54 protein-coding genes (2 of these 54 only partly in view) are annotated in these 57,107 nt (G+C 60.6%); 28 read left to right on the top strand and 26 right to left on the bottom strand.

The window, feature by feature from the left end; genetic code table 11:
* Nucleotides 1–700 carry the 3' portion of a hybrid sensor histidine kinase/response regulator gene (locus M0814_RS16755; protein WP_103483520.1) on the top strand. Its footprint begins 515 nt before the window's first position, so 700 of the gene's 1,215 nt are visible here — the last part of the coding sequence; its start codon lies beyond the left edge, outside the window; it ends in the stop codon at nt 698–700.
* Nucleotides 701–744: 44 nt separating this feature from the next.
* Complete coding sequence (locus M0814_RS16750; RefSeq protein WP_103483519.1) at nt 745–1,122, top strand: response regulator; 378 nt, start codon at nt 745–747, stop codon at nt 1,120–1,122.
* A gap of 114 nt (nt 1,123–1,236) precedes the next feature.
* On the opposite strand, the gene M0814_RS16745 is transcribed toward M0814_RS16750, so the two are convergent.
* From M0814_RS16745 to M0814_RS16710, 8 genes are all read right to left on the bottom strand, one after another.
* Nucleotides 1,237–2,907: an ATP-binding protein gene (locus M0814_RS16745; protein ID WP_103483518.1), complete on the bottom strand. Its 1,671-nt coding sequence runs from the start codon at nt 2,905–2,907 to the stop codon at nt 1,237–1,239.
* On the bottom strand, nt 2,904–4,406 hold the full coding sequence (locus M0814_RS16740; protein ID WP_103483517.1) for an ATPase domain-containing protein: 1,503 nt from the start codon (nt 4,404–4,406) through the stop codon (nt 2,904–2,906). The genes M0814_RS16745 and M0814_RS16740 overlap by 4 nt, the downstream gene beginning before the upstream one ends.
* Before the next feature lie 130 nt (nt 4,407–4,536).
* Nucleotides 4,537–5,592 carry a tetratricopeptide repeat protein gene (locus M0814_RS16735; protein ID WP_103483516.1) on the bottom strand — a complete coding sequence of 352 codons (1,056 nt, stop codon included), beginning with the start codon at nt 5,590–5,592 and terminating at the stop codon, nt 4,537–4,539.
* A 182-nt stretch (nt 5,593–5,774) separates the two neighbouring features.
* Nucleotides 5,775–7,196, bottom strand: coding sequence for a TolC family protein (locus M0814_RS16730; RefSeq protein ID WP_003225107.1), 1,422 nt, complete (start codon nt 7,194–7,196; stop codon nt 5,775–5,777).
* Nucleotides 7,196–10,384 (bottom strand): efflux RND transporter permease subunit, encoded by a 3,189-nt coding sequence (locus M0814_RS16725; protein ID WP_003225105.1) that lies wholly within the window; start codon nt 10,382–10,384, stop codon nt 7,196–7,198. Before M0814_RS16725 ends, M0814_RS16730 begins: the two co-directional genes overlap by 1 nt.
* Before the next feature lie 15 nt (nt 10,385–10,399).
* Nucleotides 10,400–11,653: a multidrug efflux RND transporter periplasmic adaptor subunit MexE gene (mexE, locus tag M0814_RS16720; protein WP_003225103.1), complete on the bottom strand. Its 1,254-nt coding sequence runs from the start codon at nt 11,651–11,653 to the stop codon at nt 10,400–10,402.
* Nucleotides 11,654–11,926: 273 nt separating this feature from the next.
* A complete protein-coding gene (locus M0814_RS16715) occupies nt 11,927–12,379 on the bottom strand; it encodes a DUF805 domain-containing protein (protein WP_103483515.1) in 453 nt (150 codons plus the stop codon).
* Nucleotides 12,380–12,394: 15 nt separating this feature from the next.
* On the bottom strand, nt 12,395–12,742 hold the full coding sequence (locus M0814_RS16710; protein ID WP_003225099.1) for a hypothetical protein: 348 nt from the start codon (nt 12,740–12,742) through the stop codon (nt 12,395–12,397).
* A gap of 583 nt (nt 12,743–13,325) precedes the next feature.
* Here M0814_RS16710 and M0814_RS16705 point away from each other — a divergent pair.
* The 15 genes from M0814_RS16705 to M0814_RS16635 all read left to right on the top strand — a co-directional run bounded on the left by M0814_RS16705 (nt 13,326) and on the right by M0814_RS16635 (nt 23,579).
* Nucleotides 13,326–14,267, top strand: a complete 942-nt coding sequence (locus tag M0814_RS16705; RefSeq protein WP_003225097.1) for a sigma-54 dependent transcriptional regulator — start codon at nt 13,326–13,328, stop codon at nt 14,265–14,267.
* A 118-nt stretch (nt 14,268–14,385) separates the two neighbouring features.
* Complete coding sequence (locus M0814_RS16700; protein ID WP_003225095.1) at nt 14,386–14,592, top strand: hypothetical protein; 207 nt, start codon at nt 14,386–14,388, stop codon at nt 14,590–14,592.
* Nucleotides 14,593–14,660: 68 nt separating this feature from the next.
* The gene (locus tag M0814_RS16695) at nt 14,661–15,578 is read left to right on the top strand and encodes a DNA-binding protein (protein ID WP_003225093.1); all 918 of its coding nucleotides are present in this window, start codon (nt 14,661–14,663) and stop codon (nt 15,576–15,578) included.
* A gap of 32 nt (nt 15,579–15,610) precedes the next feature.
* Entirely contained in the window at nt 15,611–15,967 is a 357-nt protein-coding gene (gene sctI, locus M0814_RS16690; protein ID WP_103483514.1) for a type III secretion system inner rod subunit SctI, read from the top strand.
* A 9-nt stretch (nt 15,968–15,976) separates the two neighbouring features.
* Entirely contained in the window at nt 15,977–16,771 is a 795-nt protein-coding gene (sctJ, locus tag M0814_RS16685) for a type III secretion inner membrane ring lipoprotein SctJ (protein WP_103483513.1), read from the top strand.
* A complete protein-coding gene (locus M0814_RS16680; RefSeq protein ID WP_103483512.1) occupies nt 16,768–17,397 on the top strand; it encodes a hypothetical protein in 630 nt (209 codons plus the stop codon). The genes sctJ and M0814_RS16680 overlap by 4 nt, the downstream gene beginning before the upstream one ends.
* Nucleotides 17,366–17,971, top strand: a complete 606-nt coding sequence (gene sctL / locus M0814_RS16675) for a type III secretion system stator protein SctL (RefSeq protein ID WP_103483511.1) — start codon at nt 17,366–17,368, stop codon at nt 17,969–17,971. The genes M0814_RS16680 and sctL overlap by 32 nt, the downstream gene beginning before the upstream one ends.
* 63 nt (nt 17,972–18,034) lie before the next feature.
* Nucleotides 18,035–18,256, top strand: a complete 222-nt coding sequence (locus M0814_RS16670; protein ID WP_003225084.1) for an HPr kinase — start codon at nt 18,035–18,037, stop codon at nt 18,254–18,256.
* On the top strand, nt 18,243–18,653 hold the full coding sequence (locus M0814_RS16665) for a type III secretion system chaperone (protein WP_003225083.1): 411 nt from the start codon (nt 18,243–18,245) through the stop codon (nt 18,651–18,653). Before M0814_RS16670 ends, M0814_RS16665 begins: the two co-directional genes overlap by 14 nt.
* Nucleotides 18,646–20,652 (top strand): type III secretion system outer membrane ring subunit SctC, encoded by a 2,007-nt coding sequence (gene sctC / locus M0814_RS16660; RefSeq protein WP_103483510.1) that lies wholly within the window; start codon nt 18,646–18,648, stop codon nt 20,650–20,652. The genes M0814_RS16665 and sctC overlap by 8 nt, the downstream gene beginning before the upstream one ends.
* 100 nt (nt 20,653–20,752) lie before the next feature.
* The gene (locus tag M0814_RS16655) at nt 20,753–20,947 is read left to right on the top strand and encodes a hypothetical protein (RefSeq protein ID WP_146774697.1); all 195 of its coding nucleotides are present in this window, start codon (nt 20,753–20,755) and stop codon (nt 20,945–20,947) included.
* Nucleotides 20,940–21,290 (top strand): negative regulator of hrp expression HrpV, encoded by a 351-nt coding sequence (locus M0814_RS16650; protein WP_103483509.1) that lies wholly within the window; start codon nt 20,940–20,942, stop codon nt 21,288–21,290. Before M0814_RS16655 ends, M0814_RS16650 begins: the two co-directional genes overlap by 8 nt.
* A gap of 98 nt (nt 21,291–21,388) precedes the next feature.
* Complete coding sequence (locus M0814_RS16645) at nt 21,389–21,787, top strand: type III secretion system chaperone (protein ID WP_003225077.1); 399 nt, start codon at nt 21,389–21,391, stop codon at nt 21,785–21,787.
* Between the two features lie 132 nt (nt 21,788–21,919).
* The gene (locus M0814_RS16640) at nt 21,920–23,260 is read left to right on the top strand and encodes a pectate lyase (RefSeq protein WP_103483508.1); all 1,341 of its coding nucleotides are present in this window, start codon (nt 21,920–21,922) and stop codon (nt 23,258–23,260) included.
* A 1-nt stretch (nt 23,261) separates the two neighbouring features.
* The gene (locus tag M0814_RS16635) at nt 23,262–23,579 is read left to right on the top strand and encodes an HrpW-specific chaperone (RefSeq protein ID WP_103483507.1); all 318 of its coding nucleotides are present in this window, start codon (nt 23,262–23,264) and stop codon (nt 23,577–23,579) included.
* A gap of 54 nt (nt 23,580–23,633) precedes the next feature.
* On the opposite strand, the gene M0814_RS16630 is transcribed toward M0814_RS16635, so the two are convergent.
* The 13 genes from M0814_RS16630 to sctW form a co-directional block, all read right to left on the bottom strand.
* Nucleotides 23,634–24,245, bottom strand: coding sequence for an aspartyl/asparaginyl beta-hydroxylase domain-containing protein (locus tag M0814_RS16630; RefSeq protein ID WP_103483506.1), 612 nt, complete (start codon nt 24,243–24,245; stop codon nt 23,634–23,636).
* Nucleotides 24,246–24,323: 78 nt separating this feature from the next.
* Nucleotides 24,324–29,285 (bottom strand): AvrE-family type 3 secretion system effector, encoded by a 4,962-nt coding sequence (locus M0814_RS16625; protein ID WP_158547271.1) that lies wholly within the window; start codon nt 29,283–29,285, stop codon nt 24,324–24,326.
* Between the two features lie 125 nt (nt 29,286–29,410).
* On the bottom strand, nt 29,411–30,502 hold the full coding sequence (gene sctU / locus M0814_RS16620; protein ID WP_003225071.1) for a type III secretion system export apparatus subunit SctU: 1,092 nt from the start codon (nt 30,500–30,502) through the stop codon (nt 29,411–29,413).
* Nucleotides 30,499–31,299, bottom strand: a complete 801-nt coding sequence (sctT, locus tag M0814_RS16615) for a type III secretion system export apparatus subunit SctT (protein ID WP_103483504.1) — start codon at nt 31,297–31,299, stop codon at nt 30,499–30,501. Before sctT ends, sctU begins: the two co-directional genes overlap by 4 nt.
* Nucleotide 31,300: 1 nt before the next feature.
* Nucleotides 31,301–31,561: a type III secretion system export apparatus subunit SctS gene (gene sctS, locus M0814_RS16610; protein ID WP_003225065.1), complete on the bottom strand. Its 261-nt coding sequence runs from the start codon at nt 31,559–31,561 to the stop codon at nt 31,301–31,303.
* Nucleotides 31,562–31,568: 7 nt separating this feature from the next.
* Nucleotides 31,569–32,222, bottom strand: a complete 654-nt coding sequence (gene sctR / locus M0814_RS16605; RefSeq protein ID WP_003225064.1) for a type III secretion system export apparatus subunit SctR — start codon at nt 32,220–32,222, stop codon at nt 31,569–31,571.
* On the bottom strand, nt 32,219–33,250 hold the full coding sequence (gene sctQ, locus M0814_RS16600; RefSeq protein ID WP_158547272.1) for a type III secretion system cytoplasmic ring protein SctQ: 1,032 nt from the start codon (nt 33,248–33,250) through the stop codon (nt 32,219–32,221). The genes sctR and sctQ overlap by 4 nt, the downstream gene beginning before the upstream one ends.
* Nucleotide 33,251: 1 nt before the next feature.
* Nucleotides 33,252–33,803, bottom strand: a complete 552-nt coding sequence (locus tag M0814_RS16595; protein ID WP_158547273.1) for a type III secretion system HrpP C-terminal domain-containing protein — start codon at nt 33,801–33,803, stop codon at nt 33,252–33,254.
* The gene (locus tag M0814_RS16590; RefSeq protein WP_103483501.1) at nt 33,800–34,252 is read right to left on the bottom strand and encodes a type III secretion protein; all 453 of its coding nucleotides are present in this window, start codon (nt 34,250–34,252) and stop codon (nt 33,800–33,802) included. The genes M0814_RS16595 and M0814_RS16590 overlap by 4 nt, the downstream gene beginning before the upstream one ends.
* The gene (locus tag M0814_RS16585; RefSeq protein WP_103483500.1) at nt 34,239–35,594 is read right to left on the bottom strand and encodes a FliI/YscN family ATPase; all 1,356 of its coding nucleotides are present in this window, start codon (nt 35,592–35,594) and stop codon (nt 34,239–34,241) included. The genes M0814_RS16590 and M0814_RS16585 overlap by 14 nt, the downstream gene beginning before the upstream one ends.
* Nucleotides 35,594–36,526, bottom strand: coding sequence for an FHA domain-containing protein (locus M0814_RS16580; RefSeq protein WP_003225055.1), 933 nt, complete (start codon nt 36,524–36,526; stop codon nt 35,594–35,596). The genes M0814_RS16585 and M0814_RS16580 overlap by 1 nt, the downstream gene beginning before the upstream one ends.
* 12 nt (nt 36,527–36,538) lie before the next feature.
* Nucleotides 36,539–38,632, bottom strand: coding sequence for a type III secretion system export apparatus subunit SctV (gene sctV / locus M0814_RS16575; protein WP_003225053.1), 2,094 nt, complete (start codon nt 38,630–38,632; stop codon nt 36,539–36,541).
* Nucleotides 38,629–39,738 carry a type III secretion system gatekeeper subunit SctW gene (gene sctW / locus M0814_RS16570; protein ID WP_103483499.1) on the bottom strand — a complete coding sequence of 370 codons (1,110 nt, stop codon included), beginning with the start codon at nt 39,736–39,738 and terminating at the stop codon, nt 38,629–38,631. Before sctW ends, sctV begins: the two co-directional genes overlap by 4 nt.
* Nucleotides 39,739–40,003: 265 nt before the next feature.
* On the opposite strand from sctW, the gene M0814_RS16565 reads away from it, so the two are divergent.
* Both M0814_RS16565 and M0814_RS16560 read left to right on the top strand, forming a co-directional pair.
* Entirely contained in the window at nt 40,004–40,561 is a 558-nt protein-coding gene (locus M0814_RS16565) for a sigma-70 family RNA polymerase sigma factor (RefSeq protein ID WP_103483498.1), read from the top strand.
* Nucleotides 40,558–41,106, top strand: a complete 549-nt coding sequence (locus tag M0814_RS16560) for a GNAT family N-acetyltransferase (RefSeq protein WP_103483497.1) — start codon at nt 40,558–40,560, stop codon at nt 41,104–41,106. Before M0814_RS16565 ends, M0814_RS16560 begins: the two co-directional genes overlap by 4 nt.
* Before the next feature lie 77 nt (nt 41,107–41,183).
* On the opposite strand, the gene argP is transcribed toward M0814_RS16560, so the two are convergent.
* Nucleotides 41,184–42,110, bottom strand: a complete 927-nt coding sequence (gene argP / locus M0814_RS16555; protein WP_103483496.1) for an HTH-type transcriptional regulator ArgP — start codon at nt 42,108–42,110, stop codon at nt 41,184–41,186.
* 99 nt (nt 42,111–42,209) lie between these two features.
* On the opposite strand from argP, the gene M0814_RS16550 reads away from it, so the two are divergent.
* A complete protein-coding gene (locus M0814_RS16550) occupies nt 42,210–42,620 on the top strand; it encodes a hypothetical protein (RefSeq protein WP_146774698.1) in 411 nt (136 codons plus the stop codon).
* Nucleotides 42,621–42,685: 65 nt separating this feature from the next.
* A complete protein-coding gene (locus tag M0814_RS16545) occupies nt 42,686–42,970 on the top strand; it encodes a hypothetical protein (RefSeq protein WP_103483495.1) in 285 nt (94 codons plus the stop codon).
* A gap of 32 nt (nt 42,971–43,002) precedes the next feature.
* Here the strand turns inward: M0814_RS16545 and M0814_RS16540 are convergent, their stop codons facing one another.
* Nucleotides 43,003–43,371 (bottom strand): hypothetical protein, encoded by a 369-nt coding sequence (locus M0814_RS16540; RefSeq protein WP_003225036.1) that lies wholly within the window; start codon nt 43,369–43,371, stop codon nt 43,003–43,005.
* Nucleotides 43,372–43,644: 273 nt separating this feature from the next.
* On the opposite strand from M0814_RS16540, the gene M0814_RS16535 reads away from it, so the two are divergent.
* Nucleotides 43,645–44,823 (top strand): sugar transporter, encoded by a 1,179-nt coding sequence (locus M0814_RS16535; protein WP_003225034.1) that lies wholly within the window; start codon nt 43,645–43,647, stop codon nt 44,821–44,823.
* A 49-nt stretch (nt 44,824–44,872) separates the two neighbouring features.
* Here the strand turns inward: M0814_RS16535 and M0814_RS16530 are convergent, their stop codons facing one another.
* Entirely contained in the window at nt 44,873–45,802 is a 930-nt protein-coding gene (locus M0814_RS16530) for a LysR family transcriptional regulator (RefSeq protein WP_007963542.1), read from the bottom strand.
* Nucleotides 45,803–46,072: 270 nt separating this feature from the next.
* Here M0814_RS16530 and M0814_RS16525 point away from each other — a divergent pair, with 270 nt between their 5' ends.
* From M0814_RS16525 to pgm, 4 genes are all read left to right on the top strand, one after another.
* Nucleotides 46,073–47,095 (top strand): zinc-dependent alcohol dehydrogenase family protein, encoded by a 1,023-nt coding sequence (locus M0814_RS16525; RefSeq protein WP_103483494.1) that lies wholly within the window; start codon nt 46,073–46,075, stop codon nt 47,093–47,095.
* 545 nt (nt 47,096–47,640) lie between these two features.
* On the top strand, nt 47,641–49,101 hold the full coding sequence (locus M0814_RS16520; RefSeq protein ID WP_103483493.1) for a hypothetical protein: 1,461 nt from the start codon (nt 47,641–47,643) through the stop codon (nt 49,099–49,101).
* A 48-nt stretch (nt 49,102–49,149) separates the two neighbouring features.
* Nucleotides 49,150–50,550, top strand: coding sequence for a PLP-dependent aminotransferase family protein (locus tag M0814_RS16515; protein ID WP_103483492.1), 1,401 nt, complete (start codon nt 49,150–49,152; stop codon nt 50,548–50,550).
* Between the two features lie 96 nt (nt 50,551–50,646).
* Entirely contained in the window at nt 50,647–52,293 is a 1,647-nt protein-coding gene (gene pgm / locus M0814_RS16510) for a phosphoglucomutase (alpha-D-glucose-1,6-bisphosphate-dependent) (RefSeq protein ID WP_103483491.1), read from the top strand.
* 186 nt (nt 52,294–52,479) lie between these two features.
* Here the strand turns inward: pgm and M0814_RS16505 are convergent, their stop codons facing one another.
* The gene (locus M0814_RS16505; protein WP_003225024.1) at nt 52,480–53,175 is read right to left on the bottom strand and encodes a pirin family protein; all 696 of its coding nucleotides are present in this window, start codon (nt 53,173–53,175) and stop codon (nt 52,480–52,482) included.
* A gap of 279 nt (nt 53,176–53,454) precedes the next feature.
* On the opposite strand from M0814_RS16505, the gene M0814_RS16500 reads away from it, so the two are divergent.
* Entirely contained in the window at nt 53,455–55,929 is a 2,475-nt protein-coding gene (locus tag M0814_RS16500) for a UvrD-helicase domain-containing protein (RefSeq protein WP_103483490.1), read from the top strand.
* A 57-nt stretch (nt 55,930–55,986) separates the two neighbouring features.
* Here M0814_RS16500 and M0814_RS16495 read toward each other — a convergent pair whose 3' ends face one another.
* Nucleotides 55,987–56,259: a DUF1652 domain-containing protein gene (locus M0814_RS16495; protein ID WP_045122460.1), complete on the bottom strand. Its 273-nt coding sequence runs from the start codon at nt 56,257–56,259 to the stop codon at nt 55,987–55,989.
* A gap of 263 nt (nt 56,260–56,522) precedes the next feature.
* Between M0814_RS16495 and M0814_RS16490 the strand changes: the two genes are divergently transcribed.
* Nucleotides 56,523–57,107, top strand: partial view of a helix-turn-helix domain-containing protein gene (locus M0814_RS16490; RefSeq protein ID WP_003225022.1) — the 5' portion only. Its footprint extends 231 nt past the window's final position; only the first 585 of its 816 coding nucleotides appear in the window; its start codon is at nt 56,523–56,525; the stop codon falls past the right edge of the window.

The raw sequence follows: 57,107 nt of genomic DNA, 5'->3' as shown, positions 1-57,107 counted from the left end.
CATGTCAATCGTCGCCCACGAAGTGCGCACGCCGCTCAATGGCCTGATACTCGAGACCCAATTGCGCAAGATGCATCTGGCGCGGGACAACGCCGCTGCGTTCACCCTCGACAAAATGCACGCGATGGTCGATCGCGACGAGCGCCAGATCAAAAGCCTGATCCGGCTGATCGAAGACATGCTCGACGTTTCGCGCATCCGCACCGGCAAGCTGTCGATCCGGCCGAATCGTTTCGATTTGTCGCAACTGGTGGGCAACCTGCTGCAGAATTTCGCGCAGCAGATGGAGGCCGCCGAGACTGAAGTCAGCTTCACCGCGCCAGAACCGGTGGTGGGTTATTGGGACGAGTTCCGTATCGAACAGGTGGTGTCCAACCTGCTGACCAATGCCTTGCGCTACGGTGGCCGCAGTCCGATTCAGGTGCGCGTGTACCGGGAGGGCGACGAGGCGCGGATCGAGGTTCAGGACCATGGCATCGGTATCAGTGAAGAGAACCAGAAGCGTATTTTCCAACAGTTCGAACGGGTTTCCGCCAAGACGGTAGTGGCTGGTCTCGGGCTGGGTCTGTTCATTTCCGAGCAGATCGTCGCCGCCCATGGCGGCTCCATCGCCGTCGAGAGTCAAATCAACGAAGGCGCCCTGTTTCGCGTTTGTCTGCCAATCCAGGAAAACGGCATATCCGACGCAACCTCTGAGTGACCGCACGGTCGTATCAGCAGCTATTGACCGAACAAAGGCTTCCCATGAGCGTAGATGCACAAGATGTAGTACTCGTCGTCGAGGACGAACCGGTTATCTTGATGGTGCTGACAGATTATCTGTCGGGGCAGGGGTATCGCGTGTTGCAGGCCGAAAACGGCGAGCAGGCGTTCGAGATTCTCGCGAGCAAGCCGCATCTGGACATGTTGATCACCGACTTCCGCCTGCCGGGCGGTATTTCCGGCGTGCAGATCGCCGAGCCAGCGGTAAAACTGCGCCCGGATCTGAAAGTGATCTTCATCAGCGGCTACCCGCATGAAATCCGTGAGACCGGCAGCCCGATCACGCGCAAGGCGCCGATCCTGGAAAAACCGTTCGATCTGGATGTGCTGCAGGAAAAGATTCAGGAACTGCTGGCCTGATCTGAATACACCGAAACGCCCCTGTAGGAGCTGCCGCAGGTTGCGATCTCTTGATCCTGAAAACAAGATCAAAAGATCGCAGCCTGCGGCAGCTCCTACAGTCGTATTTGGGGGTCAGTTCTTGATCATCTCGCGAACCTTGGCGGTCAGCAGATCGAAGGTGAACGGTTTGGTGATCATCTGCATCCCCGAGTCGAGGAAGCCACCGCGCACGGCAGCGTGCTCGGCATAACCGGTGATGAACAACACCTTCAACCCGGGCCGGTACTGCCGGCCGATTTCCGCCAGTTGCCGACCATTCATGCCCGGCAGGCCGACGTCACTGATCAGCAGATCGATGCGCTGCGCCGAGTTGAGGATCGGCACGGCGCCGTCGGCATCGCCGGCTTCGACAAACGCATAACCCAATTCACTGAGCACCGCGCTGACCAGCACGCGCACCGCAGGGTCGTCTTCGACGATCAACACGGTTTCGCCATCCAGCGCCTCCGGGGCCTGCTGAACAGCGGACACCGGATGCTCCAGCTCTTCGCCGCGAAAGCGTGGCAGGTACAGTTTGACCGTGGTGCCCTGATCGATTTCGCTTTCAATCGTGACGTGACCACGGGACTGTTTGCTGAAGCCGTAAATCATCGACAGACCCAGCCCCGTACCCTGACCGATGGGCTTGGTGGTGAAAAACGGATCGAACGCGCGGTTGATCACGCTCTGCGGCATGCCGCTGCCGTTGTCGGTGACGCTGAGCATCACGTAATCGCCAGGCTCGAGATTCGGGTAGGCCTCGGTGAATTCCCGTTCAAGCACCTGGTTGCTGGTCTCGACCACCAGTTTTCCGCCTTCGGGCATCGCGTCGCGGGCGTTGAGCACCAGATTGAGCAGGGCGCTTTCCAGTTGATTGGGGTCGGCTTCGGCGATCCACAGCTGGTCGTTGAGGCGCATGTCCAGCTGAATGCTTTCGTTGAGGCTGCGTTGCAACAGCTCGCCCATCGACAGCACCAGTGTGTTCATCTGTACGGCTTTGGAGTCCAGCGATTGCCGGCGCGAGAACGCCAGCAAGCGGTGAGTCAGTCCGGCCGCGCGGTTGGCTGAAGTCACGCCAAGATCGATCAGGCTGTCGAGGTCTTCGGTGCGCCCGCGAGCCAGCCGTCGACGCAGCAGCTCGAGACTGCCGATGATCCCGGTGAGCATGTTGTTGAAGTCGTGGGCGATGCCGCCTGTGAGCTGGCCGACCGCTTCCATTTTCTGCGATTGGCGCAAGGCTTCTTCGTTGTGGCGAAGTTGCGCGGTGCGCTCCTCGACCTGTTGCTCAAGGGTTTCCAGGGTCGATTGCAGGCGCCGTTCGCTTTCACTCAAATCGATCAGGCGATCGCGGGCGTCGTACTGTCGTCGTCGTCCGCGCAGGGCGGTGGAGACTAGGCTGACCAGGGTCGCCGGATGGAACGGGCGCTCAAGGAACGTGACGTTGCCCAGCAGTTTGCTCAGGCGTGAGGAGGGGCCCGGTTCCGGGCCTCCGTGGTGGGTCAGCAGGATGATCGGCAGATCCGACCAGGCCGGTTGCTGTTCGAGAAAATTCAGCAGCGTTTCCAGTTCGGGGCCGTGCAGGGCTTCGGTGGCAATCAGCAGCAGTCCGGCGCCGGGTTCCAGTTGCGCACACAGTGCACCCAGATCTGGCGTGATGACCCCACCAAACCCTGCCTCATTGAGGATCATCAGCGCCACCTGGCTGTCACGACCCATGGGCGCCAGAATCAGCGCCCGTTCCGCCAGCGTTACGGTAACCGTCACAAGGTTTCTTCCCGCAACAGCGGATTGCTCGCGCCGAGGTAAGTCGGCACGCCGCGCAACACTCCCTGGAAGGCCTCCAGCGGTTCACCGATGGTCATGCCGTGCGTGGAAATACGGTATTCACGGATGGTCGATTCGTGGCTGCCGGTACGTTTCTTGATGATCGAAATCGCCCGGCGGACCTTGCCGATGGCTTCGAAGTAGCGGAGCAGGATCACCGTGTCGGCCAGGTAAGTGATGTCCACCGGTGCCTGCATGTCGCCGACCAGACCGTGCTGGGCCACGGTCATGAAAGTCGCCGCGCCTTTGCGGTTGAGGTACAGCAGCAACTCGTGCATGTGCAGTACCAGTGCGTTCTCTTCCGGCATCGCGGCTTGATAGCCGTTGATACTGTCGATCACCACGGTCTTGATGTTGCGTTCGTCAACGCAGCGACGTACCCGGTGGGAGAACTCGCCGGGGGACAGTTCGGCAGCATCCACTTGTTCGATCAGCAGGTTGCCGGTGGCTTGCAGCGCCTTGAGGTCGATGCCGATGTTGTTCATACGCTCAAACAGCAGACCCAGTTCTTCATCGAAGATGAACAGGGCGGCTTTCTCGCCGCGAGACACGGCGGAGGCGGCGAAGATCATCGAGATCAGCGATTTGCCGGTACCGGCCGGGCCAAGGATCAGCGTGCTGGAGCCGGTTTCGACCCCGCCGCCGAGCAAGGCGTCCATTTCCTGGATGCCGCTGCTCAGTTGCAGACGCGGGTAGTCGCTGCGGTGTTCGGCGGCGACCAGGCGTGGGAACACATGCACGCCGTCGCCCATGATGGTGAAGTCGTGGTAACCGCCACGGTACTTCTGGCCGCGATACTTGACGATGCGCACGCGTCGGCGCTCGGCGCCGTAATTGGGGGTCAGTTCTTCGAGACGGACTACCCCGTGGGCGACGCTGTGTACGGTCTTGTCGAGGGACTCGGTGGTCAGGTCGTCAAGCAGCAGCACGGTGGCGTCGTAGCGTACGAAGTAGTGTTTGATCGCCAGAATCTGCCGACGATAGCGCAGCGAGCTCTGCGCCAGCAGGCGGATCTCCGACAGGCTGTCGAGCACCACGCGGGTCGGCTTGAAGCGCTCGACCACTTCGAAAATCTGCTTGGTGGCTTCGCCCAGTTCCAGGTCGGAGGAGTACAGCAGGCTTTGCTGATGCTCGGCGTTGAGCAGGCTTTCGGGTGGCGTCAGCTCGAAGATCTCGATGTTCTCGTTCAGCTCCCATCCGTGAGACAGCGCGCCCTGGCGCAGTTCACGTTCGGTTTCCGACAGCGTGATGTACAGACAACGTTCGCCGGCACGGGCGCCCGCCATCAGGAAATGCAACGCGACGGTGGTTTTGCCTGTACCGGGTTCACCTTCGAGCAAAAACACATGCCCTCGGGACAAACCGCCGGCCAGGATGTCATCCAGGCCGACGATGCCGGTGGCGGCTTTTGCACTGATCAACTCGTTGGACGTAGACAAAGAATGCCCTCTCATGACTAGGGGAATCGAGGCCGCAGACTGAATTGAGCGACCTGATTTACTTGACCCCACGCACTGATGGCGGTTCCGCTTTTTCTTTGTGGCGAGGGGTAAATCCCCTTGAAACCGCTTAGAGACCTTGCTGCAAGGCCGGGTCGTCAGGGTTCATCTGTTCCAGTTGTGCCAGCAGAATCTGCACGTTCTGCAACTGCCCGCTTTCCTTCCAGTAATTGATCAGCAACACCCGCGCCTTGCGGTCGGCGGGGTGGCGCTGCACCACTTCCTGCAACTGTTTTTGCGCCGCTTCCAGCTCTTCGGCGGCGTGCAGGGTGGTGGCGAGGTCGTAGCGGTAATCCTTGTTGTCGGGCTCGAGTTCCACCGCTTTGGACAAACCGAGCAGGGCGAACTCACGTTGGTCGTGGTGCAGCAGCCACAGCCCCAACGCGTGTTGCAGGTAGGCGGAATCCGGTTGGGCCTGCAGCTGTCTGGCCAGCAACTGGCGGGCGGCGTCGCTTTGGCCCTGACGGTCGAGGACATCGATTTGCATGACCAGCGCCGGCAGGTTGTCCGGTTCCAGGCGCAGGGTATTGTCGAGCGCTTGCTGGGCTTGTTTGAGTTCGGCGTTGTGCAGATACAGGCGCGCCAGTTGCGCATAGGTGGCGGCGTTTTCCGGTTGCTCCTTGAGCACTTGCTCCCAGCCATCGATCGCTTGCTGCAACGGCGCGAAATACAGACCCAGTTCATCCGGCGTCAGGCCCAGCAAGGCGTTGATCGCAGCGAACCGCACACTTTGGTCTTCATCGTCGAGCATTGGCCCGAGCAACAGACTGCGCTGCCCGCCGGGCACCAGTCCCACCACACTTTGAATCGCCGCCAGCCGTACTTCGGGCGCTTCGTTTTGCAGATGAGCGTCGGCCAGTTTCAGCGCTTGCGGGCTTGGATAGTTGGGCAGCTCCGCCAGCAGCCAGGCACTGCGTTTGGGCGACAGATCCGGGCGCCCCAACTGTTGATACAACTGCCGCGCTGCACCCGGCTGCCCTGAACGGGCCGCCGTGAGGGCTTCGCTATAGCCGCGCTTGATCGCTTCTGGCACCACCGGGGTGGTGCTGCGCAGCGATAACCAGGCGATGACGATAACCAGCACAAGGCCAAGGCTGATGAACAGGTAGCGGCGGGACTGAGGCATGCAGGATTCCGTGAACGGATGTTCTTTGGCAGAGGGGGCAAGCTTCGGTCAGCATGGCCGTTGAGTCAAATTCCCACATCGATCAATTGTGAGAACAGGCACAAAAAAGCCCCGCGACCGAATGATACGCGGGGCAAAAAATTGGTTGGTTGCGGCCAACCAAAGGAGCTCTGTAGAAATGCTTACTTGCTGGCGACGGTTTCCGGCTGCCAGCCACCACCCAGGGCCTTGTAGATCGCGACGATGCCGCGATACAGATCGACTTCAGCCTGGGCCTGGCTGTCTTCGGCATTCAGACGTTCCCGCTGAGCGTCGAGCAGCACGAGGAAGTCGGTCGTGCCTTCGCGGTAGCGGATCTCCGCCAGATCGGCTGCCTTGCGGCTCGATTCACTCTGGCGGATCAGCGAGATCAGCCGTTGCTGACGCTTGCCGTAATCGCTGAAGGCGTTTTCCGATTCTTCCAGTGCCAGCAGCACTTGTTGCTCGTAGGTCGCGAGCGCGCCTTCGGCATCGGCATCGGCGCCGCGCAGACGGGCGCGCACGCTGCCCAGATCAAACGCTGCCCAGGTGATACTCGGGCCGAGTGCCCAGGCGTTGGCGGCCGAGGAACCGATCTGCGAACCACGCCCGGCCGTCCAGCCAAGGAACCCGCTGAGGCTGACCCGTGGGAACAGATCAGCTTTCGCCACGCCGATTCGCGCGGTGGCCGAGGCCAGTTTGCGTTCGGCGCTGAGGATGTCCGGACGGCGTTGCAGCAGCTCACCCGGATCGCCGATCGGCAAGGCCTTGGCAATCGCCGGCAATTCTTTCGGGCTCAGATCCACGGTCAGTTTGTCCGGACGCTCACCCAGGAGGGTAGCGATGCGGTTCTTCTGCCGAACCTGTTCCGCCTGCAGTTGCGGCACGCTGGCTTCGACCGAGGCCAGACGCGCATCGGCACGTTCGACGTCGAGCTGATCGCCCACGCCGGCGTCACGCAGGCTGATGGTGATCTTGCGTGACTCCTGCTGGTTTTCCAGGTTGGCCACGGCGATTTTCTCGCGCAGTTGTGCGCCGCGCAGCTGACCGTAGGCATCCACCAATTCGGCAATCATGGTGACTTGCAGTTGGTACAGATCGGCTTCGGCCGCCTGCTGGTCGGCGTCGCTGGCTTCCAGATTGCGCTGGATACGCCCGAACAGGTCGATTTCCCAGGCCATGTCCAGCCCCAGATCGTAGCGTTCGCTGTTGACCCGTTTGGTGGTCTGGCCGGGGATTTGTCCCTTGGCCAGATCGCTGCTCGCGCGGCTGGTGATGGTCGGCATCGCATCGTTGCTGACGTCGTCGCGGATCGCCCGGGCGGCTTTCCAGCGGGCGAACGCCACGCGCAGTTGACGGTTGCCTTGCAGCGATTGAGTCACCAACTGGTTGAGGGTCGGATCGTCGAATTGCTGCCACCAGATGCCTTCGAACTTCGAACGGTCAAAGTTCTTCTGACCGGCAGCGCCGTCGGTGGCGGTCGTGATGTTGGCCGCCTCCGTCGCCGGGGTCTTGTAGTCAGGGCCGACGGCGCAGGCGCTCAACGCCAGCACCAGCAGACTCGGCAGGAAGACTTTCAGACTCATTATTGCGCCTCCAGTGGCTTTTGCAGAGCGTGTGCCTTGGCGGCTTTGCGGGCTTCGCCACGCTCGACGAAATTACGGATCAATACGTAGAACACTGGCGTCAGCAACAGACCGAAGAAGGTCACCCCGAGCATCCCGGAGAACACCGCCACACCCATGGCATGACGCATCTCGGCACCGGCACCGCTGGAGAACACCAGTGGCACTACACCCATGATGAACGCGAAGGAGGTCATCAGGATCGGCCGCAGACGCAGACGGCAGGCTTCCAGAACCGCCGCCAGCGGATCGAGACCTTCCAGCTGTTTGTCCTTGGCGAACTCGACGATCAGAATCGCGTTCTTGCACGCAAGCCCCACCAGTACGATCAAGCCGATCTGGGTGAAGATGTTGTTGTCGCTGCCAGAGATGATCACACCGGTAATGGCCGACAGCAGGGTCATCGGTACGATCAGGATCACCGCCAGTGGCAGGCTCCAGCTTTCGTACTGAGCGGCGAGTACCAGGAACGCCAGCAGGACGCAGAGCGGGAACACGAACAGCGCGGTGTTGCCGGACAGAATCTGCTGGTAAGTCAGGTCGGTCCACTCGTAGGTCATGCCGTTCGGCAGTTCATCCTTGAGCAGTTTCTCGATGGCTTTTTCCGCTTGGCCGGAGCTGTAGCCGGGGGCTGCCGCACCGTTGATTTCCGCGGTGATGAAACCGTTGTAGTGCATCACGCGATCCGGGCCCGAGGTGTCGCTGACCTTGATGAAGGTCGCCAGCGGGATCATTTCGCCTTTGTTGTTGCGCACTTTCAGCTGACCGATCTGGTCGGATTCGAGGCGGAACTGCTGTTCAGCCTGAACGTTGACCTGATAGGTGCGCCCGAAGCGGTTGAAGTCGTTGGCATACAGCGAACCCAGGTAGATCTGCAGGGTATCGAAGATGTCGCTGACGGCCACGCCGTGGGTCTTGGCTTTTTCGCGGTCGATGGCAGCGTCGACCTGCGGCACGTTCACGGTGTAGCTGGTGAACAGCCCGGCCAGTTCAGGCACGTTGTGGCTCTTGGCGATGATGTTCATGGTTTCCTTGTACAGCTCGTCGTAGCCCAGGTTGCCCCGGTCTTCGATTTGCAGGCGGAAACCACCAATGGTGCCCAGGCCTTGTACCGGCGGTGGCGGGAAGATCGCCATGTACGCTTCCTGAATGTTCGCGTACTGACCGTTCAAGGCTCCGGCGATTGCTCCGGCGGACATGCTCGGGTCTTTACGTTCGTCGAACGGTTTCAGGGTCACGAACACGATGCCGGCGTTCGGACTGTTGGTGAAGCCGTTGATCGACAGACCGGGGAACGCTACGGCGCTTTCCACGCCCGGTTGCTTCAGTGCCAGGTCGGACATGCGTTTGATCACGTCTTCGGTGCGATCCAGGCTCGCGGCGTCCGGCAGTTGCGCGAAGGCCACCAGGTATTGCTTGTCCTGGCCGGGGACGAAACCGGTCGGGGTGTTGGCAAAACCGAAGAAGGTCAGCACCATCAGGCCTGCGTACAGCAGCAGGGCGATACCGCTGCTGCGGATGACCCGGCGCACGGTGCCGACATAACCATGGCTGGCGCGGTCGAAGAAGCGGTTGAACGGACGGAACAGCCAGCCACCGAAGATCTTGTCCAGCACTTTGGAGAAGCGGTCTTTCGGCGCGTCATGCCCTTTGAGCAATACCGCAGCCAGAGCCGGCGACAGGGTCAGCGAGTTGAACGCAGAGATCACGGTCGAAATCGCAATGGTCAACGCAAACTGCTTGTAGAACTGCCCGGTGAGGCCGGAGATGAACGCGGCCGGTACGAACACCGCACACAACACCAGCGCCGTGGCGATGATCGGGCCGGTCACTTCACGCATCGCCCGCTTGGTCGCTTCGACCGGCGTCAGTCCCAGTTCGATGTTGCGCTCGACGTTCTCCACCACCACGATGGCGTCGTCCACCACGATCCCGATCGCCAGTACCAGACCGAACAGCGACAGTGCGTTGAGCGAGAAACCGAACAGGTGCATCACCGCAAACGTACCGATCAACGATACCGGCACTGCCACCAACGGAATGATCGAGGCGCGCCAGGTCTGCAGGAACAGGATCACCACCAGCACCACAAGGATCAGTGCTTCGAAGAGGGTGTGAACCACTGCTTCGATCGAGCCGCGCACGAAGATCGTCGGGTCATAGACGATGCTGTAGTCCATGCCTTGCGGGAAGCTTTTCTTCAGTTCTTCCATCTTGCCGCGAACTTCGTTCGAGATCTCGATGGCGTTTGAGCCTGGACGCTGGAAGATCGGGATCGCTACAGCAGGCTGGTTGTTCAGCAACGAACGCAGGGCGTACTGGCTGGAACCCAGCTCGACGCGAGCGATGTCCTTGAGACGAGTGATTTCACCGTTGTCGCCTGCGCGAATGATGATGTTCTCGAACTCTTCTTCGGAGACCAGACGGCCCTGAGTGTTGACCGACAGCTGGAAGCTTTGGGCATTCGGGGCAGGGGGCGCACCGAGTTGACCGGCAGCCACTTGACGGTTCTGCTCACGAATCGCCGTCACCACATCAGTGGCGGTCAGATTGCGCGAAGCGGTCTTGTTCGGATCCAGCCAGACCCGCAGCGAGTAGTCGCCCATACCGAACAGCTGCACGTCACCGACACCACCCAGGCGAGCCAGCTCATCCTTGATGTTGAGGATCGCGTAGTTGGACAGGTAGAGCATGTCGTAGCGTTTGTCCGGCGAGGTCAAGTGCACAACCATGGTCAGGTCGGGCGAGGCCTTGTCGACGGTGATACCGATGCGCGTCACTTCCTCGGGAAGTTTCGGTTCGGTACGGGTCACCCGGTTTTGCACCTGCACCTGCGCGTTGTCCAGGTCAGTGCCCAGGGCGAAGGTGATGGTCAGGGTAATCTTGCCGTCAGCGGTGGACTGCGAGGACATGTACAGCATGTTCTCGACACCGGTGATGGCTTGCTCCAGCGGAGCGGCCACGGTTTCACCAATGACTTTGGGGTTGGCGCCCGGGAAGTTGGCACGCACCACCACGGTGGGCGGCACGACCTCCGGGTATTCGCTGATCGGTAGCTGGAACAGCGAGATCGCACCGGCGATCAGGATCAACAGCGAGAGCACCGCTGCGAAGATCGGCCGTGAAATGAAGAATTGGGAAAAATTCATCGGAGTTGTCGTCCCTTAACCGCGTGGGGTCGCAGCGGCGAGCTTCACAGCCGTACCCTGTGCACCTTTGGCGGGTGCGACTTTGGGCAGGTTGCTGGCTTCCAGCGCTTGTCGTTGTTGAGCCAGAGCGGCAATGGTCTGCTCGCTGGCCATCGGGATCACTTCAGGGGTAACCGGCGAACCCGGACGTACCCGCTGCAAGCCCTTGACGATGATCGTGTCGTCCTTGTTCAGGCCGCTGCGCACGATGCGCAGGCCTTCGATCTTCGGCCCGAGTTCGACGGGACGGTAGGCGGTCTTGTTGTCCGCATCCATCACCAGCACGAATTTCTTGCCCAGATCGGTGCCGACCGCTTCGTCGTTGATCAGCATGGCGTTGTAGGTGCCGCTGCCGACCAGTTTCAGCCGTGCGTACAGGCCTGGGGTGTAGGTGCCGTCGCTGTTGTCGAACACCGCACGACCACGGATGGTGCCGGTTTTCGGGTTGACCTGGTTGTCGACGAAGTTCATTTGACCGAGGTGCGGGTTGCCGTCTTCGTTGGACAGGCCCATGTACACCGGAGTGGTCGCGCCGCGCTGACCGTTACGGGCGAGTTGGGTGTACTTGAGGAACACACGCTCGTCTGCGTCGAAGTAGGCGTAGACCTTGTCGGTGGAGACCACGCTGGTGAGCGGGGTGGTGTCGGCGGTCACCAGGTTGCCGGCAGTGATTTCGGCGCGGCTGACGCGACCGCTGATCGGTGCGGTGACACGGGTGAAGCTCAGGTTCAGTTTGGCCAGATCCAGCTGCGCTTGCAGGGCGCCGACGGCGGCGCGGGCTTCTTGTGCAGCACTGGTGCGCGAGTCGGCCAGTTCCGCGGAGATCGCGTTGCTGGCACGCAGGCGTTCGCCACGACCGGCTTCGTTTTCACTGCGAGTGGCGTTGGCACGCGCTTGGGCTACCAGGGCTTCGAGGCGGCGCACCTCAGCCTGGAAAGGACGCGGGTCGATCTGGAACAGCAGGTCACCTTTCTTGACCAGCGCACCTTCGGTGAACGCCACCTCGTCGATCTGGCCAGAGACCCGAGGACGAATTTCAACAGTTTCCGGCGCTTCGAGGCGCCCGGTGAATTCGTCCCACTCGTTGACCGGTTGTTCCAGCACCTTCGCCACGCTGACTTTGGCAGCGGGCAGGGTGGCGGCAGTCTCCGGAGTCTTGCCGCAAGCGCTCATCACCAGCACGGCCAACAGGGCCAAGGGGAAGCGCAAATGTTTGAGTGACTGTTCCATGGAATCATCCGCCAATGTATTGAAGATGGGCGGATGATGCTCGGCGGGGGTGTGATGGCACGAATCGAATGAAGCAAAGGTAACTATCATTCGGAATGATATAAGACCGATTCGAGCCCTCTAGCATGCACCTTTCGTTAGGGGGCTATCAATCTGTTTGATGACAAATCTATGTTGCGCCGCGAGTAAAAATCCGGCGGCGTTTCAGATTCATGTCGTACAAACAAAGAGACGGCCATGAAGGCCGTCTCGTTCAACGTGCTGCGGGGTGACTCAGTTGTTGCCTTTGCGGTTCGGCCCGAAACGGTTTGGCCCCGGCTGGCTGTCTTGCACCAGGAACACCAGGTTGACGATCGGCAGCAGCAACCACCAGCCGCTACGGTCGGTGTCGTGCATGCGGCGCGCACCGGCGGCAATGCTCGGCAGGAACATCGCCAGGCTGTACAGGTTGTAGAGCACGCCCTTGGTGTTGAGCATTGCATCGAGAACACCCATGACAATGCAGATACCCAGGTTGATCAGCACGAACATCCAGTATTCGCGGCGAGTGGCGCGGCCTTTGAATTCGGCGTAATTCTTCAGCGCTTCCACGTAAGGGTTGCCCGTGGTGATCGCGGGACCGCTTGCATAGGACTGTTGAGTTGCCTGAGGTGCACCGCACTGTGGGCAGGCCACAGCCAGACTACTAATCTCCTTGGCGCAACCACGGCAGAAAACCAAGCTCATATTTTTTCCCTAAAATTATTCAATCGATAGACAGGACAAAACGAACGCGGCAAGGCCTGACAAAACAATGCCGGCAATCGCGAGGTTTCTTCCTGGGTGTTTTTGGTTGATACAGACAATGCCGCAAGTGAGGCCCGCAAGGCTGAGAATGCCCACACCGACAATCGCATCCCTGTCCCATTCGGAATCATCAAACAGGGTAAGTGCGCTGATAATTCCGAGGATCAACGAAACGATGGCCAGCCAGGGTATTGCAGCTTGCGTTTGCGGCACGCAGGCCTGTTGGGCAGCCCCGCATTGGGGGCAGGTGAGCGCCGTTTCGTGTAGCTCCTTGGCGCAAGCACGACAATAGACCATTGCCATCGTTTTCCTTAACTGAGTGCGAATGCCCGACCCTCCATCGGTCGGGGCGGCGGTAAGTTAATAGTTATTGCAAGATTTGTCATGCAGCGTTTGTATAAACAGCCTCTCAATGTTTAATCCGAGAGAAAGTAAGCGGGTATTACCATTGGCTGTTCATTTTGAGATCCCTGAAGTTTTCTGGCGCTTTTTGAGGTGTACTTTCGCAGATAGCGTCAAGATGTCAGGGTTATTGATATTCCCTATGATTGAGCTGTTGAATTTCAATTTTGCCGGCTCGAACGGGCTGCATAGACTGCCTGACAGCGGATGTCTGCTCGATTGACAGTCGCGCGGCAGATTTGCGCAAATACAAGCCGCCGTCGTTCATGCAAGCATTGCCGGGCAGATCCAGTCAGTGGGGGATTGGCTGTGAAAATGAACGCCGGGTACCTGCTGATCTCTATCGTCCAGAAAAAAAAGAATGGTGTGGCAGGCATACATTGCGTTCGCGACGTCGATTCTCCTTCCAGTGTTTTGCGTTGAGGAAGGTGCGGCGTTCTGTATTCCTCGAGCCCGACAGAAGTGATCATCATGAGGGAACAAGATGACCGGGGGTTTTTCGAATAATCACTCTACGCATTGGGAACATGAAGTTCTCGACAGTGCAGGGACGCTGCAAGCTTTCATAAATAAGGCTGCGCCATTGAAGGTCGATATGGTGCTGGAAGGCGAAACCGGCACCGGCAAGGACACACTGGCCCGACGTATTCATCAATTGTCCTGTCGCGAGGGACCGCTGATTGCACTCAACTGTGCAGCGGTGCCCGAACAACTGGCCGAGAGTGAATTGTTCGGGGTCATGGCCGGCGCCTATACCGGCGCGTCAAAGTCCCGGGCGGGCTACATCGAAGCCTCCAACCACGGCACGCTGTATCTCGACGAAATCGATAGCATGCCGTTGCTGCTCCAGGCCAAGTTGCTGCGTGTGCTGGAGATGCGCGGTATCGAGCGCCTGGGCTCGACGCGCTTTGTGCCGCTGGACCTGCGGGTAATCGTCGCCACCCAGACCCCCCTGGAAAAACTGGTGGAAGAGGGAAAGTTTCGCCGCGACCTGTTTTTTCGCCTCAATGTGATCAAGATCCAGCTCCCCACCTTGCGCTCGGGCCTGCAACACATCCAGCCGTTGTTTCAGCGCTTCGTCAATGAAGCCGCCGTGCGTCACCATCAACCGATTCCGCAACCCGACCCCGACCTGCTCAAGCGTCTGCTCAGCCATCGCTGGCCGGGCAACATCCGAGAACTCAAATGCGCTGCCGAGCGTTTCGTGCTGGGCATGCCTGCGTTGCAGATGGATGCACCTTTCGGTGATTGCCAGTCCGGCGTGCCGCTCAAAAGCCATTTGCGCCTGTTCGAGAAAACCCTGATCCAAGATTGCCTCAGCCGTCACGACAAGTGCATTGACGCGGTGATCAGCGAACTGGGGATCCCCCGACGCACCCTTTACCACCGCATGAAAAGCCTGAGCATCGATTCCCCCGAGCTCTGATCTCGGGTTTGTGCGCATCGATTTGCCGACCTCATGGAACCGCTTCCGAGAATCGACCACTCACTGTTCGAACACCATTGGGGTGTTCAAACAACCTTCGATTATCAGGAGTAACACTATGGCCGGTACCGCATCCCTTGGCGCTTCGATGGCTGCCATGACGCAGATGGACGCCACTGCTGCAGCAACCACCACCATGAACGCCCAGGCTCAGTCCAACAAGATGATGACCGATACCGTCAACGGTATCGCCAGCGCCTATCAGGACTCTGCCACCAAAGCGCAGAACGCTGCCCAGCAGACCGGCAAGGCGATCAACTACTAAGTGGTCGTGGGCTCTCTCGACTCCGGTCGAGAGGGCCATGACTTGCGCAGTCAAGCAGGAGCACATCTATGTTTTCCACTTCGATAAGCATGCCCCAGACCACCTCGTTCCAGGGCGGTTTCAATACCTCCGGCCTGGGCAATCTGCAGAGCAACTCCGACAGCGGCGCCGGGCAGATCGCCTCGTTGCTGGGCGAGGCACTGTTCGAGAAAAACGGCAGCGGCGCGAACATCCGTGATGCGAAAAACCCGCTGCTGGGGATGATCGCCGACTACATGGACAAGAATCCGGACAAATTCGGCAAACCCGACGATGCCAACGGCAAGGTTCGCAGCTGGCGTGATGAGCTGAGTGAGGACAACTACCTCAACAAAGAGGAGAAACAGGCCTTCACCCAAGGTCTGGAAGGTCTGATCAAGGACATCCTCGGCGGCGGCACCCAGAACGGCGGCAACGTCGGTGGCAGCAATGGCGGCTGGAATCCGGGCGCCGGCAATACCGGCAACAGTCAGGGCAGTGGCGGTATCCAGGACTTGCTGTCGTCGTTGCTGGGCAATCTGGGCGAAGAAAAACTCGACAACCTGCTCAAGCCAACCGGCAACCCCGTGCGTGACGCGAAGGGCGAAATGGCTTTCTCCAACGACGACAAGGACGTGCTCAAGGAAGTCGCGCGTTTCATGGACATGCACCCGGAAGAGTTCGGCAAACCGGACGGCAAATCCAAGGACTGGATGGGCGAGTTGTCCGAGGGCGATCTGTTCATGTCCAAGGGCGAGAGCAAGCAGTTCCAGAAAGCCATCGACATGATCAAGGGTGAGGTCAAGGGCAGTGCTCAAGGCAATTCACTGGGCGGACTGTTCCCCAATGCCGAGCAGAACTTCCTTAACGGCGGTGCCGGTAACACCCTGAAAACCGACGCCAGCATCGCGGCCGGCAACGTCTTGTCGGTGCTGGTACAGCAAAGCTCCACCAGCTATCGCGGCTGATTGTAAACCTTCGTCCCGGCAGGAGAGCATGAATGGCGATTACAGGGGTAACAGCTAACCACTCGGGTCTATCCGTTACCGAAGGGCTGCCGCTCAGGCCGCCTGCCGAGGCGGACATTGCCTGGTTTAACTCACAGATGCAGCAGGCCGCTGCCCGGCCACCGCGCGAGGAGGCGGCAGATTCGCCGATCGCCCGGGCTTCTACGGCCCTGCAAAAGGATGCCGACAAGGCCGATCGAGACTTGCAGCGAGCATCGCGCTCCACCGATCCGCAGCAGGCGTTGCAGGCCAACCGGTCCTTGTCCTCGTTTTATCTGGAGAGCCTGCTCAGCGCCAAACTGGTGAGCAAGGCTGCTCAGAGCGTAGAAAAACTCACCAGTCTTCAATAAGGCCAGACCATGCATTTCAAGGCATTCAGGCGGCTTGTGCCGGCGCTGATGATCCTGCTGCTGTGCGGTTGTGGCGAGCGTATGGAGCTGCACCGCGACCTCTCCGAACAGGACGCCAACGAAGTGCTGGCGGAACTGGCCGGCAAGCACATCGATGCGCAGAAGCGGCTGGACAAGAACGGCGTCGCGGTGCTGGTGGCGACCCGTGACATTTCCCGGGCGGTGCGGGCGCTCGAAGCCGTGGGATTGCCGCGTCGCTCGCGCTCCAGCCTGGGTGAAGTGTTTCGCAAGGAAGGGGTGATTTCCTCGCCGCTGGAAGAGCGCGCGCGGTACCTCTATGCCTTGTCCCAGGAGCTGGAGCAGACCCTGTCGCAGATCGACGGTGTGGTGGTGGCCCGGGTTCACGTGGTGCTGCCGGAACGGGTGGCGCCGGGCGAACCGGTGCAACCGGCGTCGGCAGCGGTGTTCATCAAACACCGCGCGGAACTCGACCCGGACAGTGTACTGCCACGCATCCGGCGCATGGTTGCCAGCAGCATCCCGGGAATCAGCGGCGCCGATGACAAGAAACTCGCGGTGATCTTCGTGCCCGCCCAGAGCTATCAGGAGGCCGAGGAACAGGTGAGTATCGGCCCGCTGCGCATGACTCAGGAACGCTGGCAGTTCTGGCAGTGGCTTGCCGGGCTGTGTGTGCTGGCGGCGTTATTGCTGGCGGGCGGATTGCTGGTGCTCAACCCGCAATGGCGTCAGCGCCTGGGCAAAGCGGTAGGCGGGGCCAGACCGACGCCGTCGGATCCGCGATGAGTGTGTCGGCGGTTTCTCCGGAGCAAGCGCTGGCCTGGGTGCGCTGGTGGGTGCAGGGCGCACGGCAAGCCGAGGCTGATTGGGCTTTGGGCGAGCAGAACGTTGCAGCACACTGCCTGGCGTTTTTACGCAGTCATTCGGGGCCGTGGCTGGATGCGCATCTGGGCATGAGCGCCGAGTGGCCCGCCACACCCAACCCCGTTCTGTTGCCGTTGCTCAGCCTGGATTGTGAGCAATGGCGGCGGGTGTTGAACCTGGTGGCAACGGTCTGCGCGGGCAGCCAGAGCCCGCAACCACCGGGCTTGAGCCACCCCGAGCTGATCTGGTGTCGACGTCTGGGCAAGGCGCTGCAACCGGGAAACTGGTTGCCGCCGACAGCGTTGGCCGACACTGCCGAGATTCGCGGCCTGCGCCTGTTGCGGGCGTGGGTGGGGGAGTCGGTCTGGTCTCGCTTGCGACTGACGTTTGCCCGTTCGCGCGTGGTCGATGCCGAACGTGTGAGTTTCGCTTCGCTGCCGGGGCAACGCCTGACGAGCCTGTGGCAGGCCGTCAGCTGGTACGCCCTTACTGTCCCGAATGAACAAGGAACGCCCCATGTTGACTCGCCGCTGTCTGACGTTCAGTGATCCTCAGGCGTTGCCCGACGGCCCGGTTCTGCGCCGTGAAATCCTCGAACAAAATCTGTTGGCCAGTCAGCTGCTGGAGGCTGCCCGCAGCAATGCCGAAAGCATCCTCGCTGAGGCACGCCGGCAGTCGGCGCAACTGGCCGACGAGGCCCGCGAGCAGGCACGGGCCGAGGTCTGGCGTCAAGCGGACGCGCTGCTCAACGAATGGCAGCAGCAGCGGCAACAGATGTGGACGGACATTATCGCCAGTGCCGAAACATTGGTCAGCGAGGCCATGCAGTGTCTGTTGGGAGAAACGGTGCAACCGGAGCGTATCAAGGCGCTGTTGCGCCAGCTCGCCGCAGCTCAGCCCTCGGATGAAGCAGGCGTGCTGCACTGTCATCCTGCAGAGCTGGATGCCGTCAGCCACCAGTTGCAGACGACGCAAGCGCTGTGGAGTGTCCGCGCCGACCCGCAACTGCCGCCGGACAGCCTGTGCCTGCGAACGGCGCTGGGGGATTTCAGCCTGTCGTGGGGCGCCCTGGTCGCCCAGGTCTGGCCATTGCCGCAAGTCCCGGCGCAATCAGTGCGATAACGCATGGAACCAAACTCGAAGGCTGACCACTCAGTGGGCAGTTTTCGGACCTGGAGTCTCACCATGCTGTCTTCTGATGCACTGCGCCGCCGTCTCGACAACACCTTCGAACACACGCAAAAGGATCTGGATTCCGCGGCTTTGTCACTGGATGCGTTTTCCCCGGATGACTGGCACGCGTTCAACTCGGCGATCCGCCAGTCCTCCACCGCCAGTTGGGCGGCCAATCAGGAAATTGTCGTCAAGCACAACCTGGCCAAGGCAATCATCAATGAAATCCGCTGAGCTGAGCGTCACCGTGCAACGCTGGCTGGACAGTGGTGAGGGCGAGCTGACGCTGCTGATCGATCAGCAATCGGTGCGCCTGCAACGGCGACCCGCCGGAGTGCTGTGTTGTGCCGGATTGAGTGTCGCCTGGCGCGGTGGCGACGCCGACCTTGAAGCGGCTCTGCGTTTGTCCGGCCCCAGTCTCGGACGCTTCAGCGCCGCCCTGGCGCTGGACCCGCAGGAGCGGCGTCTGTGTCTGGTGCGCTATCTGCCATTCGACGGAGTCAGCCCGATCATCGCCGCGCTGGAAGCCTTGGCCAATCAGCGTGAAGTCTGGGAAGCGATGCTGGCCCATACCCCGGCACCGGTGCGCCCTCGGCATCACGCTCTACCTTTGGGGCACCGTTATGTTTAAGCATTTGTGCGGGATGTCCCTGCTGCTGGCACTGTCGTTGCCGACCCTGGCTGCGGTTCCCGCTGACTGGGGGCAATCGGCCTACGCCTACGAAGCTACACAAACTCCGCTGGACACCGTGCTCAGGGATTTCGCCAATGCCTTTGGGGTCGGCCTGAGTGTGACCGGTGTCAGCGGTATGCTCGACGTCAAATTGCGCGCGACCAATGCCGTGGAATTTCTCGATCGACTGGCGCTGGAACACCAGTTTCAGTGGTTCGTCTACAACGGCAAGTTGTACATCAGCCCCCAATCGGCTCAGGTTGCGCAGCGCCTCGAAGTGTCGGCCGATGCCGCGCCGGATCTGAAACAGGCGCTGACCGATATCGGCCTGCTGGACAAGCGTTTCGGCTGGGGCGAATTGCCCGATGAAGGTGTGGTGCTGGTCAGCGGGCCAGCGCGTTATGTCGAGCTGATCCGCAGCTTCAGCAAGGAGAAGATCAAGCCTGACGAGAAGCAGCAGGTGATGATGTTTCCGCTGCGTTTTGCGGCCGTCGCCGACCGGCAGATTCAGTACCGCGAGCAAACCGTGAGCATTCCCGGCGTGGCGGCAATTCTCGAAGGGCTGCTGGAAAACCAGCGCTCCACGACGCCTTCAGCGCTGGACCCCAAGGCCAATATCAATGCGCTGCAGAGCATGGCTGATACTGCCCGGGGCAAGATCGTGCGTTTGGCCACGGAGCGGGTCAGCGGCCGTGCCGAGGTCAAGTCCAACGCCAGTGGACAGCGGCGCGTTGCCGCTGATGTGCGCAACAACGCCGTGCTGATTTACGACAACCCGGACAAGCGCGGGCAATACCAGCAACTGATCGAGCAGCTGGATCTGCCGAGCAAACTGGTGGAGATCGACGCGATCATCCTTGATATCGACCGCAGTCAGTTGACCACCCTGGAGTCGCGCTGGTCGGCCCGTGCTGGCAGCGTCACGGCGGGTAGCTCGCTGCTCGGCAGTGGCTCGTCGACCTTGTTCATACGCGATTTCGACCGATTCTTCGCCGAGATTCAGGCACTGGAGGGGCAGGGCGTGGCCTCGGTGATCGCCCGTCCCTCGGTGCTGACCCTGGAAAATCAGCCGGCAGTGATCGACTTCAGCCGCACGCAGTACATCACCGCCACCGGCGAGCGCGTAGCGACGATTGAACCGGTTACGGCCGGCACCAGCCTGCAAGTGATTCCGCGCACCATTGCCGGCGGTGGCGACAATCGTTTTCAGTTGATCGTCGATATCGAAGATGGCCAGCTGGAGCAGGTTCGCGACCAACAGACGCCGACCGTCAAACGCGGCACGGTGAGCACTCAGGCGGTGATCGCCGAAAACCGTTCGCTGGTGATCGGTGGTTTCCACGTCGATGAGCGTGGCGACCAGCAGCAACAGGTTCCGGTGCTCGGACAGATTCCGTTGCTGGGGCCACTGTTTTCCTCCAACAAGCGCCAGACGTCGCGGCGCGAGCGCTTGTTCATCCTGACGCCACGCCTGATTGGCGACCAGGTGGACCCGGCGCGCTATGTGGCCAGCGAAAACCGCGGGCAACTCGACCGGGCGCTGGCGTCCGGCCGTGAACCGGGAAAACCTGCGATTTTGCGTGCAGCGATAGCCGCGACTTTTGCCGGTCTGGTCAAGGGCGCTATCCCGGGTGATATCAAACAGTCATCATCTGGTGCGGCCTTGGGCGACCTGTGTAAAGTGCCAGCGACGCTCACGCTGGATCGGCAGCGGATGCAGTGGTTCAACGCAACGGATTATCGGGTGGCGGTCGGCGTGGTGAAAAACACCAGTGCCACACCGCAGCGCATTGACCCGGCAGCTTGTTCAGGATCACAGACATTGGCGGTAACAGTTGCGCCCAAGTTCCTGTTGCAACCTGGTGAATCAACTGAGATTTTCGTGGCTTTACGACCGACGGCGACTGCAACGCCTGCGGCAACACCGGCACGGATATCGATGTTGCCCCCACAGTGATGGGGGTTATAAAAAATAACGAGACCTGCATCGTTTTTTCGCCGTCCTGCCCAATGGGTGGCCGGAAAAGGATGTAGCGTCCGACAAGGAAGGTGACGAGATGAAGTTGTACCAGGCCATTATTGTGGCAGCGAGTCTGCTTTTGTTGAGCGCTTGTACTTTAATTCCAGAAGCTTCATGTGGTTCAGGTGATTGTCAGCAACTTGGCGCCAATAATGCCGAGTTGAATGTCTGGTGGTCTCCCGCACTACGGGATGGCGGCGGCGAATACAGTACGGTGTCTCTGAATGACTGAAACGATTTTGCAAAGTACCGATCAACAGGATTTTCTTGCGCGTATCGGCGAGAAGCGGGCCAGTGCCTGGCAATGGGCTCCGGGCATTGAGTTCGTGTGTCGCAAGGAGAGTCTGGGCTGGGGGCTGGCGCTGAATATCCAGCGTCAGGCACAACGTCCCGATTTGTTTTCGGACGCGCTTAAACGGCGTTTCGAAAATGTTGAATCCTACGACGGTTACTACATTTGCCTGGATAGCCAGCACACTTTCGTGGTCTGGCATGAACTCAACAATGAATATCAAGGAGAACAACTACAGGCGTTACTTGCTCAACTCTTGTCGCTGGCCGGGTTGAAACACTGATTTCGCAATGTTTGTTCTGAACGGAACTCCTCGTCGTTGTTTTTCCACTCATGTTTCGTACCGGCAGCTGTCCGGCGAAATCAACTACAGGAAAAGCAATGGCGAACTCCGAGTCCATCATCCAGCGTTTAATTGCCCAGTTGGCCAGCCAATTGGGCACGCCACTTACCTTTCAGCGCGGCGTCTGTGCGTTATATGACCGCGACCATCTTCAAGCGGCTGTCATCGAGTTGCCGGAACACAGCGAAACCGTGGTTTTGCATTGTCGCCTGGGCACTGCGCAACCGGGCGCGGACAACCTGCAACGTCTGCTGAGCATGAACTTCGATGTCGCGACTTTGCGCGGCTGCTGGCTGGCCCTGGATCAGGGCGACGTGCGCCTGTGTACTTCCCGTGAACTGGCTCGACTCGATGAAGACACCTTCGGTGGGCTGGTGCAGGGCTTTATTGCCCAGGTACGGGAAACCCGTGTGAGTCTGGCCCGTCTGCTCAATTGATCGACGAAGGAACTGCCTGCCAGCGCCGGCCACACAGAGGGCGTGTCGCCGCACAGTGCTGCGGCGAGCACGGTGGATCGCAGGCCATCCCGGCCTCGATCCGGACTCTCTCAGCAACGGGGTACGATACAGATGGCAGATTTCAGTGTTTTTTCAGGGCTTTCACAGAGTGGGTCGGTGGCCGGTTTGTCGCTGGATCAGAGCACGCTGCCAGGCCAGAACGCGCCGTCCGGTGCTTCCGGGTTGCATGATCTGGCCAGCATGCTGGCCGAGATGTTGTTGGGCTCATCGTCGGGCAAGGAAGCCGGCGCCTCCGACCAGAGCGCCGGCGATGATTTGCTGCAGAAGCTGCAAGGGTCGGGCAAGGACGGGCAAACCGCCACCGAGGGCAGTGGTGGCGAGTCGTCCAAAGAGTTGCTGACTCAGGTCTTGATGGCACTGTTCGAGAAGATCCTCGGCGGCGACGGTGCTCAGGGCGGTGACGGCGCACAGGCCAAGGGTGTGGGGGGCACGCAAGGGGCTGGCGCAGGTTCGAGCCCCGAGGATCTGGTCAATACGCTGATGAAGAGCCTCGGCGAAGGCTCCCTGAACAGCGCGATCAGTCCGACTGCAGAGGGCGGCGGACAAGTGTCCGGCGACGATCGACTCAAGGAACTGCTGGAGATGATCGCCCAGTTCATGGACAGCCACCCCGATACCTTTGGCACGCCGGGAGCCGACGGTGGTGGCACATCAAGCAAGGGCGGCGCACCGGTAACCGGCAACACTGCGCCGGTGCCGGACGCTGGTGTCAGCCCGAACCCGGAAGCTGGGGCACCGGTTCTGGACAACAGCGGTGCAGCGCCGGTGGCGTTCCCGACCGCTTCGAGTAACCCGACCGTGGTCAACAGCACCATCAAGGTCGGGCCGGGCGAAGTGTTCGACGGCGGCGGCAAGACCTTCACTGCCGGTGCCGCACTGGGCGACGGTGGTCAGGGCGAGTCGCAGAAACCGCTGTTCGAACTGGCTGAAGGCGCCACTTTGAAAAACGTGATCATCGGCGAAAACGGCGCTGATGGCGTGCACGTCAAGGCAAACGGCGAGGAGCCAGTCAACGTGGATAACGTGCACTGGACCAATGTCGGCGAAGATGCCCTGACGGTGAAGGACGGCGGCGCCAAGACCACCCACCTGAACATCACCAACAGCAGTGCCCAGGGCGCGGCGGACAAGATCTTCCAGCTCAATGCCGATGCCAACGTCAATTTCGACAACTTCAAGGCCAAGGACTTTGGCACCTTCATGCGCACCAACGGTGGTCAGCAGGGCAACTGGAACCTCAATCTGAGCAATATCAGCGCCGAAAACGGCAAGTTCTCCTTCGTCAAAAGCGACAGCGAGGGTTTGAACATCAGCACTCACAACATCGACCTGAAAAACGTGCAGAACGCTTACAGCAAGCTGCCTGAGTCGACCCGGTTCCAGGAGGTCTGACATGAGTGCGCAGCCTTCAATCCCGAGCAGTTGGAAGGCGCTGGTTCATGGCAATGGCGAGCTGGATGCCCGTCAGCGTCAGGCGTTCGAACAGGCCATCGCTCTGGTCAGTCAGAGCTTGCGGGCGAGCCTCGAAAAACCGGCGATTCGCCGCAGTGAGCGCTTCAGCCTGCCGCGTTACATCGACAGCCTGGAACAGGATTTCCAGCCGCATGGCGCAACGGATCAATTACAGCAGGCAGCCGCGTTGACGGCCTACTGGATTGTCCGTTCGCTGGCTGAGCGTTTGCAGGAAGCGAACGCTCAGCCGCGCTGCTAACGGCCACCATAAACAACGGGCACCTGGTGACAGGCGCCCGTTGTTTATTGCGCTTCAGTGCTGGGCCTGCAGGCGTGCCTGCTCGAATTCCAGATAAAGGATCGTGCGCGGTGCATCGCTGGCATTGACCACAAAATGATCCTGCGAGCCGTCGAAGATCACCGCCGTGCCGCAGCGATGCTGATAAAACTCGCCGGCAACGTTCAGGTAGGCGTAGTTGCGTTCGGCGGCCGCGCCCAGGGTCAGGTGCATTTGCAGCAGGCCTTCCTCGCAGACCTCGGGATGACGGTGAGTGCTGAGCCAGGCGTGAGGCTCCAGTCGAGCGAGGGCGGCGACCTTGAACCCGGCCAGGGTTTCGAGCAGCGCCACCGTGCGCGGCAATGCCGCCCGGGCGGGAGGCAGTACCTGATCGCGGAACAGCAGCGGGTATTGCACCCAGTCGCGGTTACCGCCGGCCTCGCCCCAGCCTTTAAGCCAGCCATAGTCGCCGCCCTGTTGCAGGTGCGTGGTGACTTCGTGGTGAATCTGTTCATGAGCCTTGTCAGTACGGTCGATGTCGAGCACCGGCGCTTGCAACGTCAGCACCTCGTGCTGCATCAACGGCCATTGCGCGGCCAGTTCGGCCAGTAACGGAAAATCGTCGAGGGGATAAAACGCAGGACGCATGTGGCCTCCTTGGAGAGTCTGGATAATCGCTTGGGGAAAAAGCCGTGGCCACGCGGGCCACGGCGAAGGCAGGCAGGTTCAGCTCTTGAGTTGCAGGCCGTCTTTCTTCAAGGCGTCCACCGTGGCCTTGAGCGAAGCCCCAGGCCTTGAGAGTTCGCCGTCGAGGAAGTAACTCTTGGGGGTGTCCTGATCCTGGCCATAGCTGAAGTTGATCTTGCCCAGCGTCTTGTTGACGTTGAGCGAAGCACTGCTGCTGTAGCTGACCAAGGGCAGCGGCGAGGTGAAGCTCTCAGGCTGGTTGACGCTCTGGAACACGGTGATGGCCTTGATCCGCATGTTGTCGCGGTCGCTGAGCAGCGCCGCCAGTTCCTTCTGCGACAGGTCGCCTCGGCGGCTGCCTTCATCGATGCGGTCCTGCACCGAGTCCTTGAGTTCAAGGCGCACTCGCGCCAGGGTGCCCGGCGTGCCTTGCAGATCCTTGACCAGGGCCTTGAGCGTCGGGTCCTGGCCGAGCAACGCCGAGACGCGCTCAGCGTTGCTCGGCGAGTGCATCGGGCTGACCAGACTCATGACCTTGGACACCACGCCTTGCTCGTCCAGACGCGAGAGGTTGGTGTAGGAGCTTTCAAAGCGTCCGCCGTCGAGCAGGCTGTGTCTGGCCTCCGCCGCCTGTTGCTGCACGCCGGCCCGCTTGAGCGCGCGCAGGGCTGCGTATTGCTCGTCGTTTTCCGCCGGTTTGTCGGCGAAGTGTCGCTGCAGACCGTCCAGTTGCTTTTGCAGTTTTTCCTTGGGGCCGAGGCCTGCGTAGTCGGCATGTGCGGTATCGGCCAGTCGCGTCAGTATCTGTTGTGACGCCGGATCCTTGAACGCGGCGCCGAGGCTGCCACCGAGTTTGCTCAGGTTGGCACTGGTCAGCGGTTCGGCTTCCTTGAAGGTGAATTTGACGCGTTTGCTGGTCTTGTTGTCGACGTTGACGGTCGCACTGCCACCCAGTGGCGCGACCACGCCCTGCGAGGCGCCGGACGGCTGGGCATTGCTGCCGGCGAGCTGGGCGCGGGCAAACAGTGAACCGCCGAAGCTGTTGAGCGCGCGCGGACGGTTGCGGCTGCTTTCCTGCAACTCGCCCTTGTTGCTGTGCTGGTCGAGGGAGTAGTTGGTGTAGTTGAGCAGGTTGACGTTGACCGTGCCGCCGACACCGAGCCGTGCGGCGGCGGATAACGGCGAGCTGTCCTTGTCGCTGATGCCAAGGGCGACGCGCATCTCGGCGCTGGCGCTGGCATTGACGTCGACGTTGAAACGCAGGCCTTTCTGGGTTTCGTGATCGACGCCTTTTTTCATCACTTCAAGCGGACTCATCTTGCCGCTGAACAGGTTGTCGACGAACTGATCGATGCCTTCGTCAGGCACGGTGAACACCACGCCGTCACGCTGAGTGCGGGTGGCGGTGCCGGTGACGTCCACGCCCAGGCGAAACGCCGGGGTCAGTTGCCGATCATTGCCGATATCAACCTTGGTGAACTTGTCCACTTCGCCGGCCTTGAAGAACCCCGGCCAGTAGTCCTTGCCGCCACCCACGCCACCGCTGGCCATCCCCGAGCCTTCACGTTGCAGGTACACGGTCACGCCTTTGTCGCCACGCTCGGCGTTGAGGTTGTAATTGCGCCCGCCACCCACCGCACCGCTGGGCCACGGGCCCATGCCCTTGTTGGCCAGCGACACGAACGGCGTGCTGAGGTTGAGTCCGTAGCTGCGTTGCAGGGCAATTTCGTCGTCGGGGTGTTCGAGTTGCTTGAGCGCCGACTTGAGCTGGTCCGCCAGTTCCGCCTGGGTCTTGCTGCCGGTTGCGGCCCGCAGGTTGACGCTGGTGGCGTGGTCTTCCTTCTTGAACCCGTTGAGGAAGGCCTTGATGCCGTCATAGGACGCTTCGAGGTTGGCGTGATCGGTGAAACCCATGTCGGTGATCTGCTTCACCGGATGTTCACCGTAGGTCTTGTCCCGCAAATCGCTGAATTGCTTTTTCAACTGCGCCAGCTGCTGGCTGTTGTCGGCGTCGGGGCGGAGCATTTCCACCCTGCCCAGCAGGTCGCCGAGGTCCTTCAGCGTCACCACGTCCAGCGCCAGCCGGGCTTTGGTCAGTCCTTGGCTGTCACTGGCGTCACGGCGTTGCCCGAGGGGAATATCGGCCTTTTGATGAGAGAGCTTCATGCCGTTGTCCTGCAGGGTCTTGAGCAGGGTGCCGGTGGGATTGTCCGCTGACGGTGCAACCTGCTTGAGTGCGCCTTGCGCCTCCTTGAGCAGGTCATGACCTGAGCTGGCGATATTGAGTTTTTGCCCGAGGTTTTCCAGTTTCATGCTCAGTTGCGTGCGTCGTGATGCCGGCGCCAGTTCGCCGTGAATGTTCAGCAAACCCTCCTTTTGCTGCAGCAGTTTCGACTTGCCGTGTTGCTGGCCCAGATGCCGGGTGGCCCGCAGGCTGTTGTCCTCCAGCTCGCCGCGCAGGGATTCGAGATCCTGCAGCAGGTCGGCGCCTTGCGGGCCAAGATCGAGCTGACTGATCCGCGACTTCAGATCGCGCCCCGGCGGCGCGGCGGGCTGATCGTGATTGAGAATTTCCAGACGCTTGAACAGCTCGCCTTCGGACTTGTACAGCGGACGCAAACCTTCGCGGCCGTGGTGGTGATGCTGGATGTGGTTGCCGATATTTTTCAGTACCCGCGGGGTTTCCAGCGTCGGTTTGAAAATGTTGGCGCGGATGAATTCACGGGTGGGCGCACGGTTGGAGTTTTCCACGTTGCTACGGCCCATGAAGTTGGCATTCAGGCGGGCGGTGAGGCCGGTACCGGGAATTCTTGCGGTTTTCTCGCCGCCGCGCACTCGCGTGAACAAGTCGCTGAGGGCGTTATGGTCGGCCGGGCGCGGTGTCACGGGCTGCCAGGTCTGGCCCTTGAGCTGCAAGGGTGGTTGCTCGGGGTTGTCCCTGACGGTCACGTTCAAGCGATTGTCATCGCCGGTGCGGATACTTTGCAGCCGTTGCCCGGCCGGCAGCGGCACGGGTTTCCAGCTGGCCTCAGGGCGCGGCTGGTCGGGCTTGGCCTGCCAGTCATCCTTGGCCAGAGTGAACAGTTTGCCTTCGGTGGTCAGCGCATGCAGGTTGTGATTTTCGTCCAGTGCCAGCGAGGCCACGGTGCCTTCCAGATCGAGGCGGCTGAGGTCGCTGCTGGTGCCGTCGGGATGATGCGCGGTCAGGCGCTGGTTGCTGTCCTGGGCGACAAACTGCTTGTCGTTGAGCATCGCGAATGCAGTGATATGGCGCTCTTCAAGGCCGGCCAGCGGCTCGCCCAGTGCAACCTTGGTTGAGCGCGGCGGCTGGTTCAGGGTGTGGCTGCCGCCGACGTTGACGGTGTTGTAATGGGGGCTGACATCGAGCTTTTTCAACTGCCCGTCCTGCAGCAAATAAGCTTTGCTGTCGATACCGCGCTGCAACTGCTCGACGTCCTTGATGCCGGTGTCCTTCCAGTCCTGACTGGTGGAGTCCCAGCGCTGTACACGCTGATCGCTCAGGCCCACCCGGCCCAGCCGATCAAGGTCGAAGGTCTGCGCCGGCGTTGGCGCGGCACTGCCGGGCAGGCCGCGCTTGTTGTCCAGCACCAGCGCGTCACTGAGATTCCAGCCATCCTTGAGGCGCAGATTGGGCTCGTCCAGCGCATGGGTGTGGGTCTGCCCGGCGCGATCGCTGAGCAACACCTGCAAACCGCCCTGATTGTCATGGAGCAAACCGCTGACCTGATGTTTGCCACCCAGGCGTTCACCTTCGGGGTGGAAGTGCTCCTCGGGCATCAGTTGCAGGGTCGACGATTCGGCATCGATATCCGCACGCTTGACGCTGTACAGACGACCTTCAGTGTCGCTGACGAACAAGCGCTCAGGGCTCAGTCCGATGTGCCTGGCTTCGGCCAGGCCGCCATTGAGGATCAGCGTCTTGCCGGCGCCGGTGGCCGGGGTTTCCTGTGCCAGATCGAACAGGTGCAGGGTGCGGTTCTGCTCGCCACTCAGGGTCGCGACATGCTGATCGGCGCCGACTGAAAAGGCCTTGAGTTGCGGAATTTCAACGTGCGGTACATCGCGGCTGGTGAGGTCCACCAGATGATCACCGATCTGTCCATATAACTTGCCGTTGCCCTGACTCGACAGATGGCTGAATTGCATGTCTTCGCTGCCCGGCGGCGTGCTCCAGGTGCGGCTGGCGTGATCGAATTCGTAAAGCTTTTCTTCGTGCAGACGCAAGGGCTGACCGTCGCGATCCTGATGGATTCCGGTCAGATGGCCGAGATGCGCGCGGCCAATCGTGTCCAGTGCGTTGCCGGTGTTGACGCGTGCTTGCTGGTCTTGCAGGACCAGTGTCGGTGACTGACCTTTGCCGGTTTCCTGCGGGCCGGCCGGCTGGCTGCTGCGCAGCATTGTCACGGCGGTCGGCGTCTGTTTGATGTGCAGCAAATGGCCTTGGGGCTCCAGCAGCAGATGGTCCTCGCCATTGCGGTCACTGGCGCTGGCCTGATAGTGCTGCCCGGATCGGGTCAAGGTGCTGTGCAGCAGATCGGCCACCGCAGCGGGTTTGAAATCACTGAATTGCGGCTGGCCCTTGGCATCCAGATGTATCTCCGGCGACTTGTCTTCGCTCGGCGTGCGGCGCTGAATGCGCTCTTCCTGGCCATTGAAGTGCGCGGCGTTGCTGCGGCTCAGTCGCGGCGTTTGCCCGGTGTTGCCGGCGCTCGAAGACGAGGCCTGCGGTTCGCTTTCCAGTGCCGCCGACGGATTGGCGTTGCTGGCCGAGGAGGAGGGGGCCGACAGGCGAGGCGTCGCCTGGGTGTCCTGTTTGACATGGCCGACCAGGTTCAGCAGGCGTCGACCCAGATCTCTCAAGGTGTGACTGCTGCGCTGGGTCGGTGCCTGCGGCTGTTGTTCCAGGCCCAGCGGGTTGTGGGTGGTCTGCGGGAGGGGCGCCAGCGTCGGCGACGCCGTCCGTTGAATCGATGACTCCATGGGAGAGCTCCAGGTCATGGACTGACACGGCGGGGTCGTTACGTCCGCCTTGGGCGTTCAGGAAAAATTCCTTTGCCCTGAGTGGCCGGCGCCGAGAGCTGGTTCCTTGGTGGTTCCTTGGTGGTTCAGTAGGGTGTGCCGGGCATTTCAATGGTCTGCTCCTGCAACTGATCGTCGAGCTCACGCAGCAGGCGATAGACCTGAGCCACCGCTTGCAGGGTTTCACGCGGGATGAACTGGCCGACTTCGCTGCGATACAGCGTGCGCGCCAGCCACACGTAACGAATCACCGGCACGCCGGCCGCCCGGGCGCGCTCGATCAGCTCCCGCGCCTCGGCATCGTGGCCCTTGCCGATGATGCGTGGCAGCGGGGTTTGCTGCGGGCGATAGAACAACGCCACGGCATAGTGGGTCGGGTTGACCAGCAGCAAATCGGCTTCTTCCACCGGCGCCTTGGCCGCAGCCGCGCCGGCCGGCTGCTGGAGCATTTCCCGGGCCAGTGACTTGCGGTGCGACTTCATGTGCGGGTCGCCTTCCATTTGCTTGAATTCCTTGCGCAGGTCTTCGTGGCTCATGCGCTGACCCTTGATGAAAAAGTACTTCTGCAGGGCGAAGTCCACCACCGCCAGCACCAGCAGCAAACCCAGGCAGATACGCGAGAGGCGGCGAAACAGGGCGATCATGGCTTGCCAGTAAGTGTCCAGGTCGGCACTGGCCAGACCGATCAGATCGCCCAGCGCCGGCGGCAACACCAGGTACAGGACCACACCGATCAGCAACGCCTTGCACAGGCTGTTGAGCAGGTTGAACAACTGGCGCGAAGAGAACATCTGCTTGAACTGATTCAGTGGATTGAGCCGCTCGAAATCCAGCTTGAGCGCTTCGGGCGCGAACAGCGGCCCGAACTGCACCCAGCCACCGATCAGGCGCATGGCCACGGCAATCCCCAGCACTGGCAGCATGAACAGCAGCAAGTCCCAGCCGGCCTTGGTCAACACCTCGCCGACGCCGGCGCCGAACGGCCGGCCGATCTGCTGCAGGGGCAGGTTCATCAGCGCCTTGAGCCTGGCGATGCCGCCGTCGGCCAGTCCCAGGATCAGCTCGAGCAGTGCGCCGAAGATCAGCAGTTTGGGCACGTCCTGGCTTTGGCCTACCTGACCTTTCTTGCGGGCATCGGCGAGTTTTTTCTGCGTCGGCTGCTCGGTTTTTTCGCTCATGGCGTGGCCTTGAGCAGCAAGGGCAGCAGGTGTTTGAAGTCGCCCAACTGCGCCAACTGGCCCTGGCCGAGCCAGCACAGCATCGGCAGATAGAGCACCAGAAAGCCCAGACCGACCAGGCTTTTTGCCGGCATCGCCAGCGTCGACACCTGCAACTGCGGGCTGTACAGGCTGAGAATCGCCATGCCGAACTCGATCAGCAACAACAAACCCACCAGCGGCGCGGCGTACAGCACCATGCAGCGAAAGGTGCTGGCGAGCAGTTTCAGGTAAAGATCCCAGCCATCCGTAGCGGGCATTGGCAGCCAGTGATTGGCCGGCCACACCGCGTAGCTGTCCCAGATCACCTGCGTCAGCGCGGCATAACCGCCGCCGAGGATCAGCAACAGAATCAACAGTTGCTTGAACATGTGCCCCAGTTCCGAGGTGTTGTCGCCCAATGCCGGGTTGATCTGGCCGCCGATCAGCGCACCGCGCTGGTTGTCGAACAGGCAGCCGATGGACTCAAACATCCAGAACGGCATCGCCAGCAACAGGCCCAGCAGCAGGCCGATCAGGCTCTCTTTCAAAACCAGCCCGCCAAGGTCGATCCAACCCAGGTCGTGACCGGCCAGACTGGCGCGGATGCCTGGCATCGGCACCAGCGCCAACGCCAGGACGATGGCGTGGCGCAGCATGCCCTTGATCTCGCGAAAGGCGAACGCCGGCACCAGAAACAGGCAGGGATAGAGGCGCGCCATGCCTAACGTCAGAGCGAGGATGGATTCGGAGACTTCAGTGAAGGCCGGCTGGAACATTTCAGGCCCTCGTCTGCGCGATCATGCTGAATGCCAGGTTGGCCAATTGCATCAACTCGACGCCAATCCAGCGCCCGGTCAACGCCAGAGCGATGCCCACTGCGACCAGTTTGATCGCGAACGGCAGGGTCTGGTCCTGCAACTGCATGACCGCTTGCAGCAACGAGGTCAGCACGCCGACGATCACCGCCACGATCAACGGCGGCGCCGACAGCACCACCACCAGCAACATTGCCTGCTTGAACAGCGTCAATGTATCCATGGCGCTCTCACAGGTAGCTGTAGAAAAGGCCATCGAGCAGTCGTGTCCAGCCATCGACCAGCACGAACAGCAGGATCTTCAACGGCAGGGAAATGGTCATCGGCGCCACCATTTGCATGCCCAGCGCGAGCAGGATGTTGGAGACGATCAGGTCGATCACGATGAAGGGCACGTAGATCAGAAAACCGATCTGGAACCCGGCCTGCAATTCCGAGAGCACGAACGCCGGGACAATCAGCAGCAGGTCGTCGCGGCTGGCCTTGGCCGCCATCGGCGCCGGCCACATGCGCTGAGTGTTTTCCAGCAGATGGGTCTGGATGTCCGGATCGACATTGCGTGACATGAACAGGCGCAACGGCTCCAGCACCTGGGTGCCGGCGCTTTGCATGGCGCTGAAGTTGTCCATGCGTTGCGGCAACTGCCGGAAGCGCTGGCCCATGTCGTTGAACACCGGCGCCATGATGAACAGCGTCGCCGCCAGCGCGATGCCGTACAGCGCCATGTTCGGCGGTGCCTGCTGCACACCGATGGCGTTGCGGGTAATCAGCAGCACCATGGAAATCTTCAGGAACGCGGTGCAGATCATCATCAGCAGCGGCACCAGCGACAGGGCGCCGAGGAACAGGGCGAGGGTCAGCGGGTCGACATCCTGCACATTCACAGGCGCGGCTCCAGCCGGGTGATCTGCAAGCCCAGACGGCCTTCGATGTCGACCAGTTCGCCCTGCGCCAGCACCCGCTCGCCGTGGCATAACGTGGCTTCCCCCGGGGTGCAGCCGTTGAATCGCAGCACCGAGCCGACCCCCAGATTACGCAACTGGCCGAGGCTCAAGTGGAGGCTGCCGGCACGCAAGGTCAGGGCCAGCGGCAGGTCGTCAAAGCGCGTGGATTCTGCACCCGGCGCTGAGGGCTGTACCTCGCTGGGCATGGGTTGATCGGCGAGAGCGAAGTGATCCAGAGAGGCATTCATCGTCAGGTCTTCCAGTTCGGTGAGGGTGAAGTGCAGGGCAGTGCCCGGCAATTGACGCAGGTGCAGACGGCAGGCGCCGATCTGCAGGCTGCCTTGGCCGTCGGCGCTGAACAGGGCCTGGTGGATAAGCAGAACATCACCCGGTTGCAGGCCGAGTAATTCGCCGCGACTCAGGCTGCAATGTCCCAGCAACAACGGGATATGCACAGGCCAGATCGGCTCGTTGTCGTTGCCGGCATTGCTTTGCCAGGCCGCGTTTTCGAGCCAGCGCAGCAAGGTCTCGGCGCTGATTCGCAGACGGCTGGTGTGGGTGCCCAGCGTCGCGCCGCGCAGCTCCAGCAGACAGTCCAGCCCCGGCACGGGCGGTGCAATGACCGTTTGCAACGGGCTCCATATCGCCTGCAGTTCAGGGGCCAGGTACTGGTTGTACAGCGGCCAGTACCAGGAGCATTGCGTGCTGGCAGTCAGTGGGTCGGCAAGGATCGCCGGGCATGCGGAGATCGCACTCAGCAGTGGTTCTGCGTCGTCCAGCCAGAACCGGCCGCAAACTGATTCGAGCGCTGTGGCGGGCTCGCTATTGAAGGCGATCGGGGCCAGCCGTAGATGAAGGGACGAGGGCGCCGGTTGCGTCAGGTTCAGGCACAGGCCCGCGCCCAGGCGCTCGCGCACCAGGGCTTCGGCCGACGACAGATTGCGCAGGCGCAACGCTTGCACGGTCATGTCAAACGCCCTCCCGGTGCAACCGCAGGCGCACCGCGCGTCCCAATTGCCGGGCAAGCCACGCCGCGCTGGTCTGTTGCAGCGGTTCGACTTGGCGCCACGCATCCGGAGCCATGTGCACGGCGATTTCCAGCGCCGCGCCGTGGTGGATGACATTGACCTTGACCGGGCCAAGGTTGGGCAGCTCCAGATGCGCTTCGAGTACGCCGGGTTGCGGATCATCCAGATGCTGCTCCAGACGTTCCAGCATTGCTTGCCACCAATCGATGTCGCGCTGCTCCGGTGCCGCCGCACTGTCTGTGGAGGAACCGGAATTTTGCTGCTGCGGCTCCTGAAAACCGGCACCGCCAAAGTCGGCCAGCAGGCCTCGGTCGAGGTTGCCCAGGGTGTCCAGCAAGTGTTCGAAATGTTCGCTCTCGTCACGGATTTCACCGCGCAGATCCTGGCGCCGTTCGGTTCTGGCGGGCCAGGCCGAGGCCGTGGTTTCCTGACGTGGGCGCGGGGCTTCGGGCATACGCGGTGGCGGTTTGAGTGTGGCGTGGCGCGGATTCATGAGGCATCCCGTGCGAGGTCGCGCAAATAGTCGAGTTTCTCCACATCGCGCTGGCGCCGCCGCAGTTGCTGCTCGCTGTCCGCCGTCCATTGCTGCTGTTGCCGATGTTCGTCCTGCAAGGCCTGATAGCTTTGCTCGACCCGCTCGATTTTGCGCAGAGCCTGTTGCTCGCCGACCAGCCACTGGTTCATCTCGGTGAGCAGCAGACGCCGATTGACGTGGGCGTCGCGTTGGTCAATGCGACCTTGCTGGTGTTGGTCACGTAGCTCGCGCAGCTCACCGGCCAATTGTTCGAGCCGGCCGTGCAAGGCGCTGAGCACCGAGCGTTGGCGTTGCCAGGCTTGTTCGGCCATGGTCAAACGGTGGCGGCGGATCGGCAGTAGTAGATCGAGCGTCGGTGTCAGGTCGGCATTGGCCGGGGTCTGGTAATCGGAATCAGACTGGAGCATGGGCGGTTACCTGCAGAAGGTGATCCAGGGTTTCATCGAGCGTCACCGGCTCGCGCAGCGATTGCTGGAGGAAGGCCTCGATGCGGGCGCGAGCGTCCACGGCGCAATCGGTCAGCGGGTCGTTGCCAGGCTGGTACTCGCCGAGCTTGATGAGCATTTCCACTTGCTGATAGGCAGCCATCAGTCGGCGCAACTGTGTGGCCCCGTGTTGCTGTTCGGTTCCCACCACATTGCTCATTGTCCGGCTCAGGCTGGCGAGAACGTCCACTGCCGGGTAATGCCCGCGTTCGGCCAGGCGCCGGGACAGCACGATGTGGCCGTCGAGCAGCGAGCGCACCTCGTCGGCGACCGGATCGTTCATCGAGTCCTGTTCGATCAGCACCGAATACAGCGCGGTGATGACGCCGTCGTGGGTGCGCCCGGCGCGTTCCACCAGACGCGGCAACAGGCTGTAGACCGACGGCGGCAAGCCACCGCGCCCGGCCGGCTCACCGCTGGCCAGACCGATCTCGCGCTGGGCACGGGCAAAGCGGGTCAGCGAGTCAATGATCAGCAGCGTCGATTTGCCCTGCTGGCGGAAGCCCTCGGCAATCGCCGTGGCGGTGAACGCAGCGCGGGCGCGCTCCATGCTGCTGCGGTCGGAGGTGGCGCAGACCAGCACGGTGCGGCTGCGCAGTTCGGCATCCAGTTCATGGTCGAGAAACTCACGCAGCTCGCGTCCGCGCTCGCCGATCAAGCCAAACACGATGGCCTGACACGGGGTATTGCGTGCCAGTTCGGCGAGCAGGGTGGTCTTGCCGCAGCCGGCGCCGGCGAATATTCCCACCCGCTGGCCTTCACCCAGCGTCAGCAGACCGTCAATGGCGCGCAGCCCGGTGGCCAGCGGTGCTTCGATTCGCGGGCGCTCGCTGGCGGCAGGAGCATCGCGAATCACCGGCAGCGCGCCAACCGCCCCGGCCTCGGCAAACGCCTGCGGGCCTTCGCCGTTGAGCGCGCGGCCAAAGCCGTCGAGCACACAGCCTAAAAGGTGATCGCCGACCAGCAGGCTGTGCGGCTGGAACAGTGGTGTGACTCGCGCGCCAATGGCAATCCCGTCCAGCGCGCCGAGGGCCGCCAGCAAGGTGTGTTCACGGTCGAACCCGACGATTTCGGCCATCACCTCGCTGCCGTCGGCACGCTGGATCTGGCACAGATCGCCGATCCGCGCCCGGGGCATGCGGCTGTGCAGCAAAATGCCGCTGACCCCGGTGATGCGCCCGTGGATCGCTACCGGTGCGCAGTGTTCGATCCGTTGCCGATGTTGCCCGCACCATTGCTGCAACTGTGCGATGGCATCCTGCATCACCAGCTCACCTCAATGCGCCGATCACCTTCGAACACCACTTGATGTTCGCTGATGCCGACCAGCCGCACGCCAGCCACTTCGTCGCCGAGAAACAAGCGCCGGCCATCGCTGGTCAACACGTTGGGCAAGCGCGCCAGACTGATCTGGACAATGCTGAACGGCAGCAGCGGGGTGGCTTCGGGCAGGTCGCTGAGCACCTGCAACGGGCTGCGATACTGCTGCTCGAAACGCAGCAGCATGCGTTCGGTCGATTGCAGCAGATCGTCCTCGTCGAAACGGCCTTTGAGCAGGATCTTGCCCGGTTGCTCGACGAGGCTGATCCGGCTCTGCAACTCACGTTCCTTGAGCATGTCTTGCAGAACCTGACGGACTTCGGCGGCATCCTTGAGCGCAGTTCGGCCCGGGACTGGTAGCGGCGTCGGCGGTTGCGCCGGGGTGTTGATGCCCCAGATCAATGTGGCGAGAAACAGCAACAGCGCACCCAGCAACAGCAATGGGCCGAGCAGCGAACGCGAGCGAGTCGGGGCGGCTATGTCAGCGTCGCGCTCCGCATTCATGGGCGGCAATGGGGTTTCTGTCGATGCCTGCGGCTGATCTTCAGGCTCTTCCTCGGCGGGCCATTCGGTGTTGGCACTGACCACCGACAGCCAGACACCATTGAGGGCAAACGGCGTGCCCGGTTGCAGGGTGGCGATGGCATCGACCTTGTGCCCCTCGCTGTCGGTGACCGGGCCGTCCTTGCGGGCCAGCGACCAGGTGTCGTCGACCAGCCGCAGCAGGCAGTGGCGATCCTTGATGCCGGGGTCGTACAACGCCAGGTCGGCGCTCTGGGCCGAACCGATGCACCATTCGCCACCGCTCAACGGCAGCGCCGCCCCCCGGTGCAAACCGGTGAGCACGCGCAGCTCATACATCATCTCGGGTTTCATCGCATCACTCCGTCAGGCCATCAAGGCATGGGCTTCTTGCAGATCGAGGCGTCCCAGCACCTGTACCTGCACCGAGGACAGCAACTCGGCGAAGGACAGCACCGGAACATGGTTGAATTCATCCCTGAGCAAACCGTGCAACGGGCTGCGCAGGTCCTGCGCCACCAGCAGCACCGGCGCCGGTCGCGAGCGCAGCGGGAAAGCGTGGCGCAGTTGTTCGAGCAGGGCATTGCCCAGTTCCGGTTCGAGGGCAAACCAGGCTTCGTTCTGGCTCTGGCGCAGGGCGTCGCGCAGCAGCACTTCGGTTTCCGGGGTGATCAGCCACGCATTGAGCGCACCTTGTTCGGTGTGCTGGTGGCAGATTTGTGCCTTGAGGGCGATGCGCACGTAATCGGTGAGGGCGTTCAGGTCGCGTTCGTGTTGCCCTTGTTCGATCAGCGTCTCGGCAATCGGCCGCACCGAGCGCAGCGACACCAGCTCGGCGGACAGCCGTTGCAGCACGGCGGCGAAACGCGCCAGGGGCAGGGTACGTTGCAGCTCCTGCGCCAGCTCCGGCTGTTCGCTTTCGAGCCAGCCGAGGATCGCCTTGCTTTCCTGCAGGCCAATGAACTGCGGGCCGGTGGCCTGGAAGGCGCGGCTCATGCGTTCGAGGATCAGCTCCTCGGCACTGACCGGCTCGACACTGCTCATGCGCAACAGCGCATGGTCGGGGGCAAACCACACCCATTCACTCTCATCACGCTCCGCGCGCCCCGGCTCGCCGTCGTGCAGCTCCCCGCACTGGCGCAGATGCACGGCTTGCAGGGTTTCACTCCAGGTGGCGCGAATCAGCGGCACTTCGTAGACGCAGAATCGAAATTCGTCTTCGGCGCAATCCTCGCTGAACTCCAGATCGAACGAAGGCAAGGTCAAGCCGAAACGGTGCACCAGGGTGTTACGTCGCTGGCGAATGCCGTGCAGCAAACGCTCCAGCGCCGCACTGCCTTTGTGGGCGGGATGGAACTGCAACAAATAGGCGCGGGACGGATTGAAGCGGCGGATGTCTTCGCGGCCATTGAGCTCGGGCGCGCCATTGCGGGTGGCGCCGTCGTGATCCTGGAGAATCTGCTTCTGGCGAATGCGCCACAGCTGAATCAGGCCACTGAACAGGCAGATCAGGCTGATGCTGATGAACACCAGACTGGGCATGCCGGGGATCGCGGCAAAGCCGAGCATGCCGATCGAGGAAAACACCCAGGCCTTGGGCTGACTGGTCAATTGTTCGGCGATTTCATGGCCGATGTTGGCGTCGCCGGCCTGACTGTCCGGCGCCACCCGGGTGATGATCATGCCGGCAGTCAGGGAAATCAGCAGCGCGGGAATCTGCGCGATCAGGCCGTCGCCGATGGTCAGCACCGAGTACAGGTGCATGGCGTCGGAGGCCTGCATGCCGTTTTGCAGCACGCCGATGGAGAAGCCGCCGATCAGGTTGATAAAGACGATCACCAGACCGGCGATGGCGTCACCTTTGACGAATTTCATCGCACCGTCCATGGCGCCGAACAACTGACTTTCCTTGGACAGTTGCTCGCGCCGCTGACGGGCTTCACGCACGTTGATCAGGTTGGCGCGCAGGTCGCTGTCGATCGACATCTGTTTGCCGGGCATGGCATCCAGGGTGAAGCGCGCGGCGACTTCGGCCACCCGTTCCGAGCCCTTGGTGATCACCAGAAAGTTGACGATGGTCAGGATCAGGAAAATCACCAGACCCACCGCCAGATTGCCGCCCACCACGAAACTGCCGAAGGCTTCGACGATGTGCCCCGCATCCTGTTGCAGCAGGATCAGGCGGGTGGTGGCGATCGACAGCGACAGCCGAAACATGGTGGTCAGCAATAGCACTGCCGGAAACGTCGAGAACGCCAGCGGTCGCGGCAGGTACATGGCCAGCACGATCAGCAGCGAAGAGATGCAGATGTTCAGCGCAATCAACACGTCGACCAATGCGGTGGGCAGCGGCAGGATCATCATGAACACGATGGCCATGACCATCACGGCGCCGACGATTTCGGTGCGGCGCATCACCGCCAGCGCCAGGCGGTTGAGGGCGTGGATCAGGCGATTCATTGCAGACCTCGCCCCGGCTCGACCAGCCCCATGGCCTGGCGTTCTTGCCGGGCCAGTTGCTCCATCAGGTTATGCAACAGGCGCAGGCCGTTTTGCCGGGTCTTGAGGTCCTTCCACAACACCAGCGGCAGGTTTTGCAGCAGTGGATAAAGCCCGTTGAAATACAGCGGCTGCAAGTGCGGAGCGTTGTCCAGGGTGTCATCGCTGAGCAGCGTCAGGTCGCGGGCAAAGAAACCGTTGGCACAAAAGCGCAGCAGCCGTTTGCTCATGGCCAGCGGCGTCATGCTTTCGCGGCGTTGTTTCTGGCTCAAACGCTGCAACAGGTCGTGGCAAGCCTTGATCAGATTGTTGAGCTGCCCGCAGGAGCCCAAGCCGCGCAACATCGAGCCGAGAACATTACCGGGCAACGAGGGCGAAAGGGCGGCGATGTCGTCCGCCAGCGCCCGTTGCAAGGTGCGCAGGCCGCGGGCGAATTGCTCTTCACTGAAGTGTTCGAGCAGGGCTTCGAGCAGGCTGGCCAAGGGTTGCTGGCCGACGATGGCTTTGTAGTAGAGCTGACGCATCGCCGCCCGTTGCTGCGGGTCGCGGCTGAACAGGGCGATGGCGCTGGCGGTATTGAAGCCCGCTCGGATTTTGTCACCGTGCACCAGACGCAATTCGTCGATCAGCTCGCGGGTGTTCTGCGCCTCGCCGTCCAGACCTTCAGCCAATGACAGGCGCATCGCCTGTTGCAGCAGAATGTCGGTGCGCGCCGGATCATTGTCCGCGATGCTCAGCGCCGCCTGCAGCGACGGCTGCTGTTGCAGTTGCTGCTGCATGCGCCGCGCCTGTTGTTCGAGGCTCGGCTGGTCACCGTGATCAAGCAGGCGATAGAGCTCGACGAGCTTCTCGATGCGCTCCACGCGCTGCCCTCGGGAAGCATCGCTGATGTGGCGCTCGTCGAGGCTCTTGCTGTGGCGCTCGATGCTTTCGCTGAACTTCAGGGCCACCTCTTCCATGGAGTCGATCAGCGGGTTCTTCGCCGTGGCCGCAGTGGCTTCGGTGCCAAACAGCGGACGCGGCAGCAAGTCCAGTGGCAGGGCATCGTTGTAGTTGGAAATTTTCATGGAGGCGCACGTTCCACCGCTATTCAGGTGTGCAGTGAGTGGCGTTTGCCGGCGTCCGGTTCCTTGGGCGCGAAGCGGCCCGTTTGACTGTGCAAGAACTGGCACAGGCATTTTGTCGAAAGTGCAACAAATGGCAAAAAACGCGCTTTTCGGTTTTTAAAAGTGTTTAAAAACAACAAGTTAAAAAAGTACCAAGGTTGGTACGCTCGCTGCTCTCTATCCCTCCCGCCACTGTCGGCATAGCGTGAGTGATGAGGGAACAAGCGTGGAATCGAGTAGTGTTCAAACGGAAGCGAAAGTCATTGCCGCCATCGAACTGGACCTGGGCGGACTGGCACACAGCAGCGAGAAAAAGCTGCGCGGTTTCATCAATAAGCGAGTGTTCAACCCGGCCGATGTCGATGACCTGATGCAGATGACTTATCTGGAAGCCTGGCGCAACCAGCACAAGTACACCGGGGCGTCGAAACCGGAAACCTGGCTGTTCGGCATTGCTACTAACCTGGTCAGCAACCACTTCAAGAACTTCTATCGCCGGCCGCAGTGCGCGGTGCTGGAAGAGGCGGGCATCGAAAGTCTGGAATATGGCCACGACCCGAGCCAGGTCAGCGAGCACCAGCGCCTGCTCAGGCGCACGCTGGAGGCCATCGACGACTTGTCGGTGGACATGCGCGCGGTGATCGATCTGGTGGTGGATTCCGACATCAGCTATCAGGACGCCGCGCAGCAACTGGGCGTGCCCATCGGCACGGTGCGTTCACGTCTGGCCAGGGCCCGGGGCCAGTTGAAGTCCAGTGTCTACACCGGGAGGGCCAGCGCATGAACGGATTTCGTCATAGCCAACCCATGACCCTGCCACGCGGTGTGCGTGAGTCCTGCGATGCCGACCTGCCGGCGATGATGGAGATCTTCAACGAAACCGCCGGCACGGGTGCCAACTCGCCAGTGACCCGGCCGATGACGCTTGAGGAAGTGACTTTCTATATCAATCTGTACAAGCGCGATGGCCTGCCCGTCTACGTGCTTGAACGCGGCGGCGAAGTGGTCGGCTGGCTGTCGATCAACCGCTTCAGTTGGGGCACCCAGGCCTGTCGCAACACCGGTGAAACCGCCATTTATGTGCGCGCCGATCGCTACGGCAGTGGCATTGGCGTGCGCCTGGGCCATGCGACGGTGATCCTCGGGCGTCAGTTCGGCCTGGAAACCCTGGTCGCTTGGATCATGGCCGCCAACGTGCCTAGCCAGCACATCGTGCAATCCATCGGCGCGGTACTCTGGGCCCGCTTGCCAGGTATCGCCCGGTTTGGCGAGGAGCGGGCGGACGTGTTGCTGTTTGGTCTACCGTTGTTTGAGGCGGGGCCGGACTGAGGGCAGATGTGCATTTGCTGCTGTGCAGCGGTGACTCGCGTCGCCGCTGCCGAGGGCAGCCTCGGCAGCGGCGCTGGTTACTTCCTAGACATGGTCGAGCGCTTCACCGGTCCTTTGCTGCTCAAGATCCGTCGTGCTGCGTGCACGGCGCGCTCGGAGAGCATTTCCATGCGCGGTGATTGCAACGCCCACGCATGCCAGTACAGCTCGACATCGGTGAAATGCCCCGGCGCCACATCCACCAGTTCGCGACTTTTCAGCAAATCGCTGACCTGCATATACGGCACCATGCCGTAGCCGAGTCCGCGGCGAATGGCTTTCAGACGCGCCTCTGGCAGTGACAGGTAGTGCGTGGGGTAAGCGTCTGCGTGCAGGCCGAAGCGTGACTGCATGAACTCCGACTGCAGGGTGTCTTTGCGCGAATAGGCAAATACCGGCGCCTTGCGTGCCGCCGCGCGGGTCAGGCCTTTGGCAAACCAGCGCTGCTGAAACTCTGGCGATGCGACCAACTGGTAACGCACCGGACCCAGCAGCTCAGCGAAACAACCGCGCATAGGCTGCGAACGCGTGCCGATACAGCCGATTACCTGGCCGCTTTCCAGCAAGGCATAGGTGTGATCCTGATCGTCGACCACGACGTCGAGCAAAATATTCTCGCTGACGAATATCTCGGCCAGTGCCGGAAAGAACCATGTCGCCAGCGTGTCGCCATTGACTGCAATGACCACGCGCAGGTGATCCTGTTCATCGCCGGTCAGCTCGTTCAGCAGTTCTTCTTCGAGCACGGTTGCACGACGCAGATAGAGCATCAGTTTTCTGCCCGCCAGCGTCGGCTCGCACGGGCGACCGCGCACCACCACCGAGCTGCCCAAGCGAACTTCAAGGGCGTGTATGCGTTGCGACACCGCCGACGGCGTCACGTTAAGACGTTCCGCAGCCTTCTCGAAACTGCCGCTGTCGACTACGGCGAGGAACGCCTGCATCTGTTTTGCGTCGAGTTGCATGGCTGTCGCTCTGGTTAAGTATTTCTAATCGTTACTGAAAGATACTGCGTTTTTCTTCACTTAAACATAGCGCTGCTCAATCATTGCTCGGCGGCGACAGTGAGCGGTTACAGCCCGCGCAACACACTGCACCGGGTGTCATCCGATTTTCCGAATGACAGCAATGAGGCTTTATACACAGAGAAAGGTGGGCGTGATGAGCATTCAAATATGCAGCGTCCGATACTTGCCATGAAACTCAATATGATCATCGCTGTGAGCGCCATTGCATTGGTCGGCAACTATGTCTGGCAATCCCACGACCTGAAACTCGGTCCTTATGAGTATCAGGTCTCGGCAAAAACACAGCCGTCCCGCCACACTCATTCCGAGGCCCGTCGGATGGCGCTTAGCGGCGCCGGGAAGAAGTGCGCTTCGCTCGGCAAGCAGATCGACGTGTTTGACGTGCAATCGCGCTTGCCGCTCGATCCCGGGAATGACGTGGCTAACGTGACATTCGTCTGCAAGTGATCGCTGTTTCGGCGATTCGAGCCAGCCAGGAACATTGCAACTTTTAATTATCGGCGGTACACACCATGAAGTTATTGATGATTGCGTTGCTTGCGACGCTGTTGAGCGCCTGTGTGACATCTGTGCATGACTGGTCCAGGCCCGGCGCGAGTGCCGCTGATATCCAGCACAACAAAGCTGAATGCCAGTATCAGGCCAAGGCCGCGACCGCCAGCTACCATTCAAGCCCTGCTGCAAACGATACAACTCACGGCATGGGCAGTGCCGTGGGTGACGGGATCGTCATTGCGGAAAAACAGATCGACCTGACAAATGATTGCATGCGCGTCAAAGGCTACTCAGGGCAATGAGCGAGGCAGATGGTCTCATTCAAGACCTCGCCTTATTGACCGATGCATACCGTGTTGGACTTGGTTCGTGTGGTTTGGCCATCGGCTGACGCGTCACCCTGAACGTCGACGCTTTCGGTGGTATTACATTCCTGCATGGCGGGTTTCGCGGTTTTCTGTTGCCACTCCCGATCTTGCTGTGCTTGCCAATCGGCAACGGCTTTCTTGCGTTTCTGGTCGGAGATCATCATGCAGTTTGCAAACTCGGTAGAGCCTTGTACGTAGCCGTAACCGGCGCATGTCTGACGGTCTTCAGCCGCTTGTTGTTCAGCGCTCATGCAACCGCTTAACGTGGCGGCAGCGCTGAATGTCAGGAAAAGGAGGGGAATGACGCGTGCAGCGCAGGTATGAGGCGTTTTCATGGGAATTTCCAGGAAGTGAGGTCATACATTCAGGGGCTGCACGTCCTGGTCCGCTGGCCTGATGCCTGTGCTTGAGGGATCGAGGGACACTCGAAAGTGAACGTCGAGTGCTTCAACCCGTTGGACAAGTCACCAAATCTTTATAGTACAGTCGTCATCGAACCACCTGTCGTATGAGGCTTTTCGGCAATGGGTGTACAAAAAACCGACAGATGGGCACGGATCGCATGCGTACAATTACGCACGATCATCGAAGAGTAATACGACGTTTAAATGAGTGATTCTACGGCGACAAACAACGGCAACTGGTACGCAGTGATTGCCCTGGCACTGGCTGCGTTTGTGTTCAACACCACCGAGTTTGTACCGGTCGGTCTGTTGAGTTCGATCGGCAGCAGCTTCGACATGTCGACCGCGCAGGTTGGCCTGATGTTGACTATCTATGCGTGGGTGGTGTCTTTGACGTCGCTGCCGATCATGCTGCTGACGCGCAACGTCGAGCGCCGACGGCTGTTGATCGTGCTGTTTGGAATGTTTATCGCCAGTCACATTCTGTCGAGTCTGGCGACCAGCTTCGGTGTGTTGCTGGTGAGCCGGATCGGTGTGGCGCTGTCGCATGCGCTGTTCTGGTCGATCACCGCGTCTCTGGCCGTACGCCTCGCGCCGCCGGGCAAACAGGTTCAGGCCTTGGGTTTGCTGGCGACCGGTACTTCGCTGGCGATGGTGTTGGGCATTCCCCTCGGCCGCTTGTTGGGCGAGGCCATGGGTTGGCGCACCACGTTCATCGTGATCGCCGGCTTTGCGGCGGCGCTGGTGTTCTGTCTGGCGAAGGTGCTGCCGTTGCTGCCCAGTCAGAACTCCGGCTCGCTCAAGAGTCTGCCCGTGTTGTTGAAGCGGCCGGCACTGGTGGCCATCTATGTCCTGACGGCGCTGGTCGTGACGGCACAGTTCACCGCCTACAGCTACATCGAACCGTTCGTTCTGACCGTGGCGGGCATGAGCGGCGATGTGGTGACACTCCTGCTGTTGTTGTTCGGCGGCGCCGGTATTTTCGGCTCGCTGCTATTCAGCTACCTGCACAGCTATAACCCGCAGCGCTTTCTGATCATCTGCGTGTCGTTGCTCGCCTTGTGCCTGGCTTCGCTGTTGCCGTTGAGCGGCAACGTCTCATACCTCGGCGTGCTGAGTGTGTTCTGGGGGATGGCGATCATGGGCTTCGGGCTGGCGTTACAGTCGAAAGTCCTGGTGCTGGCTCCGGACGCTACCGACGTGGCGATGGCGTTGTTTTCCGGGATCTACAACATCGGTATCGGCGGCGGCGCGCTGGTCGGGAGTTGGGTGGGCAGTCAGTTTGGCTTTGCTTACATTGGGGTGGTGGGCGGGATGCTGGCGGCGTCGGCGCTGGCGTTTTACTGCCTGTCGCTGTATCGCCTGGCCCGGTCCGTGGCTTGAGTTCAAGGACTACAAGCCGCCGGCGCATTTCATTTAAAACGTTGCCTGCTTAATGTGCAGGCAACTCGAGACTGTCCGGGTCGCCAAAAAACATCTGAATCCGCGACCGTAACCAACGCTCCCCGGGATCATTATCCTGCGACCCGCGCCACGCCATGTGCAGCTCAAACGTGCGCGTCGGCAGCGGCGGGTCTTCCGCCCGCACGCCACCGGCGGCCGTCAGTGCATCGGCGGTGTAATCCGGTACGGTGGCGACGATGTCGGTGCCGGCGAGCAACGTACTCAAACCGTTGAATTGCGGCACGGCCAGCACCACATGGCGCTTGCGCCCGAGCTTCTCCAGTTCCTCATCAATAAAACCACTGAGGTCGCCGGCGAACGACACCAGCGCATGCGGGCGCGCGCAGTAGTCATCCAGGCTCAGCGGTCCGGGCACGGTGTCGGCGCGCAGCAGTTTCGGCTGGCTGCGACGCAGTACCTTGCGTTTGGCGTTGGCCGGCAGGTCAGTGGTGTAGCTGACGCCGATGGAGATTTCGCCAGAAGCCAGCAGCCCCGGCATCAATATGTAGTTGACCCGACGCACGACCAGCACGATGCCCGGTGCTTCGGCGCGCAGTCGTTTGAGCAGCATTGGCAGCAGGGCGAATTCGACGTCGTCGGACAGGCCGATACGGAATACCGAAGTGCTGGTGGCCGGATCGAACTCAGCCGCACGGCTGACGGCGGTGGAAATCGAGTCGAGCGCCGGGGAGAGCAGGGCGAAGATCTCCACCGCGCGGGCGGAGGGTTCCATGCTGCGCCCGGTGCGCACGAACAACGGGTCATCGAACAGGCTGCGCAGGCGCGAGAGCGCCGCACTGATTGCCGGCTGGCCAAGAAAAAGCTTCTCGGCGGCGCGGGTCACGCTGCGTTCGTGCATCAGAGTTTCGAATACGATCAACAGGTTCAGGTCGACACGACGCAGGTCATTACGATTCATCTGGAGTCCTGGCAGAGTCATCAAGCTTGACGAGAGCGGCCATATGAGAACAATGGCCAGCATGAATATTACGGGGAAAGGCTGGTACTCTGCACCGCTAAATTCAGCTTTACCGAGCCGGTTGCGGTATTTTTTTCATCGATTTTGCCAATGCCGTCCATACTGCGGAATCAATGACAGGCATGTCGACTATTAATAGCCACTGATAGTCTTGGGTCAAAAGCCCAGATAGAGTTCAGGGCATTAGAGGTTACTTTGACGAGGTTTGCGATGTCCCGCACGATCCGTTTTCACAAGTTTGGTCCGGCCGAGGTGCTCAAATGCGAAGAGCATGCGGCCGCTCAGCCAGGTCCCGGCGAAGTGCAGGTGCGTGTCGAAGCGATCGGCATCAGCTGGTACGACATTCTCTGGCGTCAGAACCTGGCCTCGTCCCAGGCGCGCCTGCCGTCTGGTCTCGGCCATGAAATGGCCGGTGTGGTGACCGCCGTCGGCGATGGTATCGGCGATCTGTCGGTTGGCGACAAGGTGGCCAGTTTCCCGGCGCAAAGTCCGAACGACTATCCGGTGTATGGCGAGCAGATCGTGCTGCCACGCACCGCGCTGACCCGCTATCCGGATGTGTTAAGCCCGGTCGAAGCCAGCGTGCATTACACACCGCTGTTGATCGCCTATTTTGCCTACGCCGATCTGGCACGGGTCAAACCCGGGCAGTTTGCCCTGGTCACTGACGCCAGCCATTGCGCCGGCCCGTCCTTTGTCCAGTTGGGCAAAGCCCTGGGTGTGCGGGTGATCGCGGCGACGAAAACCGCTGAAGAGCGCGAATACCTGCTGTCGCTGGGGGCCGAGAAAGTCATCGTCACCGAGGAAGAAGATCTGTTGATGCGCATCAACAAGATCACCGACAGCCGTGGTGTCGACGTGGTATTCGATGGTCTCGGCGGCCCGCAGATGTCGTTGCTCGGCGATGTGCTCGCGCCACGTGGCAGCCTGGTTCTGTACGGTCTGCAGGGTGGTAACCAGACACCATTCCCGGCGTGTGCGGCGTTCCAGAAAAACATTCAGTTCTTCGTACACTGCATCGGTAACTTCACCGGTAAGCCCGAGCTGGGCATCACCCAGGACCACGTCGCCTTGCAGCGTGCCCTGCGTGACATCAATCAGCTCACCGCCGACCGCGTACTGCTGCCACTCAAGACTCGGGTCTTCCCGTTCAACGAGTTCGTCGAAGCACATCGCTACATGGACGAATGCCCATGCCGCGAACGGGTCGCCCTTCAGGTCGAACCTGCGTAACGCCCTCCAAACAGAGTCCGTGGCCCCACGGACTCTTGCGTTGTACCCCTCGCAAATAATCAGACATGCCGGACAGGGTGCGTGACCGGTTGTGCATCTGAACCGGTTTTTGTCCGCTATCTGTATCTTCTAATCGGCATTTAAGCCCTGATAATTGAATGATTACTTTCATCTCAAGGAATGAGCCATGTCTGTGCATTCTGTTTTGTTTGCCGTGTTTAATATTTCCTCCTGTGGGCGATATACCGGTTTCTGTTTAATGGCTGTAGGTTATTTCCTATTGTCGTTCTGCTTTTCTTGTACTCAATGTTCGTGGGACGCTGTAAGAAGTTTCCTCAGATATTTTTCACTCCGGGAAAACTCAATGGTAACGGGGGTTTACGTCACCTAGAGTGGCGAAGATATCGACTTCCATGCGTCAAGTGTTTCAAATAACTTCAAAAGCATAAGTGTTAGTATTTGATCGTCTATTACTTATTGATGAATTTGTTGCGCCAGCTTCACTGCTGATGCGATATGAATTTTTTACGCCGGGTAAAGTACTGATGAGCACGATCCATGATCAGGCAATGAACTATGTCTATCAGCAAGTATTGCAGCGTCTGCTGAGCTTCTTTTCCAGAGCCGAACGCACAGCATTGCAATTGCTGATTCAGCGGCTGGTGGTGGCCGCGGGTGGAATGGAGCGCATGGGTGAATACAAGGTCATGGTGACACCGTCCGGTACCCGTGACAGTTGCTATACCCTGGCGTTGCTGCGCGCCGCGCAGCTGAGTATCGCTGGTCGAGCGCCGGCCACTTTTCAGTTGCGTGTGGCCACATTGCGCTGGAGCGGAGCGGGGGCGGCGCCCGGAAATATGCACCGCAGCTTCGCCGCCCTGTTTCTGTACGACGATCCCCGGGTCGAGTTGCTGATGGTGGATCATCGTCAGGTGTTGCCATTCAATCACCTAGCGCCGCCCGACAAGGACAGTACGGAAGCCAATCGCACCAACCTACTGATGATGGGGCATCGACGGGCTTCGGACGAAAAGCTTGAGTTGTGGGATGACGCATGCCTGGCCTGGGCGGAGTTTTGCGGCCAGATCGCCCGCTGGGGCAATGGTGTCGACGCCTGGGTTGCCAGCGAGTCGCCGCGTCGACAAAAGCAATTCATCGATAACCTCGATCGGGCGGTGCAAAAGGCGGGGCTCGGTGCGCTGCCGCCCAATGCCGGAACATTCGATGAGCTGTTCGCCTTGCTCGACGGATTGGGAGGGGACTTGTATCGTGGTTTTTACGCCGAATCCGAGCGCCGCTGCTGGCGTCCGGAAGACGGGTTCGAGTCATGCCGTCGCACAACGTTTGTCGACATTCACGACATGGCGGTAGGCAACCTGGAAGAACGCTGGCCGCTGCTCAGCGAGTTTCTCGGGTTTCAGGCAGAGGAGTGGGTGTTCCACCAGGGCGAGGGCGAATACGCCGACCCGTTGATCGAGGCCCATTTGCGCGGCCTGGAGGCGGAATTCCTCGACGGCCGCAGCTATGAAACCGGATTTTCCCAACATGTTCAGCACATGCTGGCGACCATGCAGCAGCAACGGGTGCCGGAACCGGTATGCGAGCAGATGATTGCCAGGTTGGGGCAACAGCCGGCGCTGGATGAACTGCGCGAGGCCGCGGCGAACTGCATTCACGCGACCTACGGCTTGAATGAAACCCAATGGGTCTGCCTGTTGTTCACGCCGTTCATTGACCGTGGTGCCGGCCTCGAGCGGTTCCTGCGCCGTTGTCATCCCGGCATGTTGGTGGCGATGCCCGATTTGCATCGTGCCATGCAGGGGCTGCACGGCCCGGAGCAAGTGCTGCAATGGATGACGGATGTCAGTGGTTTGCCGGTCAGGCTGATCAGTCGTCTCTACGCCATGGAGTCATTGCCGGTGCGTGGCGCCGCCCCGAACGCAGCAGACGCCGCGCACCAAACGGCTATCGACGCCAGCGTGGGTGAGCGATCAGCGGAACGTTGAGGTGAGCGCTCCATTCTTCGGCGCATCTGTGTCAGCGGTATTGGGCTCATGAAGACTGCGCGGGAGCCCGGTTTTGCTTATCAGGCGGTCTATCGCTACCTGATGCGGCTGATAGCGGAGTCGGCCGGCGGCGGCAACGCCAGGCTGCCGTCGTTGCGCCAGTTGGCCAATCGTCTGAACGTATCGATCTCGACCATTCAATACGCTTATTCGTTGCTGGAGAAGGAAGGCAGGATCTATTCAGTCGCCAAGTCCGGGTACTACGCCCGGGCGGTGGCACAGGTTACGCAGCCAGCGTTTGGCAATGATCTGCTCGAAACGGTCTACGTCAATGCGCGGCGCCCGGGGATGCGATTGTTGAGTGCCGAAGATCCGGTTTCACTCCAATCGCTGGACAGCCCTTTGCTGTTGATGGAGCGCGAACTGCTGCGTCAGTACCCCCGGCAGCCACTGTTGCTCGGCCAGCCCTGTGGTGACTCGGAGTTGCGCGCTGCGCTGGCGGCCCGCTACACCACCTCGCCGAGGCAATGCTGGCATGCCGAGGATGTCTACATCGGTGCGGATCTGCGCGGGGTACTGGAAATCCTGGTTGCCGTTCTGCAACTCAAACACGCAACCGTTCTGGTCGAGTCGCCGTGTGACTGGTTGATACTGCGGTTGCTGCAGGCGGCAGAGGTGCGCGTGATCGAGCTGCCGTTGCTGGCCTGTGGCGGGCTGGAGCCGCAACTTCTGGAAACACTGCTCAAGACTGAAAGCGTGCGGCTGATTCTCATGTCGTCGGGCCTGAGCATGCCCCGTGGCACGCAGGTTCCTGCGGATAACCGCGACATCATTGCCGGACTGCTTCGCGAGCATGGCACCTGGGTGCTGGAAAATGATTGCTATGGCGAGCTTGGCGAGGGAGTGGACGGCGAGCGCTTGCGTGATCGGCTGGATCCTGACCGGCTGTTGATCTTCTCCTCCTTCGAGAAAATCATTGGCATCGAGGCCCCATACGGGTTCGTGTTATCGCGCCAATGGAAAAACGAAATGCTGCGGCATTTTCTGATGCGATCATTCCGACTGTCCCCGATCCGTCAGAAAGCCATTGCCCGACTGTTTGGAAACGGCCGGATCGACCAGCACCTGCATGTACTTCGCAGGCTCCTCAGGGAGTGTCGGACCCCGATGATTCACTTGCTGCGCGAGCGTTTGGGCGATGCACTTCAGGTCGTCGAACCGCAAGGCGGTGCGACCGTCTGGGTACGGGCACTGCGTCCGGTGGACATGCGCGATGTGTTCCAGCGCCTGCTCCGACAACAGGTATTGATTGCGCCGGGCGAACTGTTCAGTTTGCAGGGATTGCACCGTCGCCATCTGCGCCTGAACCTGCTGGATCATAGTGACACCGGTTTGGCAGGGGCGATTGCACTGCTGGGCGATGCACTGCGGTTGGCACCTCTTGAATGAACGTTGAAATCTGTCGGATAGATCCCGTCGCGCTGTGGTCAAACTGCCAGTAAACTGCGCTGTATTTCCTGAACCACTCTATTTCAGAGGTTTTGCATGACTATCAGTCCTTTTGCGGGCAAACCGGCACCGGCAGAATTGTTGGTCGACATCCCGCGACTGGTAACGGCTTATTACACCGGCCAACCGGACGCTTCGATTTCCACCCAGCGTGTGGCGTTTGGTACTTCCGGGCACCGCGGCAGCTCCTTCGACCTGAGTTTCAATGAGTGGCACGTTCTGGCAATCAGCCAGGCGATCTGCCTGTACCGCGAAGCCCAGGGCATCGATGGCCCGTTGTTTGTGGGCATTGATACTCACGCTCTGTCGACCCCGGCCGGGGCCAGCGCGCTGGAAGTGCTGGCGGCCAACGGCGTGACTGTGATGATCGCCGAAGGTGACGAATACACGCCAACCCCGGCGATTTCGCACGCCATTCTCTGCTACAACCGTGGTCGCACTTCTGGCCTGGCGGATGGCATCGTGATTACGCCGTCGCACAACCCGCCGCAAAGCGGTGGCTACAAATACAACCCTACCAACGGTGGCCCGGCCGATACCCACATCACCAAGTGGATCGAAGCCAAGGCCAACGAACTGCTCGCCAACAAACTGGCCGGCGTCAAACGCATCAGCTACGAGCAGGCGCTCAAGGCCAGCACCACTCACCGTCACGACTACCTCAACACTTACGTCGCTGACCTGATCAACGTGATCGACTTCGATGCCATTCGTGACGCCAAGCTGCGTCTGGGTGTCGATCCGCTGGGCGGAGCAGGGGTGCGCTACTGGTCGGCGATTGCCGAGCATTACCGTCTTGATCTGGACGTGGTGAACAAGCAGGTCGATCCGACTTTCCGTTTCATGACGGTCGATTGGGACGGGCAGATCCGCATGGACCCATCGTCCAGCCATGCCATGCAAGGTTTGATCGGTCTCAAGGAACGTTACGACGTGGCCTTCGCCTGCGACCCGGATCACGACCGTCATGGCATCGTCACCCCTTCGGGTGGTCTGCTGGCGCCGAACAACTACCTGGCAGTGTCCATCGACTACCTGTTCCAGAACCGTCCGCAATGGCGCGCCGATGCCGCCGTGGGTAAAACCGTGGTCAGCAGCGGTCTGATCGATCGCGTGGCCAAGCGTCTGGGACGTCGTCTGTACGAAGTGCCGGTCGGTTTCAAATGGTTCGCCGATGGCCTGTTTGACGGCTCGTTGGGTTTTGGTGGCGAGGAGAGTGCTGGCGCTTCGTTCCTGCGCAAGGATGGCGGCGTCTGGAGCACCGACAAGGACGGGTTGATTCCGGCGTTGTTGGCGGCTGAAATGACCGCTCGTACCGGCCGTGATCCAAGCCAGGCCTATCGCGCCCTGACCGATGAACTGGGCGAACCGTTCTCGGTGCGCGTCGATGCCAAGGCCAACCCTGAGCAGAAAGCGCTGCTGAGCAAGCTGTCGCCGGAGCAAGTGACTTCGACCGAGCTGGCAGGCGAGAAGATTCAGAGCATCCTCAGCCACGCGCCGGGCAACGATCAGGCCATTGGTGGCCTGAAGGTGATGACCGAAAACGGCTGGTTCGCCGCGCGTCCTTCGGGTACTGAAGACATCTACAAGATCTACGCCGAAAGCTTCATTGGCGACGATCACCTCAAGCAACTGGTGGCCGAAGCGCAAACGCTGGTGGATGGCGCAATCAGCACCCAGTGATCTTCAGGGAGGTGAGTTCTTTCTGTGGTGAGGGGATTCATCCCCGATGGACTGCGTAGCAGTCCGCTCCAACGGTAAAGAAGGGCCGCTTCGCGGCCAATCGGGGATGAGTCCCCTCGCTACAAAGGTTACAAAAAAGGGGCGACCATGACGGTCGCCCCTTTTTTTCGCCTGCAGTTCAGGCCATCAAGCCAGATCCACCAACACGATTTCGCTGTCTTCGAGCGCGGTCACGGTCAGCACCGACTCATGTTCCACAGCAACTCCGTCTCGAGCTTGCGCACGCAAGCCATTGACTTCAATCAAACCGGTGGCAGGCACTAGGTAGGCTCGGCGTCCGGCATCCAGACGATATTCAGCCGTTTCCCCAGCCTTGATATTCGCCGCGACCAGCCGCGCATCGGCGCGAATGCGCAGGCTCTGGTCGTCACCGTCCTTGCCGCTGGCCAGGGTCACGAACCCTTCGCGCTGGCCTTTGGGGAACGGTTTGGCGCCCCACGATGGTGGCGCGCCGGTTTCGGTTGGAAGAATCCATATCTGGAAAATCCGCGTTTCCTGGTCTTCCAGGTTGTACTCGCTGTGAGCGATGCCCGTACCGGCGCTCATGACCTGTACGTCGCCAGCCTCGGTACGGCCCTTGTTGCCAAGGTTGTCCTGGTGGGTAATCGCACCTTCGCGAACGTAAGTGATGATTTCCATGTCGCGGTGCGGGTGTTGTGGGAACCCGGTGCCGGCGGCGATCACATCATCGTTCCACACCCGCAGATTGCCCCAGTTCATGCGCTGCGGGTCGTAGTATTCGGCGAACGAAAAGTGGTGATGGGCATCCAACCAGCCGTGATGAGCGCCGCCCAGCGTGTTGAAAGGTCTGAGTTCAAGCATGATCGTCTCCTCAAAAGGTTCGTCATGGGGCGCAACGCCAGAGCCACGAAGCGAGACCGTTGGTTAATGACGGGCATCATCCTTCAGTCAATCATCGAGAAAAAGCGTAAAAAGTGCGGCATTCTCATCGAATCTATTGATGGGAAACAGGCTCGAAACGATCTCACCCAACTTTCAGTTCATCGCCTAAACCAATGACCTGTAAGCATTTCGCTAGAACTCATGGGCAAATAAAGACACCATAGCCCCCAACAGCCTCACACACTGGAGCCCATCAGCGTGGCGCAACACACTCCCGATCTTCCTCCCGAACTTCGTCCGTTGGCCGAGATGCCTTGGTTCAAACGTCTGGCCGCGCGTTTCTTCGGCCATGGCCTGACGCGTTTGCGCGCCCAGCACCGTGCCTCTTGGCTGCACGGTCAGGCTGACGGGTTTCGCAGCGGGCACACCGCGGGTGTGGATTACGGTTTCAAAGAAGGAAAACTCGAAGGGCTGGAAGAAGGCCGCCAGGTCCTGCTGATTCGTGACAGCCGCAGCACCGAGCATCGTCCGCCGAGCGTCGACAGCCATCTGTTCGATGATTGGCGTCTGCCACTCAGCGCCGAACTGAAGAAACGCATGAAGGCCGATGTGGCACGCCTGCTGCCCGAGCACGCCCAGCCAAGCGTCGCGCAATGGAAGATGATTTTCAGTGATACACCCTCAACCTCGGTGATTGCCGGGGCCGGTGCGGGCAAATCGACGACGCTGGTGCTGCGTATTCTGTTGCTCACGCATTATCTGGGCTTTGAACTCGACTCGATGACCGTGGTGACCTTCACGCGCGAATCACGTAAGGATTTCATCAATAAACTGATCGAGATGTTCGCGCTCTGGGGCCAGAAATTGAGTCTGAAACAGGCGCGGGAACTGGTGCGGACCTTTCACTCGCGCATTCTGCCGATGGTTCGCAGCCTGCCGGGCTTCGAGCGCTTGCAGGCTTTTGAAAATCTCAGCAATCGACCACAAGGGGCTGATGAGGACGTCGACAGCAACCCGTTCGATCTGCGGATCAACGATGCCCAGCGCCAGCAGCTCAACGCCTGCTACCACCGGTTATTCAATGAAGACGAGCGTTTTCGCCAGTTGATTCAGCCGTTAGCCAAGGCTGCCTTGCAGCTCAAGGAGCTGGAGCGCGACCACCCGGACGTACAGAAGCGCATGGCGGTGACCGAACTGGCGTCCAAACGCGACGAAGAACTGTGCGACGCCATCGAAGACCTGTGGTTTCGCGCCGGTGCCTGGCCGATCAAAGGCATTGAGCCCAACCGGCAGACGTTCGAGATCAACGGTTCGACCTTTCATTGTCATGGCTACATCCCCAGCCTCGATGCCTGGGTGGTGCTTGGCTTCGATCCCCGGGAAAACCCGCAGATCTGCCGGCCCAACGCCAAGCTCAGCGTACGCGCCGAGTGGGCTGTAAAACGCACCCTGTTTCAAGCTTTCTGCCGTAAGCCATTGATTTGGCTAGATAGTTATGAAATGTCAAAGCGAGTTCTGTCGACGTTGGCCGGCGATGCGAGCGCGGGTCCCGGGTTCGACTACAAGGTCAAAGGTGAACTGGTCTCAGCGCCGCTGCTGGACTGTTTTGTCGCGGCGGCCGGTTTCATCGAAAACCTCGGGCTGGATGTGCCGGACGCTGTCGGTCGTATGAGTTTTGCCAAGGATGATCCGGATCGGTTTTTCTTCGAGGCGCTGAGCCTGTTCTGGCGTGCCCTGGAAGATCATTTGCTCGATCAGAAGCCGCCGGTGATGACCTACAACCGGATGTTCGCGCTGTTCAGCGAACACTCCCCGGAAAATCTCAAGCTGCTGAGTGATGAGCTGCTGCGGCCCATGTCGCACTTGATGATCGACGAGTTTCAGGACGTATCGCCGCAAATCGTCTCGTGGATCCGCGCCAGCCTTGCGGAAATCCGCAGTCGTGGCCCGGCCATGCATGTCGGGCGGGGCGCACAGCGTTCGTCGTTGCTGTGCGTGGGTGACGACTGGCAGTCGATCTACGGCTGGCGGGGCAGTTCGCCGAGTTACTTCATGGAGTTCAACAAGGAGTTCCCGTCGCCGAGCACCACGCGGGTAATGCTCAGTGACAATTACCGCAGCCATCAGCACATCATCGATGCCGCCGAACACATCGTCCGCGCCGCGCCGGCAATTCCGGGCAAGAAGGCCAGGGCCAGTGGCGCAGCCAAGGCATTGCAGCCGGTAAATGTGCTGGAGCGCGATGATCAGGCTTTGGGTCAGCGCCTGGCCGAACACTACAATCGCGGCGATTCAATCTTGATGCTTTATCGAAAAAGCAGTGATAAGTCATTGATAGAACAGCATATACAGTCTGTAGTTAATGTGGATTCGAGCTTGCCATACGAGGCTCGACGCCTGAAGCAACTGACCTATCACAGCGCCAAAGGTCTGCAAGCCGACGCCGTGTTCCTGCTCGGTGATTGCCAGCACCTGACCAGTTCGCCGTACAAGAATCAGGTGTACCGCATGGCCGGGCTGGGCAAGGCCGGTGACAGCGAGCCTTATGACACGGCGCAAAAGGACGAGATCCTGCGTCTGGCTTATGTCGGCATCACTCGGGCGGTCAGCCATTGCTATTGGTACGTCGAGCCGCAGGACAACCAGGCAGTAAACATGCCGAGGGCGTCCGATCGGGTTGCGCAAGGCAAGGCGTTCTTTTTCGATCACCGCTCGCAAGCAAAAACCGGGTAACCGCCGCGCACAAAAAAGCCCGCATTTACGGCGGGCTTTTTTACTTAAAACAACAACTTATGCGTAACTCCTGAAAGATTCCGGAGGAATGAATGCCTCCAGCTCATCCTCTACGGCCTCGATAATGCGCTCGACATCGGCCGCGTTCATCACCGTGGCACATGGAATGCCGGCAATGGCGATCATGGTTTCACCGCTGGCACGATCAAACAGACGGGCAATCATGCTGCCCGGTGCATCCATCGTTGCTTCGAAACCCATGGGATGAAAGTGCCAGCGCATCAACTGGCACGCGTTGGGGAAGGTGACTTTGCTCGAAGCTTTATTCATGTGTTGCCCGCCTTCTTCATCGAGCGCTTCCTTTTGCTCATGTTAGGTGGGAAGAGTCTTCATTGGCTCAACCGGTCAGTGACGTTAAAAGTAGCATCCGGATGTGAAATCTCTGTGAGATTTTTCAGTTCATTTTGCGATTGCTTCGCGTTTTTTGATGTAAGTCACGCCCTGATCAGTCATCGCCAAGTGGCCACTACGGTTTGCTCGTTGATCGTTTTGCCGAACTTGGGCAAGCTCGGTTCTTTTGCACCGAGCCCTTTATGCACGCCGACGATGACGGCCCCGAACAGACCCCGGCCACGGCCGCTACGGTCATGCGCTACCACCTGAGCTGGAAACACCGCGATCTGGACAGCGTCATGGCGCTGTATCACCCGGACGTTCAGTACAACGATTTCTTCCAGAACCGCGTTCTGGGTCTCGATGAGTTACGCGAATACGTGCGTGTCAGCATGCCGCGAGAATCCGACGAAGCGCTGGAGCATTGCGACCGGATCCGCGTGGATGGCAACACTGCGTTCATTCAGTACGAAGTGACCCTGCGCGGCGGTGACGGGCTGGTTTCGTTCCGATCCAGCGAAGCGATTACGGTCAAGGACGGTTTGATCTGGCGGGTCAACGAATACGCTTCACTGGTCCGTGCGCAAACCAACGGTGCCGTTGCACCCAGTCAGCGCCCGGCGGTGAGTCGCCTGGGCTTGTCGCCGCGTCAGATCAGTTTCATGGCCGAGGATCTGCAGCAGTACTTCGAACTCCAGCAACCGTACCTCGATCCGGAACTGGACCTGCAACGAGTGGCGAAGGAGTGCGGGTACAGCCGCAATCAGATTTCCTATCTGCTCAAT

Source organism: Pseudomonas sp. MWU12-2020, assembly GCF_023100605.1.
GTDB lineage: Bacteria > Pseudomonadota > Gammaproteobacteria > Pseudomonadales > Pseudomonadaceae > Aquipseudomonas > Aquipseudomonas fluorescens_H.
This window is presented reverse-complemented; position numbering and strand designations above follow the sequence as displayed.

Coding starts and splice junctions, on each gene's coding strand:
- M0814_RS16650 (WP_103483509.1), top strand. CDS start 20,940: ATGACTGAAACGATTTTGCAAAGTACCGATCAACAGGATTTTCTTGCG.
- M0814_RS16670 (WP_003225084.1), top strand. CDS start 18,035: ATGCTGTCTTCTGATGCACTGCGCCGCCGTCTCGACAACACCTTCGAA.
- M0814_RS16630 (WP_103483506.1), bottom strand. CDS start 24,245: ATGCGTCCTGCGTTTTATCCCCTCGACGATTTTCCGTTACTGGCCGAA.
- M0814_RS16495 (WP_045122460.1), bottom strand. CDS start 56,259: ATGAATAAAGCTTCGAGCAAAGTCACCTTCCCCAACGCGTGCCAGTTG.
- pgm (WP_103483491.1), top strand. CDS start 50,647: ATGACTATCAGTCCTTTTGCGGGCAAACCGGCACCGGCAGAATTGTTG.
- argP (WP_103483496.1), bottom strand. CDS start 42,110: ATGCAACTCGACGCAAAACAGATGCAGGCGTTCCTCGCCGTAGTCGAC.
- M0814_RS16680 (WP_103483512.1), top strand. CDS start 16,768: ATGAGTGTGTCGGCGGTTTCTCCGGAGCAAGCGCTGGCCTGGGTGCGC.
- M0814_RS16545 (WP_103483495.1), top strand. CDS start 42,686: ATGAAGTTATTGATGATTGCGTTGCTTGCGACGCTGTTGAGCGCCTGT.
- M0814_RS16640 (WP_103483508.1), top strand. CDS start 21,920: ATGGCAGATTTCAGTGTTTTTTCAGGGCTTTCACAGAGTGGGTCGGTG.
- M0814_RS16515 (WP_103483492.1), top strand. CDS start 49,150: ATGAAGACTGCGCGGGAGCCCGGTTTTGCTTATCAGGCGGTCTATCGC.
- M0814_RS16535 (WP_003225034.1), top strand. CDS start 43,645: ATGAGTGATTCTACGGCGACAAACAACGGCAACTGGTACGCAGTGATT.
- M0814_RS16595 (WP_158547273.1), bottom strand. CDS start 33,803: ATGAATCCGCGCCACGCCACACTCAAACCGCCACCGCGTATGCCCGAA.
- sctI (WP_103483514.1), top strand. CDS start 15,611: ATGGCGATTACAGGGGTAACAGCTAACCACTCGGGTCTATCCGTTACC.
- M0814_RS16735 (WP_103483516.1), bottom strand. CDS start 5,592: ATGCCTCAGTCCCGCCGCTACCTGTTCATCAGCCTTGGCCTTGTGCTG.
- M0814_RS16715 (WP_103483515.1), bottom strand. CDS start 12,379: ATGAGCTTGGTTTTCTGCCGTGGTTGCGCCAAGGAGATTAGTAGTCTG.
- M0814_RS16705 (WP_003225097.1), top strand. CDS start 13,326: ATGACCGGGGGTTTTTCGAATAATCACTCTACGCATTGGGAACATGAA.
- M0814_RS16590 (WP_103483501.1), bottom strand. CDS start 34,252: ATGCTCCAGTCTGATTCCGATTACCAGACCCCGGCCAATGCCGACCTG.
- sctL (WP_103483511.1), top strand. CDS start 17,366: ATGTTGACTCGCCGCTGTCTGACGTTCAGTGATCCTCAGGCGTTGCCC.
- M0814_RS16665 (WP_003225083.1), top strand. CDS start 18,243: ATGAAATCCGCTGAGCTGAGCGTCACCGTGCAACGCTGGCTGGACAGT.
- sctS (WP_003225065.1), bottom strand. CDS start 31,561: ATGGATACATTGACGCTGTTCAAGCAGGCAATGTTGCTGGTGGTGGTG.
- M0814_RS16700 (WP_003225095.1), top strand. CDS start 14,386: ATGGCCGGTACCGCATCCCTTGGCGCTTCGATGGCTGCCATGACGCAG.
- M0814_RS16540 (WP_003225036.1), bottom strand. CDS start 43,371: ATGAAAACGCCTCATACCTGCGCTGCACGCGTCATTCCCCTCCTTTTC.
- M0814_RS16580 (WP_003225055.1), bottom strand. CDS start 36,526: ATGAAACCCGAGATGATGTATGAGCTGCGCGTGCTCACCGGTTTGCAC.
- M0814_RS16520 (WP_103483493.1), top strand. CDS start 47,641: ATGAGCACGATCCATGATCAGGCAATGAACTATGTCTATCAGCAAGTA.
- M0814_RS16560 (WP_103483497.1), top strand. CDS start 40,558: ATGAACGGATTTCGTCATAGCCAACCCATGACCCTGCCACGCGGTGTG.
- M0814_RS16655 (WP_146774697.1), top strand. CDS start 20,753: ATGAAGTTGTACCAGGCCATTATTGTGGCAGCGAGTCTGCTTTTGTTG.
- M0814_RS16635 (WP_103483507.1), top strand. CDS start 23,262: ATGAGTGCGCAGCCTTCAATCCCGAGCAGTTGGAAGGCGCTGGTTCAT.
- M0814_RS16530 (WP_007963542.1), bottom strand. CDS start 45,802: ATGAATCGTAATGACCTGCGTCGTGTCGACCTGAACCTGTTGATCGTA.
- M0814_RS16585 (WP_103483500.1), bottom strand. CDS start 35,594: ATGCAGGATGCCATCGCACAGTTGCAGCAATGGTGCGGGCAACATCGG.
- M0814_RS16525 (WP_103483494.1), top strand. CDS start 46,073: ATGTCCCGCACGATCCGTTTTCACAAGTTTGGTCCGGCCGAGGTGCTC.
- M0814_RS16625 (WP_158547271.1), bottom strand. CDS start 29,285: ATGGAGTCATCGATTCAACGGACGGCGTCGCCGACGCTGGCGCCCCTC.
- M0814_RS16710 (WP_003225099.1), bottom strand. CDS start 12,742: ATGGCAATGGTCTATTGTCGTGCTTGCGCCAAGGAGCTACACGAAACG.
- mexE (WP_003225103.1), bottom strand. CDS start 11,653: ATGGAACAGTCACTCAAACATTTGCGCTTCCCCTTGGCCCTGTTGGCC.
- sctJ (WP_103483513.1), top strand. CDS start 15,977: ATGCATTTCAAGGCATTCAGGCGGCTTGTGCCGGCGCTGATGATCCTG.
- M0814_RS16750 (WP_103483519.1), top strand. CDS start 745: ATGAGCGTAGATGCACAAGATGTAGTACTCGTCGTCGAGGACGAACCG.
- M0814_RS16725 (WP_003225105.1), bottom strand. CDS start 10,384: ATGAATTTTTCCCAATTCTTCATTTCACGGCCGATCTTCGCAGCGGTG.
- sctC (WP_103483510.1), top strand. CDS start 18,646: ATGTTTAAGCATTTGTGCGGGATGTCCCTGCTGCTGGCACTGTCGTTG.
- sctU (WP_003225071.1), bottom strand. CDS start 30,502: ATGAGCGAAAAAACCGAGCAGCCGACGCAGAAAAAACTCGCCGATGCC.
- M0814_RS16695 (WP_003225093.1), top strand. CDS start 14,661: ATGTTTTCCACTTCGATAAGCATGCCCCAGACCACCTCGTTCCAGGGC.
- sctW (WP_103483499.1), bottom strand. CDS start 39,738: ATGAAAATTTCCAACTACAACGATGCCCTGCCACTGGACTTGCTGCCG.
- sctV (WP_003225053.1), bottom strand. CDS start 38,632: ATGAATCGCCTGATCCACGCCCTCAACCGCCTGGCGCTGGCGGTGATG.
- M0814_RS16645 (WP_003225077.1), top strand. CDS start 21,389: ATGGCGAACTCCGAGTCCATCATCCAGCGTTTAATTGCCCAGTTGGCC.
- sctQ (WP_158547272.1), bottom strand. CDS start 33,250: ATGACCGTGCAAGCGTTGCGCCTGCGCAATCTGTCGTCGGCCGAAGCC.
- M0814_RS16505 (WP_003225024.1), bottom strand. CDS start 53,175: ATGCTTGAACTCAGACCTTTCAACACGCTGGGCGGCGCTCATCACGGC.
- M0814_RS16730 (WP_003225107.1), bottom strand. CDS start 7,196: ATGAGTCTGAAAGTCTTCCTGCCGAGTCTGCTGGTGCTGGCGTTGAGC.
- sctT (WP_103483504.1), bottom strand. CDS start 31,299: ATGTTCCAGCCGGCCTTCACTGAAGTCTCCGAATCCATCCTCGCTCTG.